Here is a 42,309-nt window from a genome sequence, read left to right on the forward strand (position 1 = left end):
CGTCCGGCGACCAGGGAGCCCGCGGCATCTTCAGCGACCGCGCCCGCAGCACGAGCCCGCAGGTCTGGTACACCCGCCACCGCGCCCTCACCGTGGGCGCCGGGCTCGGGGCCGCCGTGGCCGCCACCGCCGCCGTCGTGGGCCGGGTGACGCGGGGCGGTCGCGCGTGAGCGGCGCGCCAGAGGTCGACGCCGTCGTCGTCGGCGCGGGCCCGAACGGGCTCGCGGCGGCGGTCGTGCTCGCGCGTGCGGGCCTGCGCGTCGAGATCGTCGAGCGGGCCGACACCATCGGCGGCGGTGCCCGCACCCAGGAGGCGACGCTGCCGGGCTTCCGTCACGACATCTGCTCGGCGGTGCACCCCATGGCGCTCGCCTCGGGGTTCTTCCAGCGCTTCGAGCTCGACCGCCGCATCGAGCTGACGGTGCCCGAGATCTCGTACGCCCACCCACTCGACGGTGGTAGGGCGGGCATCGCCTACCGCGACCTCGAGCGGACGGCCGACGGGCTCGGCGCCGACGGGGCCGCGTGGACGCGCCTCCTGCGGGGGCTCGTCGAGCGCGAGCCGCGCATGGCGAAGTTCACGATGCGCGAGCTCGTCCGGGTGCCCGACGACCCGGCGACCCTCGTCCGCTTCGGGCTCGCCGCCCTCTCGCAGAGCGGCCCGTGGTGGAACGCCGGCTTCTCGGGCGACGAGGCACCCGCCATGCTCGCCGGGGTGATGGCCCACGCCATCCGGCCCATGCCCAGCCTGTCGACCTCGGCCGCCGGGCTCGTCCTGGCCGTCCACGCGCACGCGCGCGGGTGGCCGGTGCCCACGGGCGGCAGCCAGTCGATCGTCGACGCGATGGCCGACGACGTCCGGGCGCACGGAGGCACGATCACGACGGGCGTGGACGTCACGTCGATCGACGAGCTGCCCCGCGCCCGTGCCACGATCTTCGACACGAGCGCCCGGGCCCTCGCCGACATCGCCGGCGGCCGACTGCCCGCGCGCTACGAACGGGCGCTGCGGCGCTTCCGCTACGGCAACGCCGCGGCCAAGGTCGACTTCGCCCTGTCGGGGCCCGTGCCGTGGGCCGCCGACGAGGCCCGCCGCAGCCCCACCCTGCACCTCGGCGGGACGCGGGCCGAGATCGCCTCGGGCGAGCACGACGTCGCCTCGGGCCGTCATGCACGCACGCCCTACGTGCTGGTCGCCCAGGCCGGCGTCGTCGACGGCACGCGGGCGCCCGACGGGCAGCAGGCGCTCTGGGCCTACACCCACGTGCCCCGCGGGTCCACGGTCGACCAGACCGAGACCGTGATCGCCGGCATCGAACGCTTCGCCCCCGGGTTCCGTGACACGATCCTCGCGACGCACAGCCGGACGGCCGTCGAGCTCGAGGAGCACGACCCGAACTACGTCGGCGGCGACATCGCCTCGGGGGCTCCGAGCGTGTGGCAGCTCGCCGCGCGCCCGACGCTGTCGAGCGAACCGTGGCGGACGCCCACCCCCGGCATCTACCTGTGCTCGTCGTCGACGCCTCCCGGCCCGTCGGTGCACGGCCTCGGCGGCGCCTACGCCGCCCGCAGCGCCCTGAAGAACGAGTTCGGCATCGACCGGCTGCCCTACCTGGGCGTCGACGCCTGACCGCGACGGCGTGTCTCGCCGTGGCGGGTCGTTCCTCCGGAGGCGAGACTCGTTCGCGGACCGACCCGTTCACTGCCAGGATCGACGGATGAGCACGACGCACCGTTTCATCGAGGCCTCCCCCCATGACGTCTTCGACGTGCTGAGCGACGGCTGGCTCTTCCCGAGCTGGGTCGTCGGGTCGGCGCGCATCCGTGACGTCGACCTGACCTGGCCGAGCGTCGAGGCGTCCATCCACCACTCCTTCGGCGTCTGGCCGCTCGTCGTCGACGACGTCACGACGATCCTCGAGTGGGACCCGCCGGTCCGGGCCGTGTTCCACGCCAAGGGCTGGCCGATGGGCGAGGCCCGGATCGAGATCGACGTGCGCAACCGCATGGGCGGCTGCTTCGTCTCGATGACCGAGTACGCCGTCGCGGGCCCCGGACGACTCGTGCCGAAGCCCTTGCTCGACCCTCCGCTGCACTGGCGCAACAAGGAGGCGCTGCAGCGCCTGGCCTGGCTGGCCGAGGGACGCATGACCGACCGCGTCTCGCCCAGCTGACCCGCGCCTCCCGGGTCGGGCGTCGCCGGACGCCCCCGCCACCGCACCCCGACGGCGCCACGGCCGAGGAGGCGCGGGTGCGGTCTCAGCGCTCGGCGAGCGAGTCGCGCACCTTGCGCCGCAGCACCTTGCCGATCAGCGACTTGGGCAGGTCGTCGACGACGACGATGCGTCGCGGCACCTTGTACGGCGTGAGGTGCCCGCGGGCGAACGTGCGCAGGGCCGCGACGTCCACGTGGGCGCCGGGCTTCGTGACGATCGCGGCGGCCACCTGCTCGCCGCCGGGGGTGGGCAGTCCGACGACGGCCGCCTCGGCCACGCCCTCGAACCGGGTGAGCACCTCTTCGACCTCGGACGGCGAGACGTTGAACCCGCCGGTGATGATCAGCTCTTTGATGCGGTCGACGATGCGCACGAAGCCGTCGTCGTCGATCGTCACGATGTCCCCGGTGCGGAACCAGTCGCCGTCGACGAAGACCTCGCCCGACTCCTTGGGCTTGCGGTAGTAGCCGCTGAAGACCTGGGGGCCCCGCACGATCAGTTCGCCGCGCTCGCCGGCGGGCACGTCGACCGTGGGGTTCTCGGGGTCGACGACCCTCACCTCGGTGCCCGGCAGGGGCAGTCCGACCGTGCCGGCGCGCCGCGTGGGCCCGACGGGGTTCGCCATCAGCACGGGTGAGCACTCCGAGAGCCCGTAGCCCTCGACGAGCCATCCGCCGGACTCGGCCTCCCACGGCTCGACGACGTCGGCCGAGAGCGGCATCGCCCCCGAGATGGCGACGTCGACGCCCTTCAGCGAGACCCCGGCGTCGTCGGCGGCCTTCTGCAGGCGGGCGTAGATCGGCGGCACGGCGGGCAGGAAGGTCGGCGGGTGCTTCTTCATCACCTTGAGCACCAGGGCCGGGTCGAAGGCCGGGAACAGCACGAGGCGCGCCCCCATGCTCATGGCGAAGGTGAGGCAGAGCGTGAGGCCGTAGGCGTGGAACATCGGCAGCACCGCGTAGACGACGCAGGTGCCGCGCTCGATGGTGGGCACCCAGGCCTGCGCCTGGGCCGCGTTCGCGAGCAGGTTGTGGTGCGTCAGCTGCGCGCCCTTGGGCGTGCCCGTCGTTCCGCTCGTGTACTGGATGACCGCGAGGTCGTCGGTGGCCGGCCGGGGGTGCTTCGCCTTGATGCGCGACGAGCCGACGACCTTCTCCCACGGGGTGGTGCCCGACACGGTGGTCGTCAGCCGGTCGCGCGACTCGCGGGCCTTCTTGATCGGCAGGGCGAGGGCCGCGCGCGTGGCGAACGGCATGGCCCGGGTGACGTCGACCGAGACCAGGTGCTCGACGGCGACGTCGGCCGGGAACGCCTGGATCGTCTCGACCACCTTGTTCCAGGCGATGGCGACCTTGGCGCCGTGGTCCTCGAACTGGTGGCGCAGCTCGCGCGGCGTGTAGAGCGGGTTGTGCTCGACGACGATCGCCCCGAGGCGCAGCACCGCGTAGAAGGCGACGACGTGCTGCGGGCCGTTCGGCAGCACGATGGCGACGGTGTCGCCGTGCCCGACGCCGAGCTTGCGGAGGCCCTCGGCCGCCCGTGAGATCTGGTCGACGAGCTCGGAGTACGTCGTGGTCGACCCGAAGAACTCGAGCGCCACCGCCTTCGGGTACCGCGCCGCGGAGGCCTCGACCAGGTCGAGCAGCGAGCCGTCGACCGGTTCGAGGTCGTGCGGCACGCCGGGTGCGTAGGAGTCGAGCCAGGGACGAGCGCTGTCGGTGGTCACCGGGCCACTCTATCGACCCGCCGGGCGTACCCCGTCGGCTCGATGCGGGCTGGCAACCTGACCTCGTCCCGGGAGGCGCGGCGCAGCATGGTCCTCGACATCACGAAGAGAGGAACGACACATCGTGAGCAAGGTCTGGTTCATCACCGGTGCATCCAAGGGCTTCGGCCGCGAGTGGGCCGAGGCGGCCCTCGAGCGCGGCGACAAGGTCGCGGGCACCGCACGGAAGATCGACGACGTCACGCCCCTGGTGGACGCGTACGGCGACGCCTTCCTGCCCCTCCAGCTCGACGTCAACGACCGCGAGGCCGACGTCGCGGCGGTGAGGCGGGCCGCCGAGCACTTCGGCCGCCTGGACGTCGTCATCAACAACGCCGGCTTCGGCCACTTCGGCATGATCGAGGAGATCACCGAGGACGAGGCCCGCGCGCAGATCGAGACGAACCTGTTCGGCGCCCTCTGGGTGACGCAGGCCGCCCTGCCGATCATGCGCGAGCAAGGTTCGGGTCACATCGTCCAGGTGTCGAGCATCGGCGGCATCAGTGCCTTCCCGACGGTCGGCATCTACCACGCGTCGAAGTGGGGGCTCGAGGGCTTCAGCCAGTCGCTCGCGCAAGAGGTCGCCGGCTTCGGCATCAAGGTGACCCTCGTCGAGCCCGGCGGCTTCTCGACCGACTGGTCGGGGCCTTCCGCCTCGCGCAGCGACGAGCTCGAGGCCTACGCCGAGGTGCGCGAGGCCGCGTCGAAGCGCCCGTCGGCCGCCGACCCGGGCGACCCGACGGCCACCCGCGGGGCGATCCTCAAGGTCGTCGACGCCGACGAGCCGCCGCTGCGCATCTTCTTCGGCAAGGCACCGCTCGAGATCGCGACGAAGGACTACGAGTCGCGTCTCGCCACCTGGAACGAGTGGCAGCCCGTCTCGATCGAGGCGCACGGGAACTGACGCCGGCCCACGGAACGCACGCCGCGCCTCCTGCCCCCGCCCCGGGGCGCAGGAGGCGCGGCGTCCGTCCGTCAGGACGGCCTGCCCCGCCTGCCGCGAGCGTCCAGCTTCCGCGGCGCATGATCGAGTCATGCCCGCTCTGACCGAACCGCTCCGCGCCCGCCTGCAGTACACCTTCAACGGGCAGTACACGGGCACGCCCGAGTGGGTCACCGACCTCGAGAAGGGCGACGACGAGGGGTTCTTCCTGCCCGGGTCGGCGGTCTGGGCCGTCCACGGCGCCATGTCGACGATCCCGGCCGGGGTCCGCGCCCTGCTGGTGCAGGCCTTGCACCCGGGAGCCCTCGCCGGCGTCCACGACCACTCGCGCTTCCGCGAGGACCCGCTCGGACGCCTGGCCGGCACGATCCGCTGGATCTACACCGTCTCGTACGGCAGCCGCGAGGCCGCCACCCACGCGTCGAACTGGGTGTCACGCCTGCACACCAAGGTGGTCGGCAGCTACGACGACCGGAACGGCGTGAGCCACGACTACGCCGCGAACGACCCCGAGCTGCTCAGCTGGGTGCACATGGCGTTCGCCGACTCCTTCTTGGCCGCCTACCTCGAGTGGGGTCGCGAGCCCGTCCCCGGCGGGCCCGACGCGTACGTCCGCGAATGGGCGACGGCCGGCGAGCTGATGGGCGTGCCGAACCCGCCGCGCAGCGTCGCCGAGATGCAGCAGCAGCTCATGGACTTCGACCACCGGGGCGTGCTCGAACGCACGGCCCGCACCGACGACGTCGTGAAGTTCATCAAGCGACCGCCGCTCTTCCCCGCGCTGAAGGTCGGCTACCCGGTGCTGTTCAACGGCGCCGTCGGCACCCTGCAGCCGCGCTTCCGCGAGCTGCTCGGCCTGCGGGCGCCGCACGTGGGGCCGATCGACCTGCCGACCCGCGCGCCCGCCCAGGCCATGCTCGCCGGCGTCGGGGGAGTCCTCGGCAAGCGTCCGGTCGCCGAGGAGCACGCCCTCGCCCGGCTCGACCGGATCGGCTGGACGGCGGCGTGACACTCGCGCGGCGGGGTCGCACGGCCCCCTGACCGGGGAGGGCGGGGGCGCGCACCCGCTGGCAGGATGAGCCGGTGACCGCAGCCCGCCCCCTCGCCGACGAGACCGACGACGGCGACGCGACCCGCGCCTCCTCGGCCCGGGCGACGAGACGGTGGCTGCTCGAACTGCTGGCGATCGTGCTCGTCGGGCTGCTGTTGTCGTGGGGCGTGCGCGCGTTCCTGGTGCGCAGCTTCTCGATCCCGTCGGGGTCGATGGAGCAGACGCTGATGATCGGCGACCGCATCCTCGTGAACGAGCTCGCGCCGCGCGTCCTGCCGCTGCACCGGGGCGACGTCGTCGTCTTCGTGGACCCGGGCGGGTGGCTCGGCTACGGCGACGCCGCCGGTCAGGACCTCGTCAAGCGCGTCATCGGGCTGCCCGGTGACCACGTCAGCTGCTGCGACGCCGACGGCCACGTGCTCGTCAACGGCGAACCGCTCGACGAGCCGTACCTCACGCTCGTCGACGGCGGCCCCCGGGCCTCGGCCACCGACTTCGACGTGACGGTGCCCGAGGGGGCGCTCTGGGTGCTCGGCGACAACCGCGACCGGTCGGCCGACTCGCGCGCCCACCAGACCGGACCCTACGAGGGCTTCGTACCCGTGGACGACGTCATCGGACGCGCGTTCGTCGTCGCCTGGCCGATCGACCGGTGGCAACGCCTCTGACGCGGACGCCACGCCGGGCCGACCGACCGACCCCCCGGGCCGGGCTCAGCCTGCGGCGATGAGACGGTCACGCACCTCGCGGCGCAGCACCTTGCCGATCAGCGACTTCGGCAGCTCGTCGAGCTGCACGACCCGGCGCGGCACCTTGTAGGCGGCGAGCTGCCCGCGCGAGGCGTCGCGGATCGCCTCGGAGTCGAACCTCGCGCCCGGTTCGAGCACGATGGCCGCCACGACGTCCTCGCCGCCGCCCGAGCGGGGCAGGCCGACGACGGCCACCTCGGCCACGCCGGGGGCGTTCCGCACGGCCTCCTCGACCTCGGACGGTGCGACGTTGAAGCCGCCGGTGACGATGAGCTCCTTGATGCGGTCGACGATCGTGACGTAGCCGTCGGCGCTCATGGTGACGATGTCGCCCGTGCGGAACCAGCCCCCCTCGAGGAAGGCGTCGGCGGTCTCGTCGGGGCGGTTCCAGTAGCCACGGAACACCTGCGGCCCGCGCAGCAGCAACTCGCCCGCGGCGCCGGCGACGACCGGGCGACCCGGGTCGGGGTCGTCGCGGTCGACGACCATGGCCTCGGTCGACGGGAACGGCACGCCCACCGTGCCGACGCGTCGGGTCGGGCCGATCGGGTTGCCGAGCGCCACCGGCGAGGTCTCGGTCAGCCCGAAGCCCTCGACGAGCAGTCCGCCCGTCACGCCCTCCCAGGCCTGGACGACCGCGGTGGGCAGGTTCATGGCGCCCGAGATGGCGAAGCGGGCGCTCGAGAGGTCGACGCCGCGCTCGCGAGCCGCGTCGGCCAGGCGTTGGTAGATCGGCGGCACCGCCGGCAGGAAGGTCGGCGGGTGCTTCTTCGCCGCCTTGAGCACGAGGTCGACGTCGAACTTCGGGAACAGCACCAGGCGCGCCCCGATGCTCATCGCGAAGGTCAGGCAGAGGGTCAGGCCGTAGGCGTGGAAGAACGGCAGCACCCCGTAGACGGTCTCGTCGCCGTCGACGAGGCCCGGCACCCAGGCACGCCCCTGGGCCGCGTTGCTGCGCAGGTTGCGGTGCGTGAGGATCGCGCCCTTCGGAGAGCCGGTCGTGCCGCTCGTGTACTGCAGCAGGGCGATGTCGTCGACGTCGGGGCGGGGGTGCTTCTTCCGCAGCGGACGGTTGGCCAGCAGGCCCTGCCACGTCACGTCGCCCTCGGCGCCGTCGGTGAGGGCGGCGCGGCTCTTCTTCGCCGCGGGCACGGGCAGCTTGAGGGCCAGGCGGGTGGCGAGCGGCATGCCCTTGGTCACGTCGACCGAGACGACGGTCGAGAAGCCGATGTCGGCAGGCAGGGCGCGCAGGCGGTCGACGAGCTTGTCCCAGGCGACGGCGATCGTCGCGCCGTGGTCCTCGAAGAGGTGGCGCAGCTCGCGGTCGGTGTAGAGCGGGTTGTGCTCGACCACGACGGCGCCGAGGCGCAGTACCGCGTAGAACGCCACCACGTGCTGCGGGCTGTTGGGCAGGATCAGCGCGACCCGGTCGCCGCGACCCACGCCGAGCCTCCTGAGCCCTTCGGCCGCGCGGGCGACCTGGTCGCCCAGGTCGCGGTAGCTGGTCTCGCGCCCGAAGAACTCGAGGGCCGGCTTCTGCCGGTACGTCGACACGGCGTCGTCGATCAGGTCGACGAGGCTGCCGGTGAGGGGCTCGATGTCGGCGGGGACGTCGGGGGCGTAGCTGTGCAGCCACGGGCGGGCGATCGGGTCGGTCATGGCACCACTGTGGCAGGGCAGGGTGATGAACCCCCGGGAGGCGCGGGTGACGTCGTCGACGCGCCGCACGCCGCCTGCCGGACGGCTCAGCGGGCGTCGCGCCCGGTGAGCGCGAGCAGTCGGATGCGGAGCGGCGCGTCGTCGTCGACCGGGACCGGCGAGGCGAACAGCCCCGAGGCCTCGAGGGCGTCCTTCTGCGGCGCGAAGACGCCCCAGACGGCCTCGACGAGGTCGTCGTCGAGCTCTTCGTCGGTGCCGACGGCCCGCGCGAGGTCCCAGGTGTGGATCGTGACGTCGGCGACCTGTTCGGCGAGGTACTCGTGCACCGGAACGACGTCGGCGCTCAACCGCACCTCGGCGTCGGGGTCGGCCTCGCCCCAGGCGGCGGTGGCGGCGCCCGACCAACGGTGCCAGGCCTCGACCAGGTCGTCGCCGAGGGGCTCGATCGAGTTCTCGGCCTCGGCCGGGTCGCCGCCCTCGAGCAGCAGGGGCACCCACTGCTGCTCGCGCGTGACGTGGCGCACGAGGTCGCGCACCTTCCACTCGGTGTCGGGCGTCGGGGCGTCCCAGTCGGCGACGGCCTCGACCCGGCGGGCGAACTCGTCGTGGGCGGTCTTCTGCAGGGTGATCCAGTCGACGGTCATCGGGAGTCCTCTCGGGTGGGGCGGTGGCTCTCGGCGTCAACCGCCGTGGTCGGCGCATTGTTCCGCAGGGCGCTGCCCATGATGCCAGGGCGGCCGGTTCGGCTAGGGTCGTCGGCATGACCCTCGGCCTGTCGGTGCTCGCGCCCCTCGTGGCGTTCGTCGAGGCCGTCCTGTCGTCCGGCGGGGCCCCGCTGTCCGCGGTCGTGCTCGTCGGCCTGCTCGGCGCCGCGACCGCCGTGGTCGCGCTGGGCGTCGCCCGCGTCGTGCTGACCCTCTGCGGGTTGGCCGGGGCGGTGCCCGAGGTGACGCTCCGTGAAGAAGCCGGCACGCGCCTCCTCGTCTGGCGCCGCGACCCCGACGCCCGCGGGCACGTGCGGTCACGGGCCCCGGGGCGGGCCGTCCCGGCCGCCTGAGCGCACCCGCGCCCGCGTCGATCCGACGCCCCGCGTCGATCCGACGCCCCTCGGCGGCCAGAAGACACCCACCGTCTCTCTGACCGAGGAGTCCGCATGGACCTGTCCACCCTCCACCCGATCGCCGTCGTCCTCGACGGTCTGCAATCGCTCGTCACCACCCTCGGCGAGCTCGTCGAACCGGTCGCCGGCGCGTCCGCCGCCGCCCTCGGCGTCGTGCTGTTCACCCTGCTCGTCCGCCTCGTGCTCGTGCCGGTCGGCGTCTCGCAGGTGCGCGCCGAGATCGCCCGTCGCCGGCTGGCCCCGGCGATCGCCGACCTGAACCGGCGCGTCACCGACCCCGAGGCCCGCAGCCGGGCGCTGATGGCGCTCTACGCCTCCGAGAAGGTCTCGCCGCTGGCCGGGTGCCTGCCGACGCTCGCGCAGGCGCCCGTCCTCACCGCCGTCTACTCGCTGTTCGCCCACTCCGAGATCGCCGGTCACGCCAACGCCCTGTTGTCGCACACCCTCGGCGGCGCGGCGCTCGGGGCGAACCTGTTCGTCACCCTGGGGGCGGGGCTCGCGGCGATCTGGCCGTACCTGGTGCTGCTCGTGCTGCTCGCGCTCGTCGTCGAGCTGAGCCGGCGCGCCGCCCTGCGCTTCACGGGCCCCGGGGCGACCCCGACCGCGGGTCGAGGACGAGGGCAGGAGGCGCCGGCCGGCACGGCGGGCATCCTGCGCTGGTTGCCGTTCGTCAGCGTGCTCTTCGCCGCGTTCGCCCCGCTGGCCGCCGGCCTCTACCTCGTGACGAGCGCGGCCTGGACGCTGGGGGAGCGGGCGGTGCTGCGCCGGGTGCTCGCGCCCGCTTGAGCGGCCTGCGGGCGGGGAGCGCGACCGCCGGCACGCGGAAGGGCCCGCCCTCGTCGTGCGAGAGCGGGCCCTTCGGGGGTGCTGCGGCTGCCTACGCGGCGAGCGTGAACTGGATCTCGAGCGTGACGGTGACGTCGTTGCCGAGGGTGAAGCCACCGGCCTCGAGGGCGGCGTTCCAGGTGACGCCGAACTCGGTGCGGTCGATCTTGGTCGTGGCCGAGAAGCCGAGCTTGGTCTGGCCGTAGCCGTCGACGACGAGGCCGCCGAACTCGCTCTTCAGGGTGACGGGCTTGGTGACGCCGCGGAGGGTCAGGTCGCCGTGCACGAGGAACGCGTCGTCGCCCTTCTCCTCGATGCTGGTCGACACGAAGGTCATCTTGGGGTGCTCTTCGGCGAGGAAGAAGTCACCGGTCTGCAGGTGACCGTCGCGGTCCTTCTGGTTGGTGTTGACCGAGGCCACGTCGATCGAGGCGGTGACCTTCGAGGCGGTGTGGTCCTCGTCGGTGACGAGCGAGGCGTCGAACGACTCGAACGAGCCCTTGACCTTGCTGATGGCGAGGTGGCGGACGCTGAACGAGACCTCGCTGTGCGTGGGGTCGAGGTTCCAGGTGCCGGCGGGGATCTTCTCTGCGGTGATGCTCATGGTGTTCTCCTGAATCTGTGAGGTCGAGGTCGATGACGTGTCATCGAAGCTGGTACGAGTATATGCAAGCGCATCCAATCGGACAACATTCCCGAGGTGGCCGAGACGTGTCGAGCCGGTGTCGGATGCGCCGAGCCGGGCTCAGGCCGGGCGGCGTTCGGGTGAGACGGTCTTCGCGGGGTCCTTCTCCGCCAGGTCGCCGAGCGCATCGTCGATCCGCGTCATGACGTCGGCCGGCAGGGTGACGCCCGCCGCCTTGACGTTGTCGGCGACCTGCTCCGGGCGGGACGCCCCGATGATGGCCGAGGCGACGTTGTCGTTCTGCAGCACCCAGGCGATGGCGAGCTGCGCCATCGACAGCCCCAGGTCGGCCGCGATCGGTTCGAGCTTCGCGACGCCGGTGAGCACCTCGTCGGTGAGGAAGCGCTTGATCGTGTCCGCGCCTCCCTTGTCGTCGGTGGCCCGGCTGCCCGCGGGCAGATCGGCGCCCGGCTTGTACTTGCCTGTCAACACGCCCTGAGCGACGGGTGACCAGACGATCTGACTCACGCCGTGCTGCTTGCTCGCGGGCACGACGTCGGACTCGATGACGCGCCAGAGCATGGAGTACTGCGGCTGGTTCGAGATGAGCTGGATGCCGTGCTGCACCGCGAGCTCGTGCCCGGCGCGGATCTGTTCGGCCGTCCACTCGCTCACGCCCACGTAGAGCGCCTTGCCGGCCCGCACCACGTCGGCGAAGGCCTGCATGGTCTCTTCGAGCGGGGTCTCGTGGTCGTAGCGGTGGGCCTGGTAGAGGTCGACGTAGTCGGTGCCGAGTCGGCGGAGCGACCCGTCGATCGACTCGAGGACGTGCTTGCGGCTGAGGCCGACGTCGTTGTGGCCGCGGGGCCCGGTCGGCCAGTAGACCTTCGTGAAGATCTCGAGGCTCTCGCGACGTTCGCCCGCGAGCGCGTCACCGAGCACCTGCTCCGCCGCCGTGTTCGCGTACGCGTCGGCGGTGTCGAAGGTCGAGATGCCGGCGTCGAGGGCCGCGCGGACGCACTGTGTGGCCACGTCGTTCTCGACCTGGGACGCGTGCGTCAGCCAGTTGCCGTAGGTGATCTCCGAGATCTTGAGTCCGCTGTCGCCGAGGCGTCTGAATTCCATGGCCCCACGCTACGCGTCCCGGCGGCCGGGGCGAGGGGGTGTGCGGCGGACTCGCGTGGCGTACAGTGACGATTCATCAGGTCGTGTCCCCCGCGTGGGGGACACGATCCGTCGGACGTCGCGGTCCCACCCGGCGCGCGCGTCCGAGGCTCCTGCAGACCCGACCCCGACTGGAGCACCACCGTGACCTCCGACCCGACCCTGGCGGCGCCCGGCCCCGTGCTGACGCCGACGCTGCCCGCGACCCCGACGCCGTTCGCGCCGAACCGCGGCGGCGCACCCGCGGGCTCGGTCGACGCCGTGTCGGCCACCCTGCCGTGGGCCGACTGGTCGAGCGTGCAGTGGGTCGGCGTCGGGGTGCTCGCCGTCCTCGTCGCCCTCGTGGTGGTGCTGTCGCTCCGCCGCACGGCCCGGCGGCTGTACCTCGTCCGCGAACGGGAGGAGCTCGGCCACCGCGACCTCGACGGACCGGTGCTGCCCCCGGCCCACTCGTTCACGGCGCTCGTGCCGGCGCTCGGCCCGGCAGGGCTGGCCGTGACCCTCGACCTGCTCGCTCGGCAGCAGCACCCCGACGTGCACGTCCTCGTGGCGGTCGACCCCGGGGACCGCCTGACGCACGACGTCGCCACGTCGGCCGTCCGTCGTCACCCCGGACGCGTCCGGATCGTGACCACCCGCGCCTCCGCCGGCCCGTCCTCGACCGTGGCCTCGGCGCTCGCCGGAGCGCTCGCGGCGGTGGGTGACGGCGTCGTGGGCGTCTTCTCGCCGGGCGACCGCCCGCACCCCCGGCTGTTCGCCCTCGTCGACTCCGTGCTGACCCGCACGGACGCCGACGCGGTGCAGCACGCCAGCCGCCCGGCCCTCGAACCGTCGCCGTGGTGGTCGCCGAGGCTGGCGGTCGACCGGTGGTGGTGGGCCCGGTCGGTCGTGCGCTCGCACGGGCGGGCCGGTTTCGTCCCGCTGTCGGACAGCACGCTCTTCGTCCGTCACTCCTGGCTCGCCTGGGCGGGCGGCTGGGACGCCGCCTGCGTCGAGGCGGGGCTCGACCTCGGCGTCCGCATGACGGTCGCCGGAGCCCGCGTCGTCGTGGCCACCTCGCCCGGGACGACCACGGTCGAGCGGGCACCCGGGGGGCTCCGCGACCTGTTCCGTGCCCGGACGAGATGGGCCAGGGGCTGTCTGCAGGTGCTCGGCAAGGGCGACTGGCGGCGGCTGCGGCCGAAGGCGAGGCGTCACGCCCTCGGCGTGCTCACCGAACCGTTGCTCGACGCCGGCGCGACGATCCTCGGCGCCGCGGTCGTCGCGTCGACCGTCCTGGTCGGAGCGCCGGCCGTCGTGGTCGCCCTGGCCCTGGTGCCGCTGCTGCCCGCCGCCCTGGCGCAGCTGCTGGACGTAGGGGCGACCACGGAGGCGGCTGCCGAGCAGGGGAGGCGCGCGACGGCCCGCGAGCGCCTCCTGGTGGTCGTCGGTGCCGTCCCGAACGGACTCGTCACCCTGGCCGCCGTCGTCGCCGCGATCGGGGCCGAGCTCACGGGCGCCGGACCGCGGGTCGCGCGAGCGGCGGCGCCCGTCCCGGGTGCTCCCGCGTCGGGCGTCCGGCCCGCCCGCGTCGACGAGCCCGCGACGAGATGACCGGCAGATGTCGCCCACCTGGCAGTTGACCGAGACGCGCGTACCCCGACCAAACCGATCTGCCGACGCCCCCCGAACCGGTCACATGCCCGAAACCGAGTACCCCGTCCGGGGGACGCGTCCCGACCGCGCCGCCTCGACGAACCCGACACCACCCCTGCGCCTCGTCGCCCGGGTGAAGGAGCTCGCGACCTTCGGCGCCGTGGGCGGCATCGCCTTCGTCGTCGACGTCGGCGTCTACAACCTGCTGCGCTCGACCCTGCTCGACGACAAGCCGATCGGGGCCAAGGTCCTCTCGGTGGTCGTCGCGACGGTGGTCGCCTGGTTGGGCAACCGTTACCTCACGTTCCGCGAGGGACGCAACCAGGCCGTCGTCCGGGAGGCCGTCACCTTCGGCCTCGTGAACGTAGGCGGCCTGCTGGTCGCCTCGGCGTGCCTGTTCGTCTCGCACTACCTGCTGGGCTTCACGAGCCAGCTCGCGGACAACGTCGCGGCGAACGGCGTCGGGCTCGTGCTCGGCACGGTGTTCCGCTACCTGGCCTACCGCCACCTCGTCTTCCGCGGCTCGCCCGCGGTCGCCTCCTCGGCCGACACCCCCGAAGCGTCGGCCGCGCTCGCCACCGTCGTCGGCCCCGTGCCGACCGACGACCCCACCCGACAGAACACCCCGCAGGCCCACCTGCACCCGACCCACTGACTGGAGAGTGATCCTGTGTCGACTGACCCGACCCAGATCCCGACATCACATCTCGCAGCGGGCGAACCCGCCCCGTTGCTCACCCCCCAAGCCCCGTCCGACCCGTCGCAGTTCGTCCCGAACCGCGGCACCACCGGCGCCACCGAGTCGATGATCGGGTTCCAACTGCCCGACTGGTCGCCCCTCGAGTGGATCGGCTACTCGTCGCTCATCGTGGTGACGATCCTGCTCACCGCGGTCGCCGTGTCGACCCTCTGGTGGATGCTGCACGCCTGGCGCTCGAAGGACAACCTCGAGGACAGCCAGTTCAGTGCGAACCCCCTCGACCCCGCCCACTCGTTCACCCTGCTGGTGCCCGGCCGGCACGAGGAGGAGGTCATGGGCCAGACCCTCGACCGCCTCGCGATGCAGGACCACCCCGACTTCGAGATCATCGCGATCGTCGGCCACGACGACCCCGGCACCGAGCGGGTCGCCCGTGAGGCCGCCGCCCGCCACCCCGAGCTGATCCGCGTGATCGTCGACTCGAGCGTGCCGAAGAACAAGCCGAAGGCGCTCAACCTCGCGTTGCAGACGTCGCGCGGCGAGATCGTCGGCGTCTTCGACGCCGAGGACGAGGTGCACCCCCGCCTGCTGACGCTGGTCGACTCGCGGTTCACCGAGACCGACGCCGACGTGGTGCAGGGCGGCGTGCAGCTGATGAACTTCCAGTCGAGCTGGTGGAGCCTCCGCAACGTGCTCGAGTACTACTTCTGGTTCCGCTCGCGCCTGCACTTCCACGCCAAGGAAAAGTTCATCCCCCTCGGCGGCAACACGGTCTTCGTGCGCAAGGACTGGCTCGACTGGTCGCAGGGCTGGGACGCCGAGTGCCTCGCCGAGGACTGCGAGCTCGGGGTCCGCCTCTCGAGCGCCGGCGCCAAGGTCGTCGTGGCCTACAGCCCCGAGGTGGTCACCCGCGAGGAGACCCCCGGCACCTTCGTCTCGCTGCTCAAGCAGCGCACGCGCTGGAACCAGGGCTTCATGCAGGTCTACGGCAAGGGCGAGTGGAAGAAGCTGCCGCGTCTGCGCCAGCGCCTGATGGCCCGCTACCTGCTCACCATGCCGTTCATCCAGGCGGCCACGGGTCTGCTGATCCCCATCTCGGTGATCCTGATCCTGACCACCAAGGTGCCTACCGCCATCGCCCTCGTCTCGTTCGTCCCCCTGGCCCCGACCCTGGTGCTGCTGGCCGTCGAGTTCACCGGCCTCCGCGAGTTCGGCCGGGTCTACGGGCAGAAGGTGCGTGCCCGCGACTACTTCCGCCTCGTCTGGGGACTGCTGCCGTACCAGATCTTCCTCGCGCTCGCCGCGGTCCGGGCGGTCTTCCGCCAGCTGCGCGGCCTGAACGCCTGGGAGAAGACCGAGCACACCGGAGCCCACCGCGACGAGGTCGCGACCGAACCGCAGGAGGCGCCCCGCGCCTCCCAGCAGGAGCCCGCCATGGCCATGACCGGAGGTGACCGATGACGTCCACGCTGAACCGCCCCCGCGCGGCCGACACCACCGTGTCGAACACCCCGGGTGCCCCTGTGGTGCCCACGAAGGACCTCCGCGGCGCCAAGCCCGCCTCGTGGCTCCGACGGCACGGCGCCGGCCTCGCCTGGCTGCTGCCCGTCCTCGCGATCGCCGCGGTCGTCCAGGCCTTCAACATGGACGGCTCGCCGCAGCGGATCGACGACGAGGGCACCTACACGGCCCAGGCCTGGGCCATCCAGAACCTCGGCGAGATCGCCCACTACACCTACTGGTACGACCACCCGCCCGTCGGCTGGCTGCAGATCTCGGCCTACACGGCCCTGACCGGAGCCTTCTCGCGGTACGACGTGGCCGTGCTGGCCGCCCGCGAGGCGATGCTCTTCTTCACCCTCGTCTCGGTCGTCCTCGTCTGGTTCCTGGGTCGCAAGCTCGGCCTCAGCCGGCCCGCGGCCGCCGTCGCGGGCCTCGTGTTCGCCGTGTCGCCGCTCGCCCTGCAGTTCCACCGCACGGTCTACCTCGACAACGTCGCCACCCCGTGGCTGCTCGCCGCGTTCGTCTTCGCCCTGAGCAAGCGCTACCAGCTCGCCGGCTTCGCAGCCGCCTCGCTGTCGTTCGGCATCGCGGTGCTCTCGAAGGAGACGTACCTGCTGGCGCTGCCCTTCCTGGCCTGGATGATGTGGCGAGGTGCCGACAAGGCGACGCGCCGCTACACCCTGTCGATCGCTGCCAGCCTGCTCGTGCTCGTCGGCCTCGGCTACGTCGCGCTCGCCGCGGTCAAGGGCGAGCTGCTGCCGGGTGCCGGCCGGGTGAGCCTGCTCGAGGGCATCCAGTTCCAGCTCGCGACCCGTGAGGCCAGCGGTTCGGTGTTCGACACCGGCAGCCTGTTCTTCGCGACGGTGTCGCAGTGGTGGCAGCTCGACCAGGTGCTCATCGTGCTCGGCACGCTCGCCTCGATCGTCGCGGTGTTCGTGAAGAAGCTGCGTCCGCTCGGCGTGATGATGGTGTTCTTGATCGCGTTCATGTTCCGCCCCGGCGGGTACCTGCCGGTGCCCTACGTGATCATGCTGCTGCCGTTCGCGGCGCTGCTCGTCGCAGCCGTCACCGACCACGCCGTCAAGGCGTTCCGGGCCCGTCGGTCCGGCGCCCTCTCGACCGCGGCCACCCGTACCGGTTCGGTCGCCTGGCTGGCCCTCACGCTGGCCGCCGTCGTCGCGATCGTGCCGCTCTGGGCGGTCCAGCTGCGCGGGTTCCTCGACAGCGACCTCGACGCGCCGATGCGCAACGCCGAGACCTGGGTCGAGACCAACGTGCCGAAGGACAGCCGTCTGCTCGTGGACGACGCCGTGTGGGTCGACCTGGTCAAGGCCGGCTTCTCGCGGGAGAACGTCATCTGGTTCTACAAGATCGACACCGACGGCGCCGTCCAGGCGCAGTCGCCCAACGGCTGGCGGGACTCGGACTACCTGTTCGAGACCGAGTCGGTGCGCACCTCGGGAGCGGGCTCGGCCGACATCCGGGACGCGCTCGCCAACTCGACGGTCGTCGCGACCTTCGGCGAGGGCGACCAGCAGGTGAACATCCGTCAGATCGACAGCCAGGGCGAGGCCCAGGCGCAGACCGAGGCGGACGACGCCGCGTCGGCGCGGTCGCAGGCCGGTGCCGAGCTCGCGCAGAACCCCAACCTGCAGATCTCGTCGACGCTCCGCACCGCGCTCTCGGACGGCCGCCTCGACCCGCGGGCCATCATCGTGCTCGGGCAGTTGGCCGCCATGGGGCCGATCTCGGTCGCCGACCCCCAGGCGCTGCCGGGCGAGCAAGAAGCACTGTTCCGTCAGTTCGACGTCACGCCGCAGGGCGGCCAGTCCGTCGACGAGCTCCGGTCGACCCTCGAAGGGCTCGGCAGCGTCTACGTGCCCGAGTCGGTCGTGCCCTCGGGCGACGGGCTCCAGGTCACCTTCTCGGCCGTCGCGCCGAGCGGCGTGCTCAGCAACTGATCGCCACGCCGGCGTCCGCCCCCGCGGCGGGCGCCGGCACCTCCTCACCGCGTCCCACCTCCGGGTGGGACACCCGACCGGAAAGGACCAGCCACATGGCTTCCCTCTCACGCACCACCGGCGCCCTCGCCGCCACCGCTCCCGCACAGCCCGTCCGGCGTCGCCGCCTCGCGACGGTGCTCGCCCTGACCGCCGCCGCGGGCGTCGCCCTCGCCGGCTCGCTCGTCGGCGTCTCGCCGGCGAACGCCGCCGACGGCGACGGCTGGGTGCGCGTCGGCCACCTGTCGCCCGACACGAAGGCCGTCGACGTCACCCTCACCTCGCTCAAGGGCGGTCAGGTCGTCATGGACCTCGACGACGTCACCTACGGCCAGGTCAGCCCGTACCAGGCCCTCGCCGCCGGCACGTACGTCGTCTCGATGACGGCCGCCGACGCGCCCACCGCCGCCAAGCCGGTCATCACCTCGAACATCACGGTCGACAGCGGCCAGCCGATCACCGCCGTCGCCTACGGCCCGAACGACGACCTCAAGACGCAGGTCTTCAAGGACGACCTGACCGCACCGGCCGAGGGCCAGGCGAAGGTCCGCCTCGTGCAGGCGGCGAACGTCAGCAAGACCGTGACCGTGGCCACCAGCACCGGCACGACGATCGCCGAGGACGCGCCGTTCGGCAGCGCCAGCGGCTACGCCCAGGTCGCCGCCGGCCCGTGGACCCTCGACCTCACCGGTCAGAAGGTCACCGGCACCAGCGACGTCGACCTCGCCGCGGGCAGCATCAACACGCTGTTCGTGCTCGACAACTCGACCGGGGGCATCACCATCGTCCCCGTGGTCGACAGTGCGGCCACCGCCCAGGCGCCCGTCGGCGGCGTCCAGACGGGTGGCGGCTACCTCGCCGAGCACCCGCAGAAGAGCGAGTCCAAGGGCCTCTGGGCCACCGTGCTCGGCTGGTTCGGGGTCTGACGCCCCGCACCACCGCGGCAGGACGAGGAGGCGCGGTGAGCGCCCGCGCACACCGCGCCTCCCCGGCTCCCTCCGCACCCGCACGACGGTCCGCCCGGCTGACCGCCCGCACCACCGAGACGAAGAAGAGAACGACATGACGAAGAAGACGAAGGCGCTGCTCGCAGCGGCCGTCGTGGTGGCCCTGGCCGTCACGGCCGGCATCGCCTCCCTCGTCGTCGGAGGGTCTGGCGGCCCGTCGACGGACCAGGCAGGCGCCGGCGCGGACGCGACCGGCACCCCCGGCACGGGCACCCCGACCCCGCAGGCCCGCACCGCCACCGAGATCGGCGAGGCCTTCCTCGACGACTACGTCGACGACGACGGCCGCGTCGTCCGGCGCGACCAGGGCGACGACACCGTCAGCGAGGGGCAGGCCTACGGCATGCTCGTCGCGGTCGCCGTGGGCGACGTGAAGCGGTTCGACGCCATCTGGAGCTGGACGGAGGACGAGCTCGTCCGACCCGACGGACTGCTCGCCTGGCAGTGGAAGGACGGCGCCGTCGTCGACGACATGCCGGCCAGCGACGCCGACGTCGACGCCGCCCGGGCCCTCGTGCTCGCCGGCTCGACGTTCGACCGCCCCGACCTCACCACCTCGGGCGTCGACCTCGGCACCGACGTGCTCGACGAGATGACCGTCTCGACCGACGTCGGACGCATCCTGCTGCCGGGCCCCTGGGCCATGGGCGCCGGCCCCTGGTCCTACAACCCGTCGTACGCGTCGCCGGCCACGTTCGCGCAGCTCGGCGAGGCCAGCGGCGACCCCCGCTGGGCCGAGCTCGAGGCCGGGTCGCGAGCCGTGACCACGAACATTCTCTCCTCGACCGCGCTGCCGAGCGACTGGGCGCAGGTCCGGCAGGACGGCACCACCGTGCCCCTGCCGAGCGCCGACGGGTCGTCGGGCAGCGTGCAGTACAGCTACGACGCCGGCCGTCTCGCCCTGCGCTACGCCGAGTCGTGCCAGCCCGAGGACGTGGCCCTGGCCGCGTCGATGGCCGACGTGCTGCAGCGGTACGACGAACTGCCCATGCAGCTCGACCTCGGCGGGCAGTCGGTCGGCTCGGACCAGAGCCCGCTCGCCTACGCCGCCCGCGCGGCGGCCGAGGCCAGCGCCGGCCAGCACGACCGTGCCGCCGCCGACCTGCGGACCGCCGACGACCTGTCGCAGTCCACCCCCACCTACTACGGCTCCGCGTGGGCGGCCCTCGCCGCCCTGCAGCTCGAGGGCACGAGCCTCGGTGCCTGCTCACCCCTGGCGGTGGCCCGATGAGCCTCGCGACCTTCGTGGCGGGCCACCGTGCGGCCGTCCTCGCGGCCGGCGCGGCCGTGGTGCTCGTGGCCGGCGGCGTGACCGTGGCGGCCCTGGCCGCGCAACCCGACGGCACCACGACCACGACCTCGACCTCGCCCTCGCCCTCCTCGACGCCGGACGCGGCCAGCGGGTCGGCCGGTGCGTTCCAGGACCCGGCGGCACCGTCGTACACGGCGCCCCCGGCGGACGCCACCCCGGTCCGCGTGCAGATCCCGTCGATCGGCGTGGACTCCGGCCTCGAAGCCCTCGGCCTCGGCGCCCAGGGCGAGCTCGACCCGCCGAAGGCGTGGCAGTCGGCCGGCTGGTACCAGGACGGCGTCGTGCCCGGCGCCGTCGGCCCCGCCGTCATCGCCGGCCACGTCGACTCGGGCAGCGGCCCGGCCGTCTTCGTCGACCTGGCGAAGCTCACGACCGGCGACGAGGTGACGGTGACGCTCTCGACCGGCTCGGTCGAGACCTTCCGCGTCACCGGAAGCGAGCGCACCCCGAAGGCGACGTTCCCGACGAGCGACGTCTACGGTGCGAGCCCGACGCCCGGCCTCCGCCTGATCACCTGCGACGGCACCTTCGACCGGTCGACGGGGCACTACGTCGACAACCTGATCGTGTTCGCCGACCTGGTCACCTCGTGACCGGCGGCCGCCCCGGCGGCCCCCGCCGCGCCTCCTGAACCCGGCGCACCGACCCACCCCCCGGCACCCGAAAGCCGACACGCGACACCCCGACACCCCGACACCCCGACACCTCCGACTCCCACCCGACGGGAAAGGACCCCCCTCATGAACGACGCCCTCGTCATCATCCCGACCTTCAACGAGCGCGAGAACCTCGACTGGATCGTGGGGCGCACGCTGGCCTCCGGCGCCTCGGTCGACGTGCTCGTCGTCGACGACGGCTCGCCCGACGGCACCGGCGAGCTCGCCGACGCCTACGCCGCGCGCGACCCGCGCGTGCACGTGATGCACCGCACCGAGAAGGCCGGCCTCGGCGCCGCCTACCTGGCGGGCTTCGCCTGGGGGCTCGAGCGCGGCTACGACGCCCTCGTCGAGATGGACGCCGACGGCTCGCACCACCCCGAGTACCTGCCCGGCATGCTCGAGCTGCTGCGCGAGAACGACCTGGTGCTCGGCTCGCGCTGGGTGCCCGGCGGCGCCGTCGAGAACTGGCCGCTGCGGCGCGAGCTGCTCAGCCGCGGCGGCAGCTGGTACACCCGGGGCGCCCTGGGCATCCGGGTGGCCGACACGACCGGCGGGTTCCGCGTCTTCCGGTCGTCGGCGCTGCAGCGCATCGACCTCGACCGGGTCGAGTCGCGCGGTTACTGCTTCCAGGTCGACCTGCTCTGGCGCGCGCTGCAAGCGGGCCTGCGGGTCGTCGAGACTCCGATCACGTTCACCGAGCGCATCCACGGCGCCTCGAAGATGAGCGGCTCGATCGTCAGGGAGTCGCTGACCAAGGTGACCCTCTGGGGTCTGCGACGACGGTCTCGCGCCGTCGTCGAGTTGGTCGTGCGACACCGTCGCCTGCCGAGCGTCCGCGCCACCTCGCACCGGGTCGGGCCCGTGCGAGGCGGCGTGTCGACGCGCTAGCAGGGAGGCGACACACAGCGCGCGCGCCCGGGGTGGTCAGCCCCGGGCGCGCGCGTCGTGCGTGGTGCGTGGTGCGGCGTCAGCGGACGATCGCGACCGAGTGCGCCGGCAGCAGCAGGCTCGACCCCGCGGCGATCGACTCGTCGCTGGCGAACAGGACGGTCTCGGCGCTCACCGCGACCCGCGCCTCCTGGTCGGCGAGGTTGATCGCGATCTTCAGGTCGCCGCGCGTCAGCACGAGCCAGCGGGCGTCGCCGTCGTAGTCGACGCTCGTCTCGCCGAAGCGGGGGTCGGTGAGCGCCGGCTCGCTGCGGCGGAGGGCGCCCAGACGGCGGTACGCGTCGAGCAGCACCGCGTGGCGGCCGGTCTCGAGCTCGGACCAGTCGAGCTTGCTGTTCTCGAAGGTCGAGGGCTCTTGCGGGTCGGGCACCGACGACTCGTCCCAGCCCATCTTCGCGAACTCCTCGATGCGGCCCTTCGCCGTGGCCTCGCCCAGGTCGTGCTCGGGGTGCGAGGTGAAGAACTGCCACGGGGTCGAGGCGGCCCACTCCTCGCCCATGAAGAGCATCGGCGTGTACGGGCCGGCGAGGGTGAGCGTCGCGGCGATGACCAGCTGACCGTCGTCGAGCGTCGCCGCGAGGCGGTCGCCGATCGCCCGGTTGCCGATCTGGTCGTGGTTCTGGTTCGCCACGACGAGTCGCCAGGTCGGCATGTGCTCGGTGTCGACCGGGTGGCCGTGCTCCGCCTCACGGAACGACGACCAGGTGCCGTCGTGGAAGAACCCCTTGGTGAGCACCTTCGCGAGGGCGCCGAGCGGTTCGAAGTCGGCGTAGTACCCGGTCGTCTCACCCGTCAGCGCGACGTGGACGACGTGGTGGAAGTCGTCGCTCCACTGCGCGTCGAGGCCGTAGCCCTGGCGGTGGTCGGGGCCGAAGCCACCGCCGTCGCGCGGGGTGACGAGCCGGGGGTCGTTGAGGTCGCTCTCGGCGATCAGCGAGAGCGGGCGGCGCAGGTGGCTGCTGAGCGCGGCCGTCCGCTCGGCCAGTTCTTGCAGCAGGTGGACGTCGCTGTCGTCCTTCAGCGCGTGCACGGCGTCGAGGCGCAGGCCGTCGACGTGGTAGTCGTCGAGCCACATGGCCGAGTTGTCGAGGATGAACTCGCGCACCTCGTGGGCACCGTCGTCGTCGAGGTTGACGTTGTCGCCCCAGGTGTTCGCGTGCTTGCTCGAGAGGTAGGGCCCGAACAGCGGCAGGTAGTTGCCCGAGGGGCCGAGGTGGTTGTAGACGACGTCCTGCACCACGCCGAGGCCGGCCGCGTGCGCGGCGTCGACGAAGCGCTGGTACGCCTCGGGCCCGCCGTAGTTGTCGGTGACCGTGAACCAGTCGACGCCGTCGTAGCCCCAGTTCCAGCGGCCGTTCACGCCGTTGACCGGCAGCAGCTCGACGAGGTCGACGCCCAGGTCGACGAGGTGCGGCAGCTTCTCGATCGCCGAGTCGAGCGTGCCGTCGGGGGTGAACGTGCCGACGTGCAGCTCGTACACGACCGACCCGGCCAGCTGACGGCCCGTCCAGGCGTCGTCGGTCCAGGCGAAGGCCGACGGGTCGTAGGTCTCGCTGAGGCCGTGCACGCCGTCGGGCTGGCGGCGCGAGCGGGGGTCGGGCAGCGGGGTCTCGTCCTCGGGCGAGTCCCCGCCGTCGAGCACGAAGCCGTAGCGGTGGCCCGGCCCACGGTCGAGGTCGGCGGGGGCCCGCCACCACCCGGTCTCGGGTTCGGACGTCAGCGGCAGCAGCTCGCCGTCGAGGTGGAGGTGCACGGTGGTCGCTTCAGGGGCCCAGACGTCGTAGACGCTCATCGGTCTCCTCGGGTTCGGAAGGGGCGGGGGAGGGGGCCGAGGAGTCACGACGTGCCGCCCACGTCGAGACGTGAGCGGCACGGGTGACAGCTCGCTGCCGGTGACGGTAGTCGGGCGCGAGCCGGCGGGGTCAGTCCTCTGCGGGGATCAGCAGGGCGACGGGGTACGTCTCGAGCACGTCGGCCAGGCGGAGGCGACCGCCCTCGTGCCGCCGGCCGGTGAACGCGTCGCGGTACGCGCCTCCTGCGGTCAGCACGACGGTGTCGTCCCAGCCGCCGGCCTGGTCGAGCGCGACGGGCAGGCGGGTCGCGAACGCGAGCGCGCCACCGCGGTCGACGGCCACGGCCGACGCCGCCTGCTCGCCGAGGACCGGCAGTGCGGCGTACCGCGTGAACAGGTCGGGGCGGTCACGGCGCAGGGTCAGCGCGTGGTGCGTGACGACGAGCTTGGCGGCACCGGTGTCGTCGATCGCGGGGGTCGCGCCGGCGCGGACCTCGTCCAGGAGGCGCCGGCGCAGTCCGAAGTCGACCTCGCGTCGGTTGTCGGGGTCGACGAGGGAGAAGTCCCACAGCTCGCCGCCCTGGTAGACGTCGGGGCTGCCCGGCCCGGTCAGCTGCATCAGCGCGACTCCGAGCGAGTTGCTGTAGCCCGGGGCGCGCAGCACGTCGACGATGCGCTCGACCTCGTGGCGCACCTCGTCGTCGTCGAAGGCCGCGTCGACCGCCGCGTGCATCCGTGCCTCGAAGGCCTCGGCCTCGTCGGTGCGGTCGGTCCACGTGGTCGACGTGCTCGCCTCGCGGGACGCCTTCTCGGCGTAGTCGTGCAGGCGCTCGCGCGACGCGGGCCACGAGCCGACGATCGTCTGCCAGAGGATGTTCTCGAACGGGCCGTCGCCGACCGGGGCGAGCTCGCGCAGCCGCTCGAGGGTCGCCGCCCACTCGGTGGCGACCTCGGCCAGCACCGAGATGCGGGCGCGGACGTCGGCGCTGCGCTTGGTGTCGTGGGTCGACAGGGTGGTCATGCCGAACGGGCGCTCGGCCAGGCGGACCTGCTGACGGGCGTGGAACTCGTCGGGGGTGAGGGCGAACTCGCTCGGATCGGCGCCGACCTCGGTCAGCGTCGCCAGGCGGCTGTAACGGTAGAACGCCGTGTCCTCCACGCCCTTCGCCATCACCATGCCGCTGGTCTGCTGGAACCGCACGGACGCGGGGTGCGACTCGTCGCGCAGCACGGCGACGACCTCGTCGATCGCATCGGTCAGCTCGGGTCGGTGCGACATCGCGACCTCGGCGGCCTCGGTGAGCCAGGCGGCGCCCTGCGGCAGGTAGCTGCGGTACACCGGGAACGCCGCGGCGAGCTCGGCCAGGGCGTCGACGACGGCCGGGTCGACGGTGCCGCCGCCGGCGATCAGGCGGGCGAGGCGGTTGATCTCGCTGCCCAGGATGCCGTCGGCGATGCCGCGCTTCGTGCCGAGGATCATCTCGTGCCAGTCGGCGGGCTCGTCACCGGTGGTCTCGTCGGCCCCGGCGGCCTTCTCGTCGGCATCGACCCCGCGCGCCCCGCGCAGGCGCGAGTCGAGGGCGTCGAGCGCGGGGGCACCGCTCGGGTCGACGAAGAGGCGGTCGAGGTCGGCGAGGGCGTCGTAGCCCGTGGTGCCGGCCGTGGCCCAGTTCTCGGGCAGGCGCTCGTCGCCCTCGAGGATCTTCTCGACGAGGACGTGGGCGTCGCCCGTGAGCGTCGCGAGCCGGTCGAGGTAGCCCCCGGGGTCGGCCAGGCCGTCCGGGTGGTCGACGCGCAGGCCGTCGACCAGTCCCTCGGCGAACCAGCGGCCGATCTCGGCGTGCGACTCGGCGAAGACCCGCTCGTCTTCGACGCGGATGCCGGCGAGAGTGTTGACGGCGAAGAAGCGGCGGTAGTTCAGGTCGGTGTCGGCGCGCTTCCAGTGCACGAGCTCGTAGGCCTGGCGCGCGTGCACGGCGGTCGCGTCGTCGCCGGGCGCACTCGTGCCCGGGGCGATCGGGTAGACGTTGTCGTAGTAGTGCAGCTCGTCGCCCTCGACGCTCAGGCCCTCGATCGAGCCGTCGGACGCGGCGGGCTCGCCGAGCACGGGCAGCAGCACCTTGCCGCCGCCGGCCGCCCAGTCCACGTCGAACGCGTCGGCGTAGCGCGACTCGCGGCCGTGGGTCAACAGGTCCCACCACCAGACGCTCGCCTTCGGCGTCGCGACGCCGACGTGGTTCGGCACGATGTCGACCAGCACGCCGAGGCCCGCGGCGTGGGCGCGGGTCGAGAGCTCGTCGAGCCCCTCGGCGCCGCCGCGCTCGGGGTCGACCAGGCTGTGGTCGACGACGTCGTAGCCGTGGTCGCTGCCCGGCTCGGCGGCGAGGATCGGCGACAGGTACACCCAGTCCGCCCCGAGGTCGTGCAGGTACGGCACCAGTTCGGCGGCGGCGTCGAGGTCGAAGGAGGCGCGCACCTGGAGGCGGTACGTCGAGCGCGGGTGCATGGTCGGTTCGTGTCGGGTCACAGTTCTTCCTCGGCCGTGGCACGCAGGACGACGAGCGAGCGACCCACCACGGGGAGTCGGTCACCGGCCCGCAGGGCCGCGAGGGCCTGCGGTGTCGAGGGCGGTTGGGGGGTGGTGGCGGCCCGGGTGGCCGTCGGGGTGCGGGGGGCGGCGTTCGCCGGGGGCGGAGGCGCGGTCACGGTGCTGTCGACAACGACCTCCCAGCCCTGGGCGTACTCGTCGGGCGGCAGGACGAACGTGACCGTCTCGGCGCTGGCGTTGAAGTAGAGCACGAAGTTGACGTCGGTGATGCGGCCGCCGCGGGCGTCGCGCCCGCGGATGCCGTTGCCGTTCAGGAACATGCCGATCGCCTTGGCGTACGACTCGTTCCACTCGCCTTCGTGCATGGCGTCGCCCTCGGTGGTCAACCACACGATGTCGGGCAGGGGCTCGCCCTCGCCCCTCGTGACGGGTCGGCCGTTGAAGTAGCGCTGGCGACGGAAGGTCGGGTGGTCGTGGCGGAGCTTGATGACCTCGGCGACGAACTCGATCAGCTCGCGGTCGGCGTTCGGCCAGTCGATCCAGCTGATCTGGTTGTCTTGGGCGTAGGTGTTGTTGTTGCCGCCCTGGGTGCGACCCAGCTCGTCGCCGTGCAGCAGCATCGGCACACCCTGGCTGAGCAACAGCGTCGCGAGGAAGCTGCGCTGACGCTGTTCGCGGAGGGCACGGATCTCGCCGTCGTCGGTCTCGCCCTCGACGCCGGAGTTCCACGAGCGGTTGTGGCTCTCGCCGTCGTTGCCGTTCTCGCCGTTGGCGTCGTTGCGCTTGTCGTTGTAGCTGACCAGGTCGCGCATCGTGAAGCCGTCGTGGGCCGTGACGAAGTTGATGCTCGCCACCGGGCGGCGGCCGTCGCGTTCGTACAGGTCGGCCGAGCCCGTGATGCGGCTGGCGAACTCGCCGAGGGTCGAGGGCTCGCCGCGCCAGAAGTCGCGCACGGTGTCGCGGTACTTGCCGTTCCACTCGGTCCACTGCGGCGGGAAGTTGCCGACCTGGTAGCCGCCGGGTCCGACGTCCCACGGCTCGGCGATCAGCTTGACCTGCGAGACGATCGGGTCCTGTTGCACGAGCTCGAAGAAGGTGGAGAGCCGGTCGACCTCGTAGAACTCGCGGGCGAGCGAGGCGGCCAGGTCGAAGCGGAACCCGTCGACGTGCATCTCGGTGACCCAGTAGCGCAGGCTGTCCATGATCAACTGCAACGAGTGCGGGTGCCGGACGTTCAGGCTGTTGCCGGTGCCCGTGTAGTCCATGTAGTGCTGCTGGTCGCCGTCCATCAGCCGGTAGTACGCGGCGTTGTCGATGCCCTTGAACGACAGCGTCGGCCCCAGGTGGTTGCCCTCGGCGGTGTGGTTGTAGACGACGTCGATGATGACCTCGATGCCGGCCTCGTGCAGCACGCGCACCATCGTCTTGAACTCCTGCACCTGCTGACCGATGTCGCCGGTCGCCGAGTAGGCGGCGTGGGGGGCGAAGAACCCGATGGTGTTGTAGCCCCAGTAGTTGCTGAGGCCCTTCTCGAGCAACGTGTTGTCCTGCACGAACTGGTGCACGGGCATCAGTTCGAGCGTGGTGATGCCGAGCTTCTTGAGGTGCTCGATGATCGCCGGGTTCGCGACGCCGGCGTAGGTGCCGCGTTCTTCCTCGGGGATGTCGGGGTGCGTCTCGGTGAGGCCCTTGACGTGTGCCTCGTAGATGACGGTCTCGTCGTAGCTGTACTTGGGGGCGCGGTCGCCCTGCCAGTCGAAGAACGGGTTGATGACGACGCCCAGCATCATGTGCGGGCCGCTGTCCTTGTCGTTGCGCGAGTCGGGGTCGCCGAAGGTGTAGGCGAACAGCGCCTCGTCCCAGTCGATCTCGCCGCAGGTGGCCTTGGCGTAGGGGTCGAGCAGCAGCTTGTTCGGGTTGGCCCTGACGCCCTTGGCCGGGTCGTACTCGCCGTGCACGCGGTAGCCGTACCGCTGGCCGGGTTGCACGGTGGGCAGGTAGGCGTGCCAGACGTAGGCGTCGACCTCGGTGAACTCGACCCTCGTCTCGGTTCCGTGGTCGTCGAAGAGGCACAACTCGACCTTGCTGGCGGCTTCGCTGAAGATCGCGAAGTTGGTGCCGCTGCCGTCGTAGGTCGCGCCGAGGGGGTAGGGATTGCCGGGCCAGGTGTGCATCGAACCTCCGATTGGGACTCGCTCAGCCTAGGGGCGAACGGCCGCGCCGTCCGCGCGAGGACGGGGCGCCCACCCGGCCGCGGGGGCCGGGCTGACGCCCCGTCGAGGGCCGGGTCCGCTACTTCGTGACGGCCGCCAGGGCGTCGACGATCCCCTCGCCGAACCACCCGTTGTCCGCGGCCGTGCCCGTGCAGGTCGTGGTGCCGGCGGGGCACGGGGTGTCGGTCGCCTGCCGCTCGAGCAGGCCGGTCAGGGCCGTGCCGCTCAGGCGCGGGTGGGTGGACTTCAGCAGGGCCAGCACGCCGGCGACGTGCGGCGAGGCCATCGAGGTGCCCGACTTGGTGCCGTAGCCGCCACCGGTCACGGTCGACAGGATCGCCGAGCCCGGCGCCGCGACGTCGATGACGCCCTGGCCGTAGTTCGAGAAGCCCGACTTCGCCCCGGCCGAGGTGGTCGACGACACGGTGACGACGCCGTCGAGTTCGGTCGGGATGTCCAGGCAGCGCGAGTCGATGGGGCGGGTCGTCGGCGTGGTGTCGTTCGGGCTGTCGGTGTCGACCGTCTTGTTCGCGAGGTCGATCGACGAGTTGCCCGCCGCCGCCACGTTGACGATGCCCTTCTTCTGGGTGAACTGCACGGCGCGGTCGACGGCGGTCAGCACGGCCGCCTGGTCGACGTCCGAGCCGCACCAGAACTGCCACGGGTCGACGTAGTAGCTGTTGTTCGTGATGTCGGCGCCGGTCGCCGCGGCCTGCATGAAGCCACAGATGGCGGCCTCGGGGTAGATGAACCCGTCGTCGCTGACGACCTTGACGGCCGACAGGGTCACGCCGGGGGCCACGCCCACGATGCCGACGCCGTTGCGGGCGGCGGCGATCGTGCCGGCCACGTGGGTGCCGTGGTCGCTCGTGGTCGGCTGCCAGGCGGCGTAGGCCCGGTCGGGCGTGCCGGTCAGGCAGCTCGCCGAGGCGGCGACGTCGATGTTCGGCTGCAGGTCGGGGTGGTCGCCCTGGATGCCCGAGTCGAGCACGGCGACGAGCACGCCGCGGCTGCCGTCGGTGACCTGGTGCGCCCGGTCGGCCCCGATCGCGGCGAGGTCCCACTGCTGTGCCTCGAGCGGGTCGGCGACGACGGTCGTGGCCTCCTCGAGCCGCTGCTCGGGCGAGGTCGTAGCCCTCGGCCCGCCGGGGTGCCCCGGACCGCCGGGCGTGCCGGGCCCGCCCGGGGTGCCGGGCTTCACGGGCTTGCCCGGACCGGGGGCCGTCGTGCCGACGCCGTAGGTCGGGTCGGTCTCGGCGACCGCGGCGGTGCGGGTGGCTCCGGCCGAGAGCACGGCCTTGTCGCCGCGCACCGAGGCCGCGAAGTTCGTGTTGCTCGACTGGGCCACGACGACGCCGAGGTCGGCGTAGGCGGCGATCACGCTGCCGCCCGCGGCGGCGACCGCGCGCTCGACCTGCTTCGTCGCGCCCGGGTTCGCCTTGGTGGCGTTCACGGCGTAGTTCATCACCGCTCCCTCGACGACGGGCAGTGCCGGGCCCGGTCGACCGGGTGCGGCGGGCGCCGACGGGGCGGCCCCGGGAGGCGCGGCGACGGCGGCACCGGAGCCCACGGCGACGAGTCCCAGGGTGAGGGCGGCCGCGACGCAGACGGTGGTGGCGCGGCGGCGGGTGCCGCGCGGGCGGGGGTCGGTGAAGGTCATGGTTCTCCTCGTCGGGTCGCGCGTGCCGGGTGGGACGCGCGGGGAGCCGGTGGCTCGTCGCGGGCCACGCCCGGTGATCCGACGAGCCGCCGTGCTCCTCACAGGAAGTCTGAAGAATCTTCGGCCCGGGCACAGTGGGCACTTGGGGGGACGCCTCGTGACCCCCGTTCGGGGTACGCCCGTCGGGGGCGGGCCGGGTAGCGTCGGCTCATGTCCTCCACTGCCGCTCGACGAGCCGCCACCCTCCCTCCCCGTCGTGCCCTCCCGACGATCCCGACGATCTCGGGCTCGGCCTCGTGAAGATCGTCGTCATCGGGTCCACCGGCCACGTCGGGGGCTTCCTCGTCCCGCGACTGGTCGAGGCCGGCCACGAGGTGGTCGCCGTCAGCCGCGGCGAGTCGGAGCCGTACCGACCGCACGCCGCGTGGTCACGCGTGACGCGCCTCCTGCTCGACCGCGAGGCGGGCGACGCCGACGGCACGTTCGCGCGCGAGATCGCCGGCCTCGGCGCCGACGTCGTCATCGACATGATCTGCTTCACGGTCTCGTCGGCGCGCAAGATGGTCGACGCGTTGCAGGGCACGGGCACCGTGTTGGTGCACTGCGGCACCGTGTGGGTGCACGGCCCGTCGCGCGAGGTGCCGATCACCGAAGAGGCCGAGCGCACGCCGTTCGGCGAGTACGGCACGCAGAAGGCCGCGATCGAAGAGCTGCTGCTGCGCGAGTCGCGACGTCCGGGCGGGGTCCGGTCCGTCGTGCTGCACCCGGGTCACATCACCGGCCCCGGCTGGCCGATGATCAACGCCGTCGGCAACCTCGACCTCACGGTGTGGGAGGCCCTGGCCACGGGTCGCGAGATCGCCGTGCCGGGCCTCGGCCTCGAGACCGTCCACCACGTGCACGCCGACGACGTCGCGCAGGCCTTCCAGCTCGCCGCCGAGCGGCACTCGCAGGTCGTGGGCGAGGCGTTCCACGTCGTCAGCGACCGGGCCATCACGCTGCGCGGGCTCGCCGAGGCGGTCGCCCGGCACTACGGTCAGGAGGCGCGGCTGCGGTTCGTCTCGTGGGCCGAGTTCCGAGACCAGACGTCCGAAGAGCACGCCGACGCCTCGTGGCAGCACGCGTCGCGCAGCCACTCGATGAGCATCGCCAAGGCGCGCCGCCTGCTCGGCTACGCGCCGCGGTACACCTCGGTGCAGGCCGTCGTCGAGGGCCTCGAGTGGCTCGAGGCCGACGGGCAGCTGACCCTGGCCTGAGCCGGACGCCGTGTCGTCGGGCCGGAAACCGCACCGTCGGGCGCGGGCCGCGCCCGCGGCCGGTCGACGGTCCACTGTCGAGGCATGACCGAACGAGACGACACCTTCACCGCCCTGACCTACGAGCGCGCGCAGCAGAACGTCGACGAGGGCGGCAAGCCCTTCGCCTGCCTGCTCGTCCGCGACGGCGAGATCGTCGCCGAGGCGACGAACCACGTCGCGCAGACCGGTGACCCCACGGCGCACGCCGAGATCCTGGCGATCCGGCTCGCCGCCGAGCAGGGCATCACCGACCTCCGCGGCATCGACGCGTACGTCACGGCCTACCCGTGCCCGATGTGCCTCGGCGCCCTGTACTACGCCCAACCCGACCGCGTCGTCTACGCGGTGTCGCGCGAGCAGGAGGGCGAGCACTACGAGGACGGCAACCGGCTCATGACCCTCGGCACCTTCTACGACGAGTACGCCAAACCGATCGACGAGCGCACCCTGCGGTCCGAGCACGGGCACGCCGAGGACGCCACCGCGCCCTTCGCCGACTGGACGGCCCGACACGCGTCGTGACGCCGAGCGCGTCGTCCCCGGTCAGGCCTCGGCCTCGGCACCCGCCGTACCCGTGAGGATCGGGGCCAGCACGATGATGCCCGCCCCGAGCAGGCTGACGGCCGAACCGACGTAGTCCCACATCGTCGGCTTGAACCCGTCGACCACGATGCCCCAGGCGAGCGAGCCCGCGACGAACACCCCGCCGTAGGCCGCGAGCACCCGGCCGAAGTTCGCGTCGGGTTGGAACGCGGCGACGAAGCCGTAGGCGCCCAGCGAGACGATGCCGAGCAGGGCGAAGAGCCAGCCCCGGTTCTCGCGCACGGCCTGCCAGATCAGCCAGGCACCGCCGATCTCGGCGACCGCCGCGAGGGCGAAGAGCAGGACGATCCGGACGACGGTCATGCTGCATCCTGACAGGCGCCGTGCCCGGGCGGCCCGGTGATCGAGCCGGGCGCGCCTCCTGGGGCCCACGCGGCGTAGCGTCACGGGCGTGCATGCTCCGGCCCTCGGCGCATCCCTCGATCGAGGGAGCGCGTCATGAAGGTCGTCATCACGGGGTCACGCGGCAAGGTCGGCCGGGCGGCCGTCCGCCGCTTCGTCGACGCCGGCCACGACGTGCTCGGCGTCGACCTGGCGCGGCCCGTCTTCGACACGGGCGTCGACGAGCCCGGCCGCTACGTGATGGGCGACCTGACCGACGCCGGCACCGCGTTCTCGGTGGTCGCGGGTGCCGACGCCGTGGTGCACGTCGCGGCCATCCCGCAGCCGACCTCGAACCCGGCCCACGTCGTCTTCCACACCAACCTCATGTCGACCTTCAACCTGGTCGAGGCGGCCGTCCGGTTCGGGGTGCCGCGCGTCGTCAACGTGTCGAGCGAGAGCATCGTCGGCAACTTCTTCCCCGAACGGCCCTTCCTGCCCGACTACGTCCCCGTCGACGAGGAGCACCCCCTGCACCCGCAAGACCCCTACGCCCTGTCGAAGGCGTTCGGCGAACAGCTGATGGACGCCGCCGTCCGGCGCTCCGACCTGCGGGCGATCTCGATCCGCCCGAGCACCGTCCACGACGAGACCAACGACGAGGCGAACCTCGGGCCGCAGGTGCGTCGGGTCGACCCCGAGAGCGCGAACTTCGGCAGCTACGTCGACGCCGACGACCTCGCCGACGCCCTCCTGCTCGCCGCCGAGAGCGACCTGCCCGATCACGAGGTCTTCTACGTCGCAGCGGCCGACAACGCGGGCGGCCACGACCTCGCCGCCACGGTGCGCGAGCACCACGGTGACCGGATCGAGCTGCGCGAGCTCGACCGGGTCGACGCCTCGGGCATCTCGACCGCCAAGGCCCGTCGGTTGCTCGGCTGGACGCCGACGCGGTCGTGGCGGGACCACCTCGACGCCGACGGACGCGCCCTGCCCACCGCGTGACCGGCCGCCGGACGTCAGAGCAGTTCGGAGAGCAGCGCGAACGTGCGGTCGGGGGCCTCGAGCTGCATGTCGTGGTGGACGCCCGGCAGGCGGCGGATCTGCCAGCCGGCGCGCTGGTAGTCGGACACGAGACGCTCGGGCACGACGGCGGGGGAGTCGTCCGACAGCACGACGACAGAAGGCACCGAGGGTGCCGTCGTCGCCACCGGGTGGAAGGCCACGTCGCGGAACACCCCCGTCGCCATGCTCGAGTCGAACCGGGCACGGGCGTCGTCCAGGGAGGCGCGGGTCGCGTCGTCGTACCCGGCCCGCAGTTTCGCGCCCTTCCGCGCCTGGGCGAGCGCGGCGACGCCCATCGTGACGGTCGGCACGGCCCAGAACAGCCGCCCGGCGAGTCCCCGCGTCGGCAGGGCGAGCGAGAACCCGGGGTCGAGGTAGACGGCCGTGCGAGGCTGCAACCGGTCGACGGCACGGACGAGCACCGAGCCGCCCAACGAGTGCCCGACGACGCCGTCCAGACCCTGGGGGAGCGCCTCGGCGAGATCGTCGGCGAAGTCGTCGATCCGGTACGACGACGCCCGGTCGCTCTCGCCGTGGCCCCGCAGGTCGACCGTGGTGACGGTGTACGACCCGGTCGCGACGAGCCGGTCGACGATCGGCCGCCAGGTCGCCCCGTCGGCGCCGAGCCCGTGGACGAGCGCGACGTGGCGCTCGCCGCCGCCGGTGGTCGTGGTGTTCAGGTGCATGACGACCATCCTGCCTGTCATCATGGGGCCCATGCCGACCCGACCGGGCCGACCCACAGCGCGCAGGCACGAGAAGGGCACGACCATGGCGGACGCCGGGTTCAGCACAGAAGAGAAGGCCGCGATGAAGCAGCGCGCCGCCGAGCTCCGGGCCGAGGCGAAGCGCCAGAAGGTGGCCGACAAGGCGGCCGCCGAGGCGCAGGACGCCGTGGACGCCATCGCGGCCATGACCGACGTCGAACGGCCGATCGCCCGGATGGTGCACGAGGTCGTCGCCGAGCACGCCCCGGGCCTCGCCCCGAAGACCTGGTACGGGTTCCCGTCGTACGCGAACGCCGACGGCAAGGTCGTCGTCTTCTTCCAGCCGGGCGCCAAGTTCGGCACGCGGTACTCGACGCTCGGCTTCCAGGACGCCGCCCGACTCGACGACGGGTCGATCTGGGCCACCTCGTACGCGGTGACCGACGACGACGCCGCGACCCGCGCCTCCGTGGCCGCGCTCGTCCGCAAGGCCGCCGGGCTCTGACCCCGGCCGTGGGGACGGCGCTATGATCGTCCCCACGACACACGGGAGTCCGGTGAGCCGGGCTGAGAGGAAGCGAACCACGCTTCGACCGTCGAACCTGATCTGGGTCATGCCAGCGCAGGGAGGAGAAGAACAGATGTCCACGTCCACGCCCGAAAACCGTTCCACGGCGGCTCGCGACAGCTCGACCGGCTTCACGCCGAAGGCCCGCACCACCCCGACCCGGCGCTGGCGCGTCGTCGACATCGTCGTCGCCAGCGTCATCGGCGTCGCCGCCGGCGTCGTGTTCTGGGCCTGGGGCCTGGCCTACACGCCCATCGACAGCGTCCTGAGCTTCTCGGGCGGCTTCGAGGGCATCTTGAACGGCGGCTGGCTCTTCGCCGGCGTGCTCGGCGGCATCGTCATCCGCAAGCCCGGCGCCGCCGTGTACACCGAGGTCGTCGCGGCCGTGGTCTCGATGCTGATCGGCACGCAGTGGGGCTTCTCGGTGCTCATCTGGGGCATCGTCCAGGGGCTCGGCGCCGAGATCGTGCTCGCGGTCTTCCTCTACAAGTCGTGGCGGCTCGGCACGGTGCTGCTCGCCGGCGCCGTCGCCGGCCTCGCCGTCGGCCTGATGGACACCAGCTTCGCCTCGGCCGCCGCGTACGCCGCGGGGTCGAAGGCCGTCTACGTCGTCACCTCGGTCGTGTCGGGCACCGTCATCGCCGGCCTGCTCTCGTGGCTGGCCGCCCGCGGCCTGGCCCGCACCGGGGCGCTGTCGCGGTTCGCCTCGGGACGCTCGGCGGACGCCCGGGTCTAGGCGCGCCTCCTCGTGTCCTCCGTGTCCCACGGGTCGGGCGACGCGCGCGGACCGGCCCAGGGCGAGGTCCGCGGCGCACGCGTCACCGCCCGCGGCTGGGGCTGGCGTCACGCCGGCCGCCGCCTGCCCGCCGTCTCGCAGCTCGACCTCGACGTCGCCCCCGGCGAGCGCGTGCTGCTGCTCGGCGCCTCCGGTGCCGGCAAGTCGACGCTGCTCGCCGGGCTCGCCGGCGTGCTCGGCGGCGACGACGAGGGCGACGAGGCCGGCGACCTGCTCGTCGACGGGCGAGAGCCCGCCGACCAGCGCGGCCGGGTCGGGCTCGTCCTGCAGGACCCCGACTCGCAGGTCGTCCTCGCCCGCGTGGGCGACGACGTCGCGTTCGGCTGCGAGAACCTCGGCGTGCCCCGCGACGAGATCTGGCGGCGCGTCGGCCACGCCCTCGACGCGGTCGGGCTCGACCTGCCGCTGTCGGCGTCGACCTCCGAGCTCAGCGGTGGCCAGAAGCAGCGCCTGGCGCTGGCCGGCGCCCTCGCCATGCGGCCCGGCCTGCTGTTGCTCGACGAGCCGACGGCCAACCTCGACCCCGAGGGCGTCGTCGAGGTGCGCGACGCCGTGGCCCGTGTCCTGGCCGACACCGAGGCGACGCTCGTCGTCGTCGAACACCGGGTCTCGGTCTGGCTGCCCGTCGTCGACCGCGTCGTCGTGCTCGACGCGGGTGGGGGAGTCCTGGCCGACGGCCGACCCGACGACGTGCTGCGGTCCGAACGCGACCGCCTCGTCGACGCGGGGGTGTGGGTCCCCGGCGCCGCGCCTCCCGGGCCGGTCCGGTCGCGCACGACGGGCGACCTGCTGCTCACCGCCACGCAGCTCGCCGTCGGGCACCACGGGCCGAAGGGGCGAGCGGTCGCCTCGGGCGTCGACCTCGCCGTCACCGAGGGGCGCGCCCTCGCCGTCACCGGGACGAACGGGTCGGGCAAGTCCACGGTGGCGCTCACCGTCGCCGGGCTGCTCGCTCCCGTCGGCGGGCGCCTCGAGGCCAGCCCGTCGTTCGCCGACGGCGCCGGCCCGTCGCCGATCCGCTGGAAGCCCCGACAGCTGCTGACCCGCGTGGGCACGGTCTTCCAGGACCCCGAGCACCAGTTCTTGACGGCGACCGTCCGACGCGAGCTGGCGGTCGGTCCGGAGGCGCTGGGCGCGTCCCCGAGGGAGGTCGCCTCGCGTGTCGACCACCTCCTCGACCGGCTGCGCCTCGACCACCTCGCCGGGGCCAACCCGTTCACGCTCTCGGGCGGCGAGAAGCGCCGGCTCTCGGTCGCGACCGTGCTCGCGTCGCGGCCGTCGCTGCTCGTGCTCGACGAGCCGACCTTCGGGCAGGACGCCCGCACCTGGCGCGAACTCGTCGCCCTGCTCGCCGAGCTGCTCGACGAGGGGCGGGCGGTCGTCGCCGTCACCCACGACGCCGAGTTCGTCGAGGCGCTCGCCGACGACGTCCTCGACCTGAGCGCGCACGCCCGACGCGTCGACGCGACCGGCAGGCCACGATGAGCGTGCTGACCCCCGTCGTCGCCACCGGAGCCGTCGGGCGCGTCAACCCGGTCGCCAAGCTGCTCGCCGCGGTCGTGCTCGCGCTCGCCCTGCTGCTCTCGATCGACTGGGTCTCGGCGGGCACGGCCCTGCTGCTCGAGGCCCTGCTGCTGCCGTTCGCGGGTCTGTCGGCCCGGCAGCTGCTCGCCCGCACCGCACCGCTCTGGGTGGCCGCCCCCACGTCGGTCGTGGCCATCGCGCTCTACGGCCGTGACGGCGGTGCGGCCGTCGTCGACTGGGGCCTCGTCTCGGTGACCGAGGGCTCCCTCGCCCTCGCCGGGGCGATCGGGCTGCGCATCCTCGCCGTGGGCGTGCCGGGCATCGTCCTGTTCGCGACGACCGACCCGACCGACCTCGCCGACGGTCTCGGCCAGGTGCTGCGGCTGCCGGCGCGGTTCGTGCTCGGCGGGCTCGCCGGGCTGCGACTGGTGGGCTTGTTCATGGACGACTGGCGACAGCTCGCCCGGGCCCGTCGTGCCCGGGGCGTCGCCGACTCGGGTGGCCCGGTCGGAGCGCTGAGGCGCTTCGGTCAGCAGGCCTTCTCGTTGCTGGTGCTGTCGGTGCGACGGGGCAGCAAGCTCGCCACGGCCATGGAGGCCAAGGGCTTCGGCGCCGACACCCCGCGCACGTGGGCCCGCCCGTCGACGTTCGGGCTGCGCGACGGCGTGCTGGTCGCCCTCGGTGTCGTCATCGCCGGCGTCTCGATCACGGCGGCCGTGCTGGCCGGCACGTGGGAGTTCGTCCTTGCCTGAGCGCGTCGCCGTCGACGACGCCGTCGGCGTCCTGCTGCGCCGGGCCGAGGAGGCGCGGGCCGGGTCGCACCGCGTGGTGCTGCTGATCGACGGCCGGTCGGGTTCGGGCAAGACGACGCTCGGCCGTGCGGTGGCCGCCGCGTGGCCCGCCGACCGGCTGGGCCCCGTGCGCCTGGTGCACCTCGACGACGTCTACCCGGGCTGGCACGGGTTGGCCGCCGCCTCGCGGACGGTCGAGACGACGATGCTCCGGCCGGTGGACCCCGGGTGGCGCCGGTGGGACTGGACCGCCGACCGTGCGGGCGGGTGGGAGGCTCTCGACCCGACCGTCTCGCTGGTCGTGGAGGGGGCGGGGGCGGTGACCCGCGCCTCCTCGGCCCTGGCGGACGTGCGCGTGTGGCTCGAGCTCGACGCGGGGTCTCGGCGGGCACGGGCGCTCGCCCGCGACGGGGCGACGTACGAACCGTGGTGGGACGTCTGGTCCGAGCAGGAGGAGGCGCACCTGGCGGCCGACGACCCCCGCTCGCTGGCGGACGTGGTGGTGCAGGCCTAGGCCCAGCCCAGTTCGTGCAGTTGGTCGTCGTCGATGCCGTAGAAGTGCGCGATCTCGTGGACGAGGGTGACGTGGATCTCGTCGCGGAGCTGCTCGAGGTCGTCGACGGCGGCGAGGTGTGGTTCGCGGTAGAGGATGATGCGGTCGGGCAGTTCGCCGAAGCCGTACTGGCCGCGTTCGGTGAGGGCGACGCCGTCGTAGAGGCCGAGCAGGTCGAGGGTGCCGTCCTCTGGGCGGTCTTCGGTGACGAACACGACGTTGTCGAGCCCGTCGACCATGTCGTCGGGCAGCAGGTCGAGCTGGTCGACGACCATTGCGTCGAACGCGGCGGCGCTCACCTCACCGGGGTCGATGCCCGCGGGCCGGTCGTCGTCGTTCTCGGGTGAGTCGTCCACCCGCCCACCTTCGCACGCCCACGCGGTCTGTCGCTGGGCGCTGCCCCGACCGTGACGAGCGCAGCGACGTTCCACCCCGCTACGTCTTGGATGCGCTCGCGCATCCAAGACAAATAGGCGCGGAGCCCGAAAAACCCCTGCCCATCGGAGGGTAGGGGTTTCCATTCGGGTGAGTAACGGGGCTTGAACCCGCGGCCTCCTAGACCACAACCAGGCGCTCTACCAGCTGAGCTATACCCACCATGTGTGACCACCGAGGCGATCGCAACGAGAAGACTCTACTACAGGCGCGGGGCCCATTCGTCCACGACGGCCTTCGAGATCGCCTGGACGTCGTCGGTGGTGGGGCCGGGGTCGGCGACGAAGCCGGCGCGACGGTAGTACTCGAGTTCGCGGATGGATTCGAGGATGTCGGCGAGGGCGCGGTGGCCGCCGTGTTTCTGGGGGGCGTTGAAGTACACGCGGGGGAACCACCGGCGGGCGAGCTCTTTGATCGACGACACGTCGACGCTGCGGTAGTGCAGGTGGCCGTCGACGCGGGGCATGTACTTGGCGAGGAAGGCCCGGTCGGTGCCGATGGTGTTGCCGGCGAGGGGTGCGTGCTGTTCGGTGGGCACGTACTTGAGGATGTACTCGAGCACTTCGAACTCGGCCTCGGCGAGGCTGACGCCGTCGGGGATCTCGTCGATGAGGCCTGACGAGCGGTGCATCTCGGTGACGAACTCGCCCATGTTGTCGAGCGCCGACTGGTCGGGCTTGATGACGATGGTGAAGCCGGGGTGCACGGGCTTGAGATCGAAGTCGGTGACCACCACGGCCACTTCGACGAGTTCGTCGACGCTGAGGTCGAGCCCGGTCATCTCGCAGTCGATCCAGACCAGTCGGTCGTTGCTCGTAGCCATTGGGCGAGTCTAGTCCGGTGCCCGTCCGCGGCCGCGCCTCCTGTGCTCGACCCGTGGTCGGACCAGGAGGCGCGGGTGCGGGCGCGCGGGACGCCGGGCCTACAGGGCTTCGCCGGCGCCGATGGCCTCGGCTTCGACGCGGGCCGGTTCGGGGCCGTCGTCGACACGGCGGAGGGCCCCGCGGGCGGCGACCACGACGACGAACGCGACGGCGACGCTGGCGGCGGCGAACACGTACGCGGCGCTCGGCGCGATGGTGTCGGCCAGCAGGGTCGCGACGGGCGGGGCGACCGCGCCGCCGAGGAAGCGCACGCCCGAGTAGGCGCTGGACGCGACGGAGCGGGGCAGGTCGGTGGCCTCCATGACGGACTCGGTCAGCACCGTGTTGAGGACGCCGAGCACGAGTCCGCCGACCACGACGCAGACCACCAGCGCGGCGGGGGTGCCGACGAACACGGCCGCGGCGACGAGGTCGAGCGCCAGCAGGGGCAGGGCGATGCGCAGCACGGTCGTCCGGCGGAGGCGCGCGGTCAGCAGGGGCGCGACCCAGACCGAGGTGACGGCCAGGCCGACGCCCCAGCCGAAGAACGTGAACCCGATGCCGAGTGCGCCGAAACCGAGGGGGTAGGGCGTGTAGGCGAGCAGGACGAAGAAGCCGATGTTGTAGAACAGCGCGGTCGCGGCGAGGGCACCGAGCGCCGGGCGGCCCAGGGCACGGAAGGGCGCCGAGAGCCCGGTCGGAGCCACCTTCTCGGTGGCGCCCCCCTTGAGGAACAGCACGATCGCGATGAACGCGATCGCCATCAGCGTGGTGACGCCGAAGAAGGGTCCGCGCCAGCTGACCGAGCCGAGCAGGCCGCCGATCAACGGGCCGATGGCGATGCCGAGGCCGAGGGCCGCCTCGTAGAGGATGATCGCCGAGGCCGTCCCGCCCGACGCCGCGCCGACGATGGTGGCGAGGGCGGTCGAGATGAACAGGGCGTTGCCGAGTCCCCACCCGGCACGGAACCCGATGACCGACCAGACGTCGCCGCTGGTGGCGGCGAACAGGGCGAAGACGACGATCAGGGCGAGCCCGATCAGCAGGGTGCGCTTGGCGCCGAGGCGGCTCGAGACCCAGCTGGTGAAGAACATGGCCACGCCCGTGACGGCGAGGTAGCTGGTGAAGAGCAGTTCGGTCTGCGTGGGGCTGGCCTTCAGCGACTCGGCGATGGCCGGGAGGATCGGGTCGACGAGCCCGATGCCCATGAAGGCGACGACGCAGGCGAACGCGATCGCCCAGACGGCCGTCGGCTGGTTGAGGATGCTCGGTTTCGGCTCGTGCGCGGTCGGGGTCGCGGCGCTCATGCGAACACCGCCTCGGTGTCGGCGCGGACGTCGGCGCGGGTGCCGACGCGCGAGGCCAGGAGGCGGGTCGCTCGGTCGAGCACGTCCCAGTCGTCGTCGTCGAGGTCGGCGAACAGGTCGCCGAGCGAGTCGGCGAGCTGACCTCGCCACTCGGTGAGGGCGGCCGTGCCCTTGGCGGTGATGGCGATGAGCCAGGCGCGCGAGTCGTCGGTGTCGGCGATGCGCTTGACCAGTTCGTCGTCGGCGAGACCGCGGACGAGCTTGGTCATGGTGGGTTGTGAGACGCGGCTGGCCCGGGCGAGGTCGCCGACGCGCAGGTCGCCGTCGGTCGTCAGGATCGAGAGCGTGCGCCAGACGGCGGGGGAGGTGGTGCGGCCGGTCTCCTGCGCGGCGATCCGCGTCAGGCGATGGGTCGACGTCAGGAGGGATTCCAAGATGTCTGTCGGCTGAGAAGTCATCAGCCTAGTGTATAGCCAAGCTATATAGCTTGGCTATCTTTTTTGGGACCGATCTCGGTCTCGGGTGCGCGAGAAGACTGGACGCCGACTCCGCGCCTCCTGGTAGACCTGTGGGCATGACAGACAGCAAGCCCACCGTGGCCGAGGGTTCCGAGTACGTCGTCTTCTTCGACGGCGGTCCGAGCGACGGTTCCACCGACACCCGCATCAGCACCGACGGCTCGTACGACGAGCAGATCACCGACTTCGTGCTGATCGACGGCATGGAGACGGGCATCGTCTACACCGCCACCGAAGCGAAGATGGTCGGCGAGCAGCTGCAGGTGCACTACTCGCTCGACGCGAAGGACAGTGACCCCGTCGACGACCCCGAAGACCGCAACGACGACCGCGACAACTGACGCCGGCGGCCCGGGCCGCCACGACGCACGAGACAGCAGGAGGCGCGGGGGAAGAATCCCCCGCGCCTCCTCGTTGTGCCCGACATGATGCTCGAGCTGTACACGTCCGCCTTCTGCGGTCCCTGCCACGCGGCTCGAGCGGTCGTGGCCGAAGCCCGGGCCCTCGTCCCGTCACTCGTGGTCGACGAAGCCGACGTCGCCGCCCGACCGGACCAGGCCGAACGACGCGACGTCCGCAGCACGCCGACCCTCGTGGTGACGCGCGACGACGGCGAGGTCGTCTTCCGCTCGCCCGGCGTCCCGACGCTCGACCGGCTGCTCGGCGCCCTCGCACTGGCGGTCTGACCACCGGGCTCGAACACGGTCGCCGGGCCGGATCAGTCGCTGGCGGTGCGTGGGACGGGGCACGGTATCGTGGACCGACCGCCCCCGTAGCTCAGCGGATAGAGCAGGAGCCTTCTAATCTCTTGGTCGCAGGTTCGATTCCTGCCGGGGGCACCAGCAGGCACCAGCTCTCGCGGTGCT

Annotated in this window: 41 protein-coding genes, 2 tRNA genes and 1 riboswitch (1 of these 44 running past the window's edge); of the genes, 27 read left to right on the plus strand and 16 right to left on the minus strand. The window is 72.6% G+C overall.

Annotation, left to right across the window (positions count from 1 at the left end; genetic code table 11):
* The 3 genes from ASG05_RS14440 to ASG05_RS14450 all read left to right on the plus strand — a co-directional run.
* On the plus strand, positions 1-170 hold the end of the coding sequence (locus ASG05_RS14440; RefSeq protein WP_056262350.1) for an SDR family oxidoreductase. 841 nt of this gene lie to the left of the window's left edge; 170 of the gene's 1,011 nt are visible here — the last part of the coding sequence; its start codon lies off the left edge, out of view; the stop codon is at positions 168-170.
* The gene (locus ASG05_RS14445) at positions 167-1,630 is read left to right on the plus strand and encodes an NAD(P)/FAD-dependent oxidoreductase (protein WP_056262355.1); all 1,464 of its coding nucleotides are present in this window, start codon (positions 167-169) and stop codon (positions 1,628-1,630) included. Before ASG05_RS14440 ends, ASG05_RS14445 begins: the two co-directional genes overlap by 4 nt.
* Positions 1,631-1,718: 88 nt before the next feature.
* A complete protein-coding gene (locus ASG05_RS14450) occupies positions 1,719-2,174 on the plus strand; it encodes an SRPBCC family protein (RefSeq protein WP_056262359.1) in 456 nt (151 codons plus the stop codon).
* An 85-nt stretch (positions 2,175-2,259) separates the two neighbouring features.
* On the opposite strand, the gene ASG05_RS14455 is transcribed toward ASG05_RS14450, so the two are convergent.
* Positions 2,260-3,942, minus strand: a complete 1,683-nt coding sequence (locus ASG05_RS14455) for a long-chain-fatty-acid--CoA ligase (RefSeq protein WP_056262362.1) — start codon at positions 3,940-3,942, stop codon at positions 2,260-2,262.
* 124 nt (positions 3,943-4,066) lie between these two features.
* Here ASG05_RS14455 and ASG05_RS14460 point away from each other — a divergent pair, with 124 nt between their 5' ends.
* The 3 genes from ASG05_RS14460 to lepB all read left to right on the plus strand — a co-directional run bounded on the left by ASG05_RS14460 (position 4,067) and on the right by lepB (position 6,643).
* On the plus strand, positions 4,067-4,885 hold the full coding sequence (locus ASG05_RS14460) for an SDR family oxidoreductase (RefSeq protein WP_200936897.1): 819 nt from the start codon (positions 4,067-4,069) through the stop codon (positions 4,883-4,885).
* A gap of 130 nt (positions 4,886-5,015) precedes the next feature.
* Positions 5,016-5,933: an oxygenase MpaB family protein gene (locus ASG05_RS14465; RefSeq protein WP_056262370.1), complete on the plus strand. Its 918-nt coding sequence runs from the start codon at positions 5,016-5,018 to the stop codon at positions 5,931-5,933.
* Positions 5,934-6,007: 74 nt separating this feature from the next.
* Positions 6,008-6,643 carry a signal peptidase I gene (lepB, locus tag ASG05_RS14470; protein WP_082486837.1) on the plus strand — a complete coding sequence of 212 codons (636 nt, stop codon included), beginning with the start codon at positions 6,008-6,010 and terminating at the stop codon, positions 6,641-6,643.
* Between the two features lie 45 nt (positions 6,644-6,688).
* Here the strand turns inward: lepB and ASG05_RS14475 are convergent, their stop codons facing one another.
* On the minus strand, positions 6,689-8,383 hold the full coding sequence (locus ASG05_RS14475; protein WP_056263143.1) for a long-chain-fatty-acid--CoA ligase: 1,695 nt from the start codon (positions 8,381-8,383) through the stop codon (positions 6,689-6,691).
* Between the two features lie 86 nt (positions 8,384-8,469).
* Entirely contained in the window at positions 8,470-9,027 is a 558-nt protein-coding gene (locus ASG05_RS14480) for a TIGR03086 family metal-binding protein (RefSeq protein WP_056262378.1), read from the minus strand.
* Between the two features lie 116 nt (positions 9,028-9,143).
* Here ASG05_RS14480 and ASG05_RS14485 point away from each other — a divergent pair, with 116 nt between their 5' ends.
* Both ASG05_RS14485 and yidC read left to right on the plus strand, forming a co-directional pair.
* Positions 9,144-9,440: a DUF6412 domain-containing protein gene (locus ASG05_RS14485; protein WP_056262380.1), complete on the plus strand. Its 297-nt coding sequence runs from the start codon at positions 9,144-9,146 to the stop codon at positions 9,438-9,440.
* 96 nt (positions 9,441-9,536) lie between these two features.
* Positions 9,537-10,289, plus strand: a complete 753-nt coding sequence (yidC, locus tag ASG05_RS14490; RefSeq protein ID WP_056262383.1) for a membrane protein insertase YidC — start codon at positions 9,537-9,539, stop codon at positions 10,287-10,289.
* A gap of 91 nt (positions 10,290-10,380) precedes the next feature.
* On the opposite strand, the gene ASG05_RS14495 is transcribed toward yidC, so the two are convergent.
* Both ASG05_RS14495 and ASG05_RS14500 read right to left on the minus strand, forming a co-directional pair.
* On the minus strand, positions 10,381-10,932 hold the full coding sequence (locus ASG05_RS14495) for a YceI family protein (RefSeq protein WP_056262386.1): 552 nt from the start codon (positions 10,930-10,932) through the stop codon (positions 10,381-10,383).
* Between the two features lie 141 nt (positions 10,933-11,073).
* The gene (locus ASG05_RS14500; protein ID WP_056262389.1) at positions 11,074-12,078 is read right to left on the minus strand and encodes an aldo/keto reductase family protein; all 1,005 of its coding nucleotides are present in this window, start codon (positions 12,076-12,078) and stop codon (positions 11,074-11,076) included.
* Between the two features lie 183 nt (positions 12,079-12,261).
* Between ASG05_RS14500 and ASG05_RS14505 the strand changes: the two genes are divergently transcribed.
* From ASG05_RS14505 to ASG05_RS14540, 8 genes are all read left to right on the plus strand, one after another.
* Entirely contained in the window at positions 12,262-13,710 is a 1,449-nt protein-coding gene (locus ASG05_RS14505; RefSeq protein WP_056262391.1) for a glycosyltransferase family 2 protein, read from the plus strand.
* Positions 13,711-13,795: 85 nt separating this feature from the next.
* Positions 13,796-14,407, plus strand: coding sequence for a GtrA family protein (locus ASG05_RS14510; protein WP_082486838.1), 612 nt, complete (start codon positions 13,796-13,798; stop codon positions 14,405-14,407).
* A 15-nt stretch (positions 14,408-14,422) separates the two neighbouring features.
* A complete protein-coding gene (locus ASG05_RS14515; protein ID WP_235491532.1) occupies positions 14,423-15,913 on the plus strand; it encodes a glycosyltransferase in 1,491 nt (496 codons plus the stop codon).
* Positions 15,910-17,916 (plus strand): glycosyltransferase family 39 protein, encoded by a 2,007-nt coding sequence (locus tag ASG05_RS14520; RefSeq protein WP_056262394.1) that lies wholly within the window; start codon positions 15,910-15,912, stop codon positions 17,914-17,916. Before ASG05_RS14515 ends, ASG05_RS14520 begins: the two co-directional genes overlap by 4 nt.
* 95 nt (positions 17,917-18,011) lie before the next feature.
* Positions 18,012-18,881 carry a DUF4397 domain-containing protein gene (locus tag ASG05_RS14525; protein WP_056262397.1) on the plus strand — a complete coding sequence of 290 codons (870 nt, stop codon included), beginning with the start codon at positions 18,012-18,014 and terminating at the stop codon, positions 18,879-18,881.
* 136 nt (positions 18,882-19,017) lie between these two features.
* Complete coding sequence (locus ASG05_RS14530; protein ID WP_056262402.1) at positions 19,018-20,193, plus strand: glycosyl hydrolase family 8; 1,176 nt, start codon at positions 19,018-19,020, stop codon at positions 20,191-20,193.
* A complete protein-coding gene (locus tag ASG05_RS14535) occupies positions 20,190-20,867 on the plus strand; it encodes a class F sortase (protein ID WP_056262406.1) in 678 nt (225 codons plus the stop codon). Before ASG05_RS14530 ends, ASG05_RS14535 begins: the two co-directional genes overlap by 4 nt.
* A gap of 147 nt (positions 20,868-21,014) precedes the next feature.
* Entirely contained in the window at positions 21,015-21,821 is an 807-nt protein-coding gene (locus tag ASG05_RS14540; RefSeq protein ID WP_056262409.1) for a polyprenol monophosphomannose synthase, read from the plus strand.
* A 79-nt stretch (positions 21,822-21,900) separates the two neighbouring features.
* Here ASG05_RS14540 and treZ read toward each other — a convergent pair whose 3' ends face one another.
* The 4 genes from treZ to ASG05_RS14560 form a co-directional block, all read right to left on the minus strand.
* A complete protein-coding gene (gene treZ / locus ASG05_RS14545; RefSeq protein WP_056262412.1) occupies positions 21,901-23,673 on the minus strand; it encodes a malto-oligosyltrehalose trehalohydrolase in 1,773 nt (590 codons plus the stop codon).
* 130 nt (positions 23,674-23,803) lie between these two features.
* Positions 23,804-26,179 (minus strand): malto-oligosyltrehalose synthase, encoded by a 2,376-nt coding sequence (treY, locus tag ASG05_RS14550; RefSeq protein ID WP_056263149.1) that lies wholly within the window; start codon positions 26,177-26,179, stop codon positions 23,804-23,806.
* A gap of 17 nt (positions 26,180-26,196) precedes the next feature.
* A complete protein-coding gene (gene glgX / locus ASG05_RS14555; RefSeq protein ID WP_082486839.1) occupies positions 26,197-28,395 on the minus strand; it encodes a glycogen debranching protein GlgX in 2,199 nt (732 codons plus the stop codon).
* A gap of 118 nt (positions 28,396-28,513) precedes the next feature.
* Positions 28,514-30,094 (minus strand): S8 family serine peptidase, encoded by a 1,581-nt coding sequence (locus tag ASG05_RS14560; protein ID WP_056262414.1) that lies wholly within the window; start codon positions 30,092-30,094, stop codon positions 28,514-28,516.
* Positions 30,095-30,390: 296 nt separating this feature from the next.
* Between ASG05_RS14560 and ASG05_RS14565 the strand changes: the two genes are divergently transcribed.
* Both ASG05_RS14565 and ASG05_RS14570 read left to right on the plus strand, forming a co-directional pair.
* Complete coding sequence (locus tag ASG05_RS14565) at positions 30,391-31,350, plus strand: NAD(P)-dependent oxidoreductase (RefSeq protein ID WP_056262416.1); 960 nt, start codon at positions 30,391-30,393, stop codon at positions 31,348-31,350.
* Positions 31,351-31,434: 84 nt separating this feature from the next.
* Positions 31,435-31,914 (plus strand): nucleoside deaminase, encoded by a 480-nt coding sequence (locus tag ASG05_RS14570; protein ID WP_056262420.1) that lies wholly within the window; start codon positions 31,435-31,437, stop codon positions 31,912-31,914.
* 21 nt (positions 31,915-31,935) lie between these two features.
* Here ASG05_RS14570 and ASG05_RS14575 read toward each other — a convergent pair whose 3' ends face one another.
* Positions 31,936-32,298 carry a YnfA family protein gene (locus tag ASG05_RS14575; RefSeq protein ID WP_056262424.1) on the minus strand — a complete coding sequence of 121 codons (363 nt, stop codon included), beginning with the start codon at positions 32,296-32,298 and terminating at the stop codon, positions 31,936-31,938.
* Positions 32,299-32,433: 135 nt separating this feature from the next.
* Between ASG05_RS14575 and ASG05_RS14580 the strand changes: the two genes are divergently transcribed.
* Positions 32,434-33,321, plus strand: a complete 888-nt coding sequence (locus tag ASG05_RS14580) for an NAD(P)-dependent oxidoreductase (protein ID WP_056262426.1) — start codon at positions 32,434-32,436, stop codon at positions 33,319-33,321.
* A gap of 14 nt (positions 33,322-33,335) precedes the next feature.
* On the opposite strand, the gene ASG05_RS14585 is transcribed toward ASG05_RS14580, so the two are convergent.
* A complete protein-coding gene (locus ASG05_RS14585) occupies positions 33,336-34,067 on the minus strand; it encodes an alpha/beta fold hydrolase (RefSeq protein ID WP_056263152.1) in 732 nt (243 codons plus the stop codon).
* Positions 34,068-34,152: 85 nt separating this feature from the next.
* On the opposite strand from ASG05_RS14585, the gene ASG05_RS14590 reads away from it, so the two are divergent.
* The 5 genes from ASG05_RS14590 (at position 34,153) to ASG05_RS14610 (ending at position 38,281) form a co-directional block, all read left to right on the plus strand.
* Positions 34,153-34,593 (plus strand): hypothetical protein, encoded by a 441-nt coding sequence (locus tag ASG05_RS14590; RefSeq protein ID WP_056262429.1) that lies wholly within the window; start codon positions 34,153-34,155, stop codon positions 34,591-34,593.
* Between the two features lie 32 nt (positions 34,594-34,625).
* Positions 34,626-34,734: riboswitch (TPP riboswitch) on the plus strand.
* Entirely contained in the window at positions 34,730-35,392 is a 663-nt protein-coding gene (locus ASG05_RS14595) for an ECF transporter S component (protein ID WP_056262432.1), read from the plus strand. It overlaps the preceding riboswitch by 5 nt.
* A gap of 21 nt (positions 35,393-35,413) precedes the next feature.
* On the plus strand, positions 35,414-36,937 hold the full coding sequence (locus tag ASG05_RS14600) for an ABC transporter ATP-binding protein (RefSeq protein WP_056262435.1): 1,524 nt from the start codon (positions 35,414-35,416) through the stop codon (positions 36,935-36,937).
* Positions 36,934-37,728, plus strand: a complete 795-nt coding sequence (locus ASG05_RS14605; protein WP_056262437.1) for an energy-coupling factor transporter transmembrane protein EcfT — start codon at positions 36,934-36,936, stop codon at positions 37,726-37,728. Before ASG05_RS14600 ends, ASG05_RS14605 begins: the two co-directional genes overlap by 4 nt.
* Positions 37,721-38,281 (plus strand): ATP-binding protein, encoded by a 561-nt coding sequence (locus ASG05_RS14610; protein WP_235491533.1) that lies wholly within the window; start codon positions 37,721-37,723, stop codon positions 38,279-38,281. Before ASG05_RS14605 ends, ASG05_RS14610 begins: the two co-directional genes overlap by 8 nt.
* On the opposite strand, the gene ASG05_RS14615 is transcribed toward ASG05_RS14610, so the two are convergent.
* The 5 genes from ASG05_RS14615 to ASG05_RS14635 form a co-directional block, all read right to left on the minus strand.
* Positions 38,278-38,595: a metallopeptidase family protein gene (locus ASG05_RS14615; RefSeq protein ID WP_056263158.1), complete on the minus strand. Its 318-nt coding sequence runs from the start codon at positions 38,593-38,595 to the stop codon at positions 38,278-38,280. The genes ASG05_RS14610 and ASG05_RS14615 overlap by 4 nt on opposite strands.
* A gap of 249 nt (positions 38,596-38,844) precedes the next feature.
* Positions 38,845-38,917, minus strand: a tRNA-His gene (locus ASG05_RS14620).
* A gap of 40 nt (positions 38,918-38,957) precedes the next feature.
* Positions 38,958-39,578 (minus strand): oligoribonuclease, encoded by a 621-nt coding sequence (gene orn, locus ASG05_RS14625; protein WP_056262440.1) that lies wholly within the window; start codon positions 39,576-39,578, stop codon positions 38,958-38,960.
* Between the two features lie 99 nt (positions 39,579-39,677).
* The gene (locus ASG05_RS14630) at positions 39,678-40,925 is read right to left on the minus strand and encodes an MFS transporter (RefSeq protein ID WP_056262443.1); all 1,248 of its coding nucleotides are present in this window, start codon (positions 40,923-40,925) and stop codon (positions 39,678-39,680) included.
* On the minus strand, positions 40,922-41,383 hold the full coding sequence (locus tag ASG05_RS14635) for a MarR family winged helix-turn-helix transcriptional regulator (RefSeq protein WP_056262446.1): 462 nt from the start codon (positions 41,381-41,383) through the stop codon (positions 40,922-40,924). Before ASG05_RS14635 ends, ASG05_RS14630 begins: the two co-directional genes overlap by 4 nt.
* 116 nt (positions 41,384-41,499) lie before the next feature.
* On the opposite strand from ASG05_RS14635, the gene ASG05_RS14640 reads away from it, so the two are divergent.
* From ASG05_RS14640 to ASG05_RS14650, 3 genes are all read left to right on the plus strand, one after another.
* The gene (locus tag ASG05_RS14640; protein ID WP_043597121.1) at positions 41,500-41,784 is read left to right on the plus strand and encodes a hypothetical protein; all 285 of its coding nucleotides are present in this window, start codon (positions 41,500-41,502) and stop codon (positions 41,782-41,784) included.
* 84 nt (positions 41,785-41,868) lie between these two features.
* A complete protein-coding gene (locus ASG05_RS14645) occupies positions 41,869-42,129 on the plus strand; it encodes a thioredoxin domain-containing protein (RefSeq protein WP_056263164.1) in 261 nt (86 codons plus the stop codon).
* A gap of 80 nt (positions 42,130-42,209) precedes the next feature.
* Positions 42,210-42,285, plus strand: a tRNA-Arg gene (locus tag ASG05_RS14650).
* Positions 42,286-42,309: the final 24 nt, after the last annotated feature.

This window comes from Frigoribacterium sp. Leaf186, from assembly GCF_001423905.1.
Classification (GTDB): domain Bacteria; phylum Actinomycetota; class Actinomycetes; order Actinomycetales; family Microbacteriaceae; genus Frigoribacterium.

Bases quoted from the DNA above. Each gene is read 5' to 3' on its own strand.
- ASG05_RS14530 (WP_056262402.1), top strand. From the start codon at position 19,018: ATGACGAAGAAGACGAAGGCGCTGCTCGCAGCGGCCGTCGTGGTGGCC.
- ASG05_RS14640 (WP_043597121.1), top strand. From the start codon at position 41,500: ATGACAGACAGCAAGCCCACCGTGGCCGAGGGTTCCGAGTACGTCGTC.
- ASG05_RS14595 (WP_056262432.1), top strand. From the start codon at position 34,730: ATGTCCACGTCCACGCCCGAAAACCGTTCCACGGCGGCTCGCGACAGC.
- ASG05_RS14630 (WP_056262443.1), bottom strand. From the start codon at position 40,925: ATGAGCGCCGCGACCCCGACCGCGCACGAGCCGAAACCGAGCATCCTC.
- ASG05_RS14500 (WP_056262389.1), bottom strand. From the start codon at position 12,078: ATGGAATTCAGACGCCTCGGCGACAGCGGACTCAAGATCTCGGAGATC.
- ASG05_RS14575 (WP_056262424.1), bottom strand. From the start codon at position 32,298: ATGACCGTCGTCCGGATCGTCCTGCTCTTCGCCCTCGCGGCGGTCGCC.
- ASG05_RS14570 (WP_056262420.1), top strand. From the start codon at position 31,435: ATGACCGAACGAGACGACACCTTCACCGCCCTGACCTACGAGCGCGCG.
- ASG05_RS14535 (WP_056262406.1), top strand. From the start codon at position 20,190: ATGAGCCTCGCGACCTTCGTGGCGGGCCACCGTGCGGCCGTCCTCGCG.
- ASG05_RS14485 (WP_056262380.1), top strand. From the start codon at position 9,144: ATGACCCTCGGCCTGTCGGTGCTCGCGCCCCTCGTGGCGTTCGTCGAG.
- ASG05_RS14580 (WP_056262426.1), top strand. From the start codon at position 32,434: ATGAAGGTCGTCATCACGGGGTCACGCGGCAAGGTCGGCCGGGCGGCC.
- ASG05_RS14560 (WP_056262414.1), bottom strand. From the start codon at position 30,094: ATGACCTTCACCGACCCCCGCCCGCGCGGCACCCGCCGCCGCGCCACC.
- ASG05_RS14465 (WP_056262370.1), top strand. From the start codon at position 5,016: ATGCCCGCTCTGACCGAACCGCTCCGCGCCCGCCTGCAGTACACCTTC.
- treZ (WP_056262412.1), bottom strand. From the start codon at position 23,673: ATGAGCGTCTACGACGTCTGGGCCCCTGAAGCGACCACCGTGCACCTC.
- ASG05_RS14450 (WP_056262359.1), top strand. From the start codon at position 1,719: ATGAGCACGACGCACCGTTTCATCGAGGCCTCCCCCCATGACGTCTTC.
- orn (WP_056262440.1), bottom strand. From the start codon at position 39,578: ATGGCTACGAGCAACGACCGACTGGTCTGGATCGACTGCGAGATGACC.
- ASG05_RS14480 (WP_056262378.1), bottom strand. From the start codon at position 9,027: ATGACCGTCGACTGGATCACCCTGCAGAAGACCGCCCACGACGAGTTC.
- ASG05_RS14520 (WP_056262394.1), top strand. From the start codon at position 15,910: ATGACGTCCACGCTGAACCGCCCCCGCGCGGCCGACACCACCGTGTCG.
- ASG05_RS14495 (WP_056262386.1), bottom strand. From the start codon at position 10,932: ATGAGCATCACCGCAGAGAAGATCCCCGCCGGCACCTGGAACCTCGAC.
- ASG05_RS14525 (WP_056262397.1), top strand. From the start codon at position 18,012: ATGGCTTCCCTCTCACGCACCACCGGCGCCCTCGCCGCCACCGCTCCC.
- ASG05_RS14615 (WP_056263158.1), bottom strand. From the start codon at position 38,595: ATGGTCGTCGACCAGCTCGACCTGCTGCCCGACGACATGGTCGACGGG.
- yidC (WP_056262383.1), top strand. From the start codon at position 9,537: ATGGACCTGTCCACCCTCCACCCGATCGCCGTCGTCCTCGACGGTCTG.
- ASG05_RS14605 (WP_056262437.1), top strand. From the start codon at position 36,934: ATGAGCGTGCTGACCCCCGTCGTCGCCACCGGAGCCGTCGGGCGCGTC.
- treY (WP_056263149.1), bottom strand. From the start codon at position 26,179: ATGCACCCGCGCTCGACGTACCGCCTCCAGGTGCGCGCCTCCTTCGAC.
- ASG05_RS14585 (WP_056263152.1), bottom strand. From the start codon at position 34,067: ATGCACCTGAACACCACGACCACCGGCGGCGGCGAGCGCCACGTCGCG.
- ASG05_RS14590 (WP_056262429.1), top strand. From the start codon at position 34,153: ATGGCGGACGCCGGGTTCAGCACAGAAGAGAAGGCCGCGATGAAGCAG.
- ASG05_RS14510 (WP_082486838.1), top strand. From the start codon at position 13,796: ATGCCCGAAACCGAGTACCCCGTCCGGGGGACGCGTCCCGACCGCGCC.
- ASG05_RS14635 (WP_056262446.1), bottom strand. From the start codon at position 41,383: ATGACTTCTCAGCCGACAGACATCTTGGAATCCCTCCTGACGTCGACC.
- ASG05_RS14475 (WP_056263143.1), bottom strand. From the start codon at position 8,383: ATGACCGACCCGATCGCCCGCCCGTGGCTGCACAGCTACGCCCCCGAC.
- ASG05_RS14540 (WP_056262409.1), top strand. From the start codon at position 21,015: ATGAACGACGCCCTCGTCATCATCCCGACCTTCAACGAGCGCGAGAAC.
- glgX (WP_082486839.1), bottom strand. From the start codon at position 28,395: ATGCACACCTGGCCCGGCAATCCCTACCCCCTCGGCGCGACCTACGAC.
- ASG05_RS14645 (WP_056263164.1), top strand. From the start codon at position 41,869: ATGATGCTCGAGCTGTACACGTCCGCCTTCTGCGGTCCCTGCCACGCG.